This is a genomic window from Bacillus sp. FSL K6-2839 (genome assembly GCF_038003365.1).
Lineage (GTDB): Bacteria > Bacillota > Bacilli > Bacillales > Bacillaceae > Bacillus.
This window is the reverse complement of record NZ_JBBOOZ010000001.1, coordinates 516,326-573,996: the sequence shown is the minus strand read 5'-3', so window position 1 is coordinate 573,996 and position 57,671 is coordinate 516,326. Positions and strand designations below refer to the sequence as shown.

The 57,671-nt window shown below is 41.5% G+C and carries 52 protein-coding genes, 1 tRNA gene and 2 pseudogenes (1 of these 55 cut by a window edge); 13 read left to right on the top strand and 42 right to left on the bottom strand.

What is annotated here, in order from left to right; translation table 11 throughout:
* The 4 genes from MHH26_RS02615 to garD all read left to right on the top strand — a co-directional run.
* On the top strand, positions 1-330 hold the 3' end of the coding sequence (locus MHH26_RS02615; protein WP_307499377.1) for an MFS transporter. Its footprint begins 1,047 nt before the window's first position; the window shows 330 of its 1,377 coding nt (coding positions 1,048-1,377); its start codon lies off the left edge, out of view; it ends in the stop codon at positions 328-330.
* Positions 331-351: 21 nt separating this feature from the next.
* A complete protein-coding gene (locus tag MHH26_RS02610; RefSeq protein ID WP_370876220.1) occupies positions 352-1,722 on the top strand; it encodes an enolase C-terminal domain-like protein in 1,371 nt (456 codons plus the stop codon).
* A 71-nt stretch (positions 1,723-1,793) separates the two neighbouring features.
* Positions 1,794-2,498, top strand: coding sequence for a FadR/GntR family transcriptional regulator (locus tag MHH26_RS02605; protein WP_034663709.1), 705 nt, complete (start codon positions 1,794-1,796; stop codon positions 2,496-2,498).
* Positions 2,499-2,558: 60 nt separating this feature from the next.
* Positions 2,559-4,088 carry a galactarate dehydratase gene (garD, locus tag MHH26_RS02600; protein WP_340972194.1) on the top strand — a complete coding sequence of 510 codons (1,530 nt, stop codon included), beginning with the start codon at positions 2,559-2,561 and terminating at the stop codon, positions 4,086-4,088.
* A gap of 39 nt (positions 4,089-4,127) precedes the next feature.
* Here garD and MHH26_RS02595 read toward each other — a convergent pair whose 3' ends face one another.
* Together MHH26_RS02595 and MHH26_RS02590 are read right to left on the bottom strand one after the other, a co-directional pair.
* The gene (locus MHH26_RS02595; protein WP_400559154.1) at positions 4,128-5,552 is read right to left on the bottom strand and encodes a SpoVR family protein; all 1,425 of its coding nucleotides are present in this window, start codon (positions 5,550-5,552) and stop codon (positions 4,128-4,130) included.
* A 67-nt stretch (positions 5,553-5,619) separates the two neighbouring features.
* Positions 5,620-6,819 (bottom strand): globin domain-containing protein, encoded by a 1,200-nt coding sequence (locus MHH26_RS02590; protein ID WP_307499373.1) that lies wholly within the window; start codon positions 6,817-6,819, stop codon positions 5,620-5,622.
* 184 nt (positions 6,820-7,003) lie between these two features.
* Between MHH26_RS02590 and MHH26_RS02585 the strand changes: the two genes are divergently transcribed.
* A complete protein-coding gene (locus tag MHH26_RS02585; protein ID WP_282067246.1) occupies positions 7,004-7,435 on the top strand; it encodes an Rrf2 family transcriptional regulator in 432 nt (143 codons plus the stop codon).
* A 159-nt stretch (positions 7,436-7,594) separates the two neighbouring features.
* Positions 7,595-9,070: a catalase gene (locus MHH26_RS02580; RefSeq protein WP_340972190.1), complete on the top strand. Its 1,476-nt coding sequence runs from the start codon at positions 7,595-7,597 to the stop codon at positions 9,068-9,070.
* 238 nt (positions 9,071-9,308) lie between these two features.
* On the opposite strand, the gene MHH26_RS02575 is transcribed toward MHH26_RS02580, so the two are convergent.
* A complete protein-coding gene (locus tag MHH26_RS02575) occupies positions 9,309-9,692 on the bottom strand; it encodes a YqzG/YhdC family protein (RefSeq protein ID WP_340972189.1) in 384 nt (127 codons plus the stop codon).
* A gap of 128 nt (positions 9,693-9,820) precedes the next feature.
* Between MHH26_RS02575 and MHH26_RS02570 the strand changes: the two genes are divergently transcribed.
* Complete coding sequence (locus tag MHH26_RS02570) at positions 9,821-10,069, top strand: YhdB family protein (protein ID WP_024426598.1); 249 nt, start codon at positions 9,821-9,823, stop codon at positions 10,067-10,069.
* A gap of 35 nt (positions 10,070-10,104) precedes the next feature.
* Here the strand turns inward: MHH26_RS02570 and MHH26_RS02565 are convergent, their stop codons facing one another.
* From MHH26_RS02565 to MHH26_RS02495, 15 genes are all read right to left on the bottom strand, one after another.
* A complete protein-coding gene (locus MHH26_RS02565) occupies positions 10,105-10,989 on the bottom strand; it encodes a GNAT family N-acetyltransferase (protein WP_340972188.1) in 885 nt (294 codons plus the stop codon).
* 251 nt (positions 10,990-11,240) lie between these two features.
* Complete coding sequence (locus MHH26_RS02560; RefSeq protein WP_307499370.1) at positions 11,241-11,891, bottom strand: response regulator; 651 nt, start codon at positions 11,889-11,891, stop codon at positions 11,241-11,243.
* The gene (locus MHH26_RS02555; protein ID WP_340972185.1) at positions 11,888-13,033 is read right to left on the bottom strand and encodes a GAF domain-containing sensor histidine kinase; all 1,146 of its coding nucleotides are present in this window, start codon (positions 13,031-13,033) and stop codon (positions 11,888-11,890) included. The genes MHH26_RS02560 and MHH26_RS02555 overlap by 4 nt, the downstream gene beginning before the upstream one ends.
* Before the next feature lie 151 nt (positions 13,034-13,184).
* Positions 13,185-14,930: a phospho-sugar mutase gene (locus MHH26_RS02550; RefSeq protein ID WP_340972182.1), complete on the bottom strand. Its 1,746-nt coding sequence runs from the start codon at positions 14,928-14,930 to the stop codon at positions 13,185-13,187.
* A gap of 152 nt (positions 14,931-15,082) precedes the next feature.
* Complete coding sequence (glpD, locus tag MHH26_RS02545) at positions 15,083-16,744, bottom strand: glycerol-3-phosphate dehydrogenase (protein WP_340972179.1); 1,662 nt, start codon at positions 16,742-16,744, stop codon at positions 15,083-15,085.
* A 139-nt stretch (positions 16,745-16,883) separates the two neighbouring features.
* Entirely contained in the window at positions 16,884-18,380 is a 1,497-nt protein-coding gene (gene glpK / locus MHH26_RS02540; RefSeq protein ID WP_060595850.1) for a glycerol kinase GlpK, read from the bottom strand.
* Positions 18,381-18,395: 15 nt separating this feature from the next.
* Positions 18,396-19,211, bottom strand: a complete 816-nt coding sequence (locus tag MHH26_RS02535) for an MIP/aquaporin family protein (protein ID WP_095284949.1) — start codon at positions 19,209-19,211, stop codon at positions 18,396-18,398.
* A 214-nt stretch (positions 19,212-19,425) separates the two neighbouring features.
* A complete protein-coding gene (locus tag MHH26_RS02530) occupies positions 19,426-19,983 on the bottom strand; it encodes a glycerol-3-phosphate responsive antiterminator (protein ID WP_034663739.1) in 558 nt (185 codons plus the stop codon).
* A 183-nt stretch (positions 19,984-20,166) separates the two neighbouring features.
* Positions 20,167-21,507: an aspartate aminotransferase family protein gene (locus MHH26_RS02525; RefSeq protein ID WP_340972176.1), complete on the bottom strand. Its 1,341-nt coding sequence runs from the start codon at positions 21,505-21,507 to the stop codon at positions 20,167-20,169.
* A 256-nt stretch (positions 21,508-21,763) separates the two neighbouring features.
* Positions 21,764-23,356 carry a PucR family transcriptional regulator gene (locus MHH26_RS02520; protein WP_307499365.1) on the bottom strand — a complete coding sequence of 531 codons (1,593 nt, stop codon included), beginning with the start codon at positions 23,354-23,356 and terminating at the stop codon, positions 21,764-21,766.
* Between the two features lie 32 nt (positions 23,357-23,388).
* Complete coding sequence (locus MHH26_RS02515) at positions 23,389-24,306, bottom strand: AEC family transporter (protein ID WP_307499364.1); 918 nt, start codon at positions 24,304-24,306, stop codon at positions 23,389-23,391.
* Between the two features lie 88 nt (positions 24,307-24,394).
* On the bottom strand, positions 24,395-24,811 hold the full coding sequence (locus MHH26_RS02510) for a VOC family protein (protein ID WP_066031112.1): 417 nt from the start codon (positions 24,809-24,811) through the stop codon (positions 24,395-24,397).
* Between the two features lie 197 nt (positions 24,812-25,008).
* Positions 25,009-26,547 (bottom strand): bifunctional GNAT family N-acetyltransferase/carbon-nitrogen hydrolase family protein, encoded by a 1,539-nt coding sequence (locus tag MHH26_RS02505; RefSeq protein WP_012009394.1) that lies wholly within the window; start codon positions 26,545-26,547, stop codon positions 25,009-25,011.
* Between the two features lie 15 nt (positions 26,548-26,562).
* The gene (locus MHH26_RS02500) at positions 26,563-27,228 is read right to left on the bottom strand and encodes an HAD family hydrolase (protein ID WP_340972169.1); all 666 of its coding nucleotides are present in this window, start codon (positions 27,226-27,228) and stop codon (positions 26,563-26,565) included.
* Between the two features lie 308 nt (positions 27,229-27,536).
* Positions 27,537-27,887 carry a DUF5365 family protein gene (locus MHH26_RS02495; protein ID WP_340972167.1) on the bottom strand — a complete coding sequence of 117 codons (351 nt, stop codon included), beginning with the start codon at positions 27,885-27,887 and terminating at the stop codon, positions 27,537-27,539.
* Between the two features lie 109 nt (positions 27,888-27,996).
* On the opposite strand from MHH26_RS02495, the gene MHH26_RS02490 reads away from it, so the two are divergent.
* Positions 27,997-28,908, top strand: a complete 912-nt coding sequence (locus MHH26_RS02490) for an RluA family pseudouridine synthase (RefSeq protein WP_340972164.1) — start codon at positions 27,997-27,999, stop codon at positions 28,906-28,908.
* A gap of 36 nt (positions 28,909-28,944) precedes the next feature.
* On the opposite strand, the gene MHH26_RS02485 is transcribed toward MHH26_RS02490, so the two are convergent.
* The 3 genes and pseudogenes from MHH26_RS02485 to MHH26_RS02475 form a co-directional block, all read right to left on the bottom strand.
* A complete protein-coding gene (locus MHH26_RS02485; RefSeq protein WP_307499360.1) occupies positions 28,945-29,511 on the bottom strand; it encodes a class D sortase in 567 nt (188 codons plus the stop codon).
* A gap of 46 nt (positions 29,512-29,557) precedes the next feature.
* Positions 29,558-32,463, bottom strand: a pseudogene (locus tag MHH26_RS02480) (5'-nucleotidase C-terminal domain-containing protein).
* Between the two features lie 85 nt (positions 32,464-32,548).
* Positions 32,549-35,929, bottom strand: coding sequence for a CheR family methyltransferase (locus MHH26_RS02475; protein WP_307499358.1), 3,381 nt, complete (start codon positions 35,927-35,929; stop codon positions 32,549-32,551).
* Positions 35,930-36,072: 143 nt separating this feature from the next.
* Here MHH26_RS02475 and MHH26_RS02470 point away from each other — a divergent pair, with 143 nt between their 5' ends.
* The gene (locus tag MHH26_RS02470) at positions 36,073-36,717 is read left to right on the top strand and encodes a spore coat protein (RefSeq protein ID WP_012009386.1); all 645 of its coding nucleotides are present in this window, start codon (positions 36,073-36,075) and stop codon (positions 36,715-36,717) included.
* A 25-nt stretch (positions 36,718-36,742) separates the two neighbouring features.
* Here MHH26_RS02470 and MHH26_RS02465 read toward each other — a convergent pair whose 3' ends face one another.
* Both MHH26_RS02465 and MHH26_RS02460 read right to left on the bottom strand, forming a co-directional pair.
* Entirely contained in the window at positions 36,743-37,618 is an 876-nt protein-coding gene (locus MHH26_RS02465; RefSeq protein WP_307500654.1) for a hypothetical protein, read from the bottom strand.
* A gap of 156 nt (positions 37,619-37,774) precedes the next feature.
* Positions 37,775-38,281 (bottom strand): YhcN/YlaJ family sporulation lipoprotein, encoded by a 507-nt coding sequence (locus MHH26_RS02460; protein WP_034663773.1) that lies wholly within the window; start codon positions 38,279-38,281, stop codon positions 37,775-37,777.
* 152 nt (positions 38,282-38,433) lie between these two features.
* Here MHH26_RS02460 and MHH26_RS02455 point away from each other — a divergent pair, with 152 nt between their 5' ends.
* Entirely contained in the window at positions 38,434-38,832 is a 399-nt protein-coding gene (locus MHH26_RS02455; RefSeq protein ID WP_034663775.1) for a hypothetical protein, read from the top strand.
* Positions 38,833-38,866: 34 nt separating this feature from the next.
* On the opposite strand, the gene MHH26_RS02450 is transcribed toward MHH26_RS02455, so the two are convergent.
* Positions 38,867-39,100 carry a hypothetical protein gene (locus MHH26_RS02450; protein WP_307499357.1) on the bottom strand — a complete coding sequence of 78 codons (234 nt, stop codon included), beginning with the start codon at positions 39,098-39,100 and terminating at the stop codon, positions 38,867-38,869.
* Between the two features lie 245 nt (positions 39,101-39,345).
* On the opposite strand from MHH26_RS02450, the gene MHH26_RS02445 reads away from it, so the two are divergent.
* Together MHH26_RS02445 and cspB are read left to right on the top strand one after the other, a co-directional pair.
* Positions 39,346-40,437, top strand: a complete 1,092-nt coding sequence (locus tag MHH26_RS02445) for a diguanylate cyclase (RefSeq protein ID WP_340972160.1) — start codon at positions 39,346-39,348, stop codon at positions 40,435-40,437.
* Positions 40,438-40,648: 211 nt separating this feature from the next.
* Complete coding sequence (cspB, locus tag MHH26_RS02440) at positions 40,649-40,849, top strand: cold shock-like protein CspB (RefSeq protein ID WP_003212277.1); 201 nt, start codon at positions 40,649-40,651, stop codon at positions 40,847-40,849.
* Positions 40,850-40,963: 114 nt separating this feature from the next.
* Here the strand turns inward: cspB and MHH26_RS02435 are convergent, their stop codons facing one another.
* The 10 genes and pseudogenes from MHH26_RS02435 to queG form a co-directional block, all read right to left on the bottom strand.
* Complete coding sequence (locus MHH26_RS02435) at positions 40,964-41,323, bottom strand: hypothetical protein (protein ID WP_060595840.1); 360 nt, start codon at positions 41,321-41,323, stop codon at positions 40,964-40,966.
* A 13-nt stretch (positions 41,324-41,336) separates the two neighbouring features.
* Entirely contained in the window at positions 41,337-41,861 is a 525-nt protein-coding gene (locus MHH26_RS02430) for a flavodoxin family protein (protein ID WP_034663787.1), read from the bottom strand.
* A gap of 17 nt (positions 41,862-41,878) precedes the next feature.
* Positions 41,879-43,498: a DHA2 family efflux MFS transporter permease subunit gene (locus tag MHH26_RS02425; RefSeq protein ID WP_034663790.1), complete on the bottom strand. Its 1,620-nt coding sequence runs from the start codon at positions 43,496-43,498 to the stop codon at positions 41,879-41,881.
* A 39-nt stretch (positions 43,499-43,537) separates the two neighbouring features.
* The gene (locus MHH26_RS02420) at positions 43,538-44,170 is read right to left on the bottom strand and encodes an HlyD family efflux transporter periplasmic adaptor subunit (protein ID WP_034663794.1); all 633 of its coding nucleotides are present in this window, start codon (positions 44,168-44,170) and stop codon (positions 43,538-43,540) included.
* Positions 44,171-44,533: 363 nt separating this feature from the next.
* Entirely contained in the window at positions 44,534-45,697 is a 1,164-nt protein-coding gene (gene yhbH / locus MHH26_RS02415; RefSeq protein ID WP_106041386.1) for a sporulation protein YhbH, read from the bottom strand.
* 139 nt (positions 45,698-45,836) lie between these two features.
* A complete protein-coding gene (locus tag MHH26_RS02410) occupies positions 45,837-47,732 on the bottom strand; it encodes a PrkA family serine protein kinase (protein WP_066031120.1) in 1,896 nt (631 codons plus the stop codon).
* A gap of 377 nt (positions 47,733-48,109) precedes the next feature.
* Positions 48,110-48,787, bottom strand: a pseudogene (locus tag MHH26_RS02405) (YrpD family protein).
* 165 nt (positions 48,788-48,952) lie between these two features.
* Positions 48,953-49,426 (bottom strand): tRNA (uridine(34)/cytosine(34)/5-carboxymethylaminomethyluridine(34)-2'-O)-methyltransferase TrmL, encoded by a 474-nt coding sequence (gene trmL, locus MHH26_RS02400; protein WP_034282301.1) that lies wholly within the window; start codon positions 49,424-49,426, stop codon positions 48,953-48,955.
* A 43-nt stretch (positions 49,427-49,469) separates the two neighbouring features.
* Positions 49,470-50,372 (bottom strand): amidase domain-containing protein, encoded by a 903-nt coding sequence (locus MHH26_RS02395; protein WP_060595838.1) that lies wholly within the window; start codon positions 50,370-50,372, stop codon positions 49,470-49,472.
* Positions 50,373-50,433: 61 nt separating this feature from the next.
* A complete protein-coding gene (gene queG, locus MHH26_RS02390; RefSeq protein ID WP_340973782.1) occupies positions 50,434-51,582 on the bottom strand; it encodes a tRNA epoxyqueuosine(34) reductase QueG in 1,149 nt (382 codons plus the stop codon).
* 83 nt (positions 51,583-51,665) lie between these two features.
* Here queG and MHH26_RS02385 point away from each other — a divergent pair, with 83 nt between their 5' ends.
* Positions 51,666-52,262, top strand: coding sequence for a hypothetical protein (locus MHH26_RS02385; RefSeq protein ID WP_340972155.1), 597 nt, complete (start codon positions 51,666-51,668; stop codon positions 52,260-52,262).
* Positions 52,263-52,359: 97 nt separating this feature from the next.
* Here the strand turns inward: MHH26_RS02385 and MHH26_RS02380 are convergent.
* The 8 genes from MHH26_RS02380 to MHH26_RS02345 form a co-directional block, all read right to left on the bottom strand.
* A tRNA-Gly gene (locus MHH26_RS02380) sits at positions 52,360-52,433 on the bottom strand.
* A 127-nt stretch (positions 52,434-52,560) separates the two neighbouring features.
* Positions 52,561-52,872 carry a hypothetical protein gene (locus tag MHH26_RS02375; RefSeq protein ID WP_340972153.1) on the bottom strand — a complete coding sequence of 104 codons (312 nt, stop codon included), beginning with the start codon at positions 52,870-52,872 and terminating at the stop codon, positions 52,561-52,563.
* Between the two features lie 59 nt (positions 52,873-52,931).
* Entirely contained in the window at positions 52,932-53,222 is a 291-nt protein-coding gene (locus MHH26_RS02370; RefSeq protein WP_340972150.1) for a hypothetical protein, read from the bottom strand.
* Between the two features lie 75 nt (positions 53,223-53,297).
* Positions 53,298-53,579 carry a hypothetical protein gene (locus MHH26_RS02365; protein WP_060595836.1) on the bottom strand — a complete coding sequence of 94 codons (282 nt, stop codon included), beginning with the start codon at positions 53,577-53,579 and terminating at the stop codon, positions 53,298-53,300.
* On the bottom strand, positions 53,576-54,481 hold the full coding sequence (locus tag MHH26_RS02360) for a PqqD family protein (RefSeq protein WP_060595835.1): 906 nt from the start codon (positions 54,479-54,481) through the stop codon (positions 53,576-53,578). Before MHH26_RS02360 ends, MHH26_RS02365 begins: the two co-directional genes overlap by 4 nt.
* A complete protein-coding gene (locus MHH26_RS02355) occupies positions 54,465-55,931 on the bottom strand; it encodes a hypothetical protein (protein ID WP_307499349.1) in 1,467 nt (488 codons plus the stop codon). Before MHH26_RS02355 ends, MHH26_RS02360 begins: the two co-directional genes overlap by 17 nt.
* Positions 55,909-56,655, bottom strand: a complete 747-nt coding sequence (locus tag MHH26_RS02350) for an ABC transporter ATP-binding protein (RefSeq protein WP_034663820.1) — start codon at positions 56,653-56,655, stop codon at positions 55,909-55,911. The genes MHH26_RS02355 and MHH26_RS02350 overlap by 23 nt, the downstream gene beginning before the upstream one ends.
* 115 nt (positions 56,656-56,770) lie before the next feature.
* Positions 56,771-56,983 carry a hypothetical protein gene (locus MHH26_RS02345; protein WP_340972145.1) on the bottom strand — a complete coding sequence of 71 codons (213 nt, stop codon included), beginning with the start codon at positions 56,981-56,983 and terminating at the stop codon, positions 56,771-56,773.
* Between the last annotated feature and the right edge of the window lie 688 nt (positions 56,984-57,671).

Below are 57,671 nucleotides of genomic sequence, written 5' to 3'. Positions count from 1 at the left end.
GTTGTTGCGATTATGTCGCTTGCTTTCTTTGGAAAAGGATTTGGGGCACTTGGCTGGGCCGTTGTATCAGATACCTCTCCAAAGGAATGTGCGGGTTTAAGCGGCGGTTTATTTAATACCTTTGGCAACATTGCGTCTATTACAACCCCCATTATCATTGGATATATTGTAAATGCGACAGGCTCTTTCAGTGGTGCGCTCGTCTTTGTCGGAAGTAATGCCGTCATTGCGATCTTAAGTTATTTATTCCTTGTGGGTCCCATTAAACGTGTGAAGCTAAAAGAACCCCCTTCCAATCCACCGGCCCCAGTTCCATCAAGTTCAATTTGAAAACGTTTTATATAAAGGAGGATGCATATGAATCAACACTTAAAAGAAGTGAAAAAAGAACGAACAACCAATCTCCCTTACATTACTGACATGAAGGTGATTCCTGTTGCAGGCCATGACAGTATGCTTTTGAATCTAAGCGGAGCGCATGGACCTTTTTTCACAAGAAATGTTGTGATCTTAACCGATAGCAGTGGTCGTCAAGGAGTCGGCGAAGTTCCCGGCGGTGAAAACATTCGTCAAACACTTGAAAATGCCGCCAGACTTGTCCTCCAAAAACCAATTGGGCAACATCATGCCATCCTGCAATCGGTACAGCATACATTTCAAGACCTCGATACAGGCGGTAGAGGCAATCAAACTTTTGACTTTCGGACAACAATACATGCAGTTACAGCGATAGAAGCTGCTTTGCTGGATTTATTAGGTCAATTTTTAGAAGAACCGGTTTCTTCTTTATTAGGAACCGGTCAACATAGACAGGAAGTTGACATGCTTGGGTATTTATTTTACATAGGGGATCAGATGAAAACCCCTCTCCCCTATTTGAAAGAAGATCATTCATCTTGCAGCTGGTTCCGGCTTAGGCGTCAAAAAGCACTAAGAACGATGGACATTGTCCGTTTGGCTGAAGCGGCTTATGAACGCTATGGATTTCAGGATTTTAAGTTAAAAGGTGGCGTCTTTTCTGGAGAAGAAGAGATGGAAGCTGTAGAATCTCTTTCAAAACGTTTTCCAAATGCCCGTATCACACTTGACCCTAATGGAGCTTGGTCTCTTGATGAGGCCATTCAGCTTTGCAAAGGAAAACAACATCTGCTTGCATATGCAGAAGATCCATGTGGAGCAGAAGACGGATTCTCATCCAGAGAAATTATGGCCGAATTCAAACGAGCTACAGGAATTCAAGTGGCTACGAATATGATCGCAACTGATTTCCGTCAGTTGTCACATGCGATCCAATTACATGCGGTTGATATTCCACTGGCGGACCCACATTTTTGGACAATGGAAGGTTCGGTCAGAGTAGCTCAAACGTGTCATGATACCGGCTTGACCTGGGGATCGCACTCTAACAATCATTTTGATATATCCCTGGCCATGTTTACACACGTTGCCGCTGCCGCACCAGGTCATATAACAGCCATTGATACCCACTGGATATGGCAAGACGGACAGCAATTAACCAAGAACCCACTTTCAATCAAAGAAGGTCGTATAAAAGTGCCTCAAGAACCTGGGCTGGGTATTCAAATTGATATAGAAAAGCTAGAGGAGGCCAACCGTTTATATGAACAAATGAAGCTTGGTGCAAGAAATGATGCCATTCAGATGCAATATCTCATCGATGGCTGGACATTCGATCCGAAAAAACCGTGTTTAATTCGGTAGTTTGACTGTAAATGATTGTGTTCCCCTTCATTTTGTCTTACAATTGAACAACTGAAGGGGGAGAATGACTCGTGAATGAAAGCATAGATGAACTAAAATTTGAAACTGTTAATCGAAAAACATTAGCAAAACAAGTCATTGAACGTATCGTTCATTTATTGTCTAGCGGGCAATTAAAAGCTGGTGACAAACTGCCGACAGAAATGGAACTAATGGAAATTCTATCAGTAAGCCGTCCTGTACTGCGCGAGGCTTTAAGTTCTCTTGAAACATTAGGTGTCATCACAAGGAAAACTCGAGGCGGCACATACTTTAATGATAAAATTAGCAACCAGCCTTTTTCTGTAATGCTCGCACTGGCTCAAGATAATTTACCAGCCATTATAGAGGCTCGAATGGTACTAGAACTAGGCCTTGTCACCATTGCTGCTGAGAAGATCAGTGAAGAAGAATTAAAAAAATTAGAAAAAACCATTGAAATGATAGAGAAAAGTACAGATAACAACTATGGTGAAGCGGATAAAGAATTCCACCGGATTATTGCCTTAAGTGCAAACAATCCCGTTGTTGAAGGTATGATTCAGGCGCTTTTAGTATCACATGCCAAAATTGACAGTCAAATTCCTTATCGAGAAAAAAAAGTGACCGTTAATTATCATCGGAAAATTTATGAAGCGCTTCGACTTAGAGACCCATATCAAGCACACTTCCATATGCATGAACATTTGAAGTTTGTACGTGATAAAATTTTAAAAGGGTTAAATCAAACGCCATGATGTGGAAGCGGATATGCTTCCTCTCCTCTAAAATGATAACGCTTTCGAAGGAGTGATCTCTTGAATCAAAAGGCACAGGAAGCACCCCTATATATTCAAGTAAGCCCAAAGGATAATGTGGCAATCATCGTTAATGATGGTGGATTACCAGCTGGCACTGTCTTTTCGAGTGGATTGTCGTTAACCGACCGAATCCCTCAAGGGCATAAAGTAGCACTTAAGACTATAGAACAGCATGCTCCAATTATCCGATATGGTGAAATCATTGGGTACGCTAACGAAACCATCCTGCAAGGAGGTTGGGTGAAAGAGCAGCTTGTTCAAATGCCAGCCCCTCCTCCTTTAGAAGAATTATCATGCAAAACATACAGCGGCTCTCCTCTTAAAAAGCTGGATGGCTATGAATTTGAGGGCTACCGAAATTCAGATGATTCTGTTGGTACTAAAAATATTCTCGGAATTACAACAAGCGTGCAATGTGTCGTGGGGGTTCTTGACTACGCCGTCAAAAAAATCAAGGAAGAGCTGCTGCCGAAATATCCAAATGTCGATGACGTTATTCCCCTCCACCATCAGTACGGCTGCGGTGTAGCCATTCATGCACCAGATGCGTTCATTCCCATCAGAACCATCCAAAACCTAGCCACACATCCAAACTTTGGAGGAGAGGTGCTGATCATTGGATTAGGCTGCGAAAAACTCGTACCTTCACGCATCGTCTCAGAAGATCAGCAACACGATATTTTAACCTTACAAGAAGAATCAGGCTTTTCTTCAATGATTACCTCCATTATGAAGGCTGCAGAGAACAAACTAATGAAACTCAATGGACGGACGCGCGTCCCATGTCCTGTATCGGATTTAGTGGTGGGCTTACAATGCGGAGGAAGCGATGCATTCTCAGGTGTAACGGCAAACCCTGCCGTTGGATATGCAGCAGATCTTCTTGTCAGAGCAGGCGCAACCGTTCTTTTTTCCGAAGTGACAGAAGTGCGGGATGCCATTCACCTATTAACACCAAGGGCTGTTAATGAAAAAACGAGGCAGGCACTTATACGGGAAATGAATTGGTATGACAATTATTTAAACAGAGGGCAGGCAGATAGAAGTGCAAATCCTTCCCCAGGAAATAAAAAAGGCGGTTTATCCAATGTCGTAGAAAAGGCTCTTGGCTCTATCGTCAAATCTGGCACAAGTCCAATATCTGGTGTGATTGGGCCTGGTGAGAAAGCAGCCACCAAGGGATTAATATTTGCTGCTACGCCGGCAAGCGATTTTGTCTGCGGGACACTGCAGCTCGCCTCTGGCATGAATTTGCAAATTTTCACAACAGGCAGAGGGACTCCATACAGTCTAGCAGCTGCACCCGTAGTAAAAGTGTCTACGAGAACCAGCTTACAGACACAGTGGCCAGATCTTATTGATTTTGATGCAGGCCGTATTGCAACTGGAGAAGCAACAATTGAGGAAGTGGGTACAGATATATTTCACTATATATTAGATGTCGCCAGCGGCAGGAAAGAAACATGGGCCGATCATTGGGGGATTTATAATGATCTGTGCCTATTTAACCCAGCCCCAGTCACATAAAAGAAGATGTCCGTTTTAGGACATCTTTTCTTTTGATCATTATGCGAGATATTTCCTATGAACCCCTTTTCCATCGTATGAAAACATCACTTCTTTTCCTTCAAGAACTGATTCGATATGCACACTTCTTCCCCACAGCTGAAATAAATACGGAAGGACTTTTTCTAAATATTTCAGATCAAGTTCAATGCCTTCGTACCAATGTTTTATATAAAGTTCATTGTTTTTCAAATAGTCGCCATCGATCACGGTCAAATAAGGAAAACCGCCATTGACCCTCATGCTCACAAGCTGATCACGAACAGCCTTCCAATCTTTATCAATGACTTTATAGTCTCTCCCCTGCTTTTGAAACAAGTACAAATCTTCTCTCATCACAAGGTCTTTTGTTAAGTAATTTCGAATAAAGGAAATATCTGATTCAATCTCCCTTACTTCAAACATTTTGCTGCGGCCCGATCCTTCTGTCACCCCTGCTTTTTTTAATTCTTCACATGGGTTGTCATAGCGCTCTTCGATATCTTCAAAAATCTTCAGACCTAAATAGTAAGGATTGATGCCTGTTTTAGATGGCTGCACCACGCCTGCATTTAATTTGGCAAACTCAATCGATTCACTTGAATCTAAATCAAGCTCACGCATAATCCGCTGATGCCAATACGATGCCCAGCCTTCATTCATAATCTTTGTTTCCAGCTGCGGCCAAAAATAGAGCATTTCCTCCCTCAGCATGGTGAGGACGTCCCGCTGCCACGGCTCTAGCTCCCGGGAGTGCGCCTCAATAAAGAGCAAAATATCTTTTTCCGGCTTTGGCGGAAATTGTTTGACGATTTTCTTTTTCTCATGCGTCTTCGGCTCATCCATTCCCCACAAATCATCATACGGCGTCTGACGTTTTGGTTTATCATCTTCACATTCTTCTTCATCGTCCATATTCCAGCTTAGTTTTGAACGAACAAGAGACGGATCAATATGCTCCTGTAGAGCCAATACGGCGTCTAAAAAGGATTCCACTTCTTTTGTTCCATGAAGATGCTCATATTCTTTGATCCGCTCTGCCGCTGCTGACATGCTTTCTACCATGTCTCGTTTTGTGTTTTGAAAACGGCAATTATTTTTGAAGAAATCACAGTGTGCCAGTACATGAGCCACAATTAATTTATTTTGAACAAGCGTGTTGTTATCAAGTAGAAAGGCGTAGCAAGGATTTGAATTGATGACCAGCTCATAAATTTTGCTTAACCCTAAATCATAATGAAGCTTCATTTTATGAAATTGCTTCCCAAAGCTCCAGTGGCTGAATCGTGTTGGCATTCCGTATGCACCGAACGTATAAATAATTTCCGCGGGACAGATTTCATACCTCATCGGATAAAAATCTAGACCAAATCCTTCTGCAATTTCTGTAATTTCATCAATGGCTCTTTGTAAAAGACGTTTTTCAGATACGCTCAAGGAAACCATCCCTCCTCATCGGACTTATCCCTACTATATGAGCGCACCTAAAAAAACATGATGTTCCGCCATTCGTTTAGACGACTTCCATTTCTTTCGTGGATTGCCCGCCGAATGACTCGAAATGAATATTCTGTTCTGGAATTCCCAGCTCTTTTAGTATATGAATCATCTCCTGTGTAAACACGGGGGAACCGCATAGATAAAATTGGCCTTTCCCTTCTCCAATCACTGATTGAAGGAATGGACGGTCAATGCGGGAAGCTGCCTTCTCAACAAGCTCTCCCTTACCAGGCTGCGCAAATTGTTCATTACATAAGATGATGCGACCATGAGAAGCTGCAGCTAGAACGCGTTCAAATTCATTTTCAAAAGCAGTTACATCCTCTAATCGATCTGCATGAATCATTGTAAATGGCCGGCTGTTTTGCGCTGCTGTTTTCATTAAACCGATCATTGGTGTGACACCAGAACCAGCACTAATAAAATAAACAGGCTCTTTAGTGTCTTCTTGCAAACAGAACATTCCCTGCGGCATACTCACTTGAAGAACGTCCCCTTCTTCCATTTCATCATGCAAAAATGTAGACACATGACCATCACGCTTTACTGTAATGCGGTAATAAGAAGGATGATGCTGATCTGATAAGCTATATTGTCTGCTGCACATATAAGCTTCACCCGGCATATCTGCCTGAACCGTAACATATTGGCCTGCTTCATACATTGGCAGCTCTGATTCATCTTCTGGTACTAAGTAAAAGGAGATCAGCGATGGAGATTCCTGTACCTTTTTCTTAATCACAAACGGCTTCACATCTGCCCATCCGCCAGTTTGCTTTACATTCTCCTCCATCATTTCTGCTTCAATCGTGATAAAAATATTTGCAATAATGTCATATGCGGCCTTCCAAGCTAAAAGCGTGTCATCTTTTTCCGTTAAACCAAACACTTCTTTCATCGCTTCAATGAGGTGATATCCGACGATTGGATATTGCTCTTTTTTGACCATCACACTGACATGCTTATGGGCAATCTTTTTGACCGCTGGAAGTAAATCTTCTAATCGATCGATGTGCAGTGCAGCTTGATATAATGTCGCAGCAAGCGCCTCTGGCTGACTTCCGTTCATGAGGTTTGTTTGATTAAATTGATTGAGTAGCTCTGGATGCTGACGAATCATATTTTGATAAAAAACAGTCACAAGTTTGGTTCCCTCGGCTTTTAATAAAGGGGCTGATTGTTTTATGGCATTCATTTGATCTTTAGATAACATCGTCATTCCTTCTTTCAAAAAGGTGTATTTTAAATACATCTTTATCGTAATGGATGACAGCTTATAAAAGCAATATTTATAATACATGTTTTAAATGTTGTCACATTTAACACTTTCTCGAACAGTTTTTGTCTAAAATGTGTTACGATGATACAAAACTCTATCAGGTTTAGAGGTCGTCAAAATGAAACTAACGAATTATACAGATTTCTCATTAAGAGTACTCATTTATTTAGCATCAAGAGAAAACAATGAACTGTCAAATATTCAGCAGATCGCCGATGTTTATGGCATTTCTAAAAATCATCTGACAAAGGTGATTTATCATCTTGGAAAACGTGGGTATGTGGAAACGATCCGTGGAAGAAATGGCGGGATTAGGCTTGGGAAAAGCCCAGAAAGCATTAACATTGGAGAGGTTGTCCGTTATACAGAGGATGATTTAGTCATGGTTGAATGCTTTGATCCAAAGAAAAACAACTGTATCATCTCTCCGATTTGTTCATTAAAGCATGTACTTCATGAAGCACTTACTGCTTACTTACGCGTTCTTGATCAATACACACTAAAAGATTTAACTCAAAACAAAGATGCTCTTAGAGAGCTCCTCCTTTAGGCGAAAGAATTCTTTTCTTTCGTCTTTTTCTTTACCTTCTTGTAATAATAATTAATTTAAAATTATTATAAATAAATATTGACTATCAGGTTTGATTTAATATAATTAGGGTATATAGATTACTAGAAATCATTTTTTTGTTTACAGGAGGAGAAAAGAATGACAAATTCAAATCATAAAAATTTGACAACGAATCAAGGCGTGCCTGTTGGCGATAACCAAAACTCAAGAACAGCTGGTCACCGCGGACCTACATTTCTTGATGATTACCATTTGATTGAAAAACTTGCACACTTCGATCGTGAACGTATTCCAGAGCGTGTCGTTCATGCAAGAGGCGCCGGCGCTTATGGTGTGTTTGAAGTTGAAAATAGCATGGAGAAACATACAAAAGCTGCCTTCTTAAGTGAAGAAGGAAAACAGACAGACGTTTTTGTTCGCTTCTCAACAGTTATTCATCCTAAAGGTTCACCTGAAACATTGCGTGACCCGCGCGGCTTTGCTGTCAAATTTTACACAGAAGAAGGTAACTATGATCTAGTTGGTAACAACTTGCCGATCTTCTTTATACGTGATGCATTAAAATTCCCTGATATGGTTCACTCTCTCAAGCCAGATCCTGTAACCAATATCCAAGATCCTGACCGTTATTGGGATTTTATGACCTTAACACCTGAATCCACTCATATGCTCACATGGCTCTTCTCTGATGAAGGAATCCCTGCGAGTTACGCTGAAATGCGCGGTTCTGGTGTGCATACATTTAGATGGGTCAACAAATATGGAGAAACAAAATATGTGAAATATCACTGGAGACCTTCAGAAGGTATTCGCAATTTATCTATGGAAGAAGCAGCAGAAATCCAAGCGAATGATTTCCAGCATGCGACAAGAGACTTATATGACCGCATTGAAAATGGCCATTACCCAGCATGGGACTTATATGTCCAGCTGATGCCGCTTAGCGATTATGATGACCTTGACTATGATCCATGTGATCCAACAAAGACATGGAGCGAGGAAGATTATCCGCTTCAAAAAGTAGGACGCATGACACTCAACCGCAATCCTGAGAACTTCTTTGCTGAAACAGAGCAATCTGCTTTCACACCAAGTGCACTTGTTCCAGGAATCGAAGCATCTGAAGATAAACTGCTTCAAGGCCGTCTGTTCTCATATCCTGATACGCAGCGTCATCGTCTTGGTGCAAACTACATGCGCATTCCGGTGAACTGTCCTTATGCACTAGTACACAATAATCAGCAGGATGGCTTTATGACAACGACTCGTCCAAGCGGTCATATTAACTATGAACCAAACCGTTACGATGATCAGCCAAAAGAAAATCCTCACTACAAAGAAAGTGAGCAAGTTCTTCACGGTGACCGTATGGTGAGACAAAAAATTGAAAAACCGAACGATTTCAAACAAGCTGGGGAAAAATATCGAAGCTACTCTGAAGAAGAGAAGCAAGCATTGATCAAAAACCTAACAGCTGATCTGAAAGATGTAAATGACAAAACAAAATTACTTGCGATCTGCAACTTCTATCGTGCAGATGAAGACTACGGACAACGATTAGCCGATTCACTTGGTGTGGATATTCGCTCATACCTTCAAGGAAGCATGAAATAATTGATCCGCAATGAGCACCTCTTTATTAGAGGTGCTTCAGATTGACAAAGGGCTAAAATGAGCTTTATTTTGGCCCTTTGTCTTCTTTTCAGCGTGATAGAAAACCTTTGCAGTTTAGGAAGGACGAGTACTGGCGCGGAGCGAATTTGACATTCGTGAGCACCGGCACGCAAGGACTGACACCGAATGCGAGAGTTTGTCTACACGCTGGAGCACCTCTTTATTAGAGGTGCTTTTTTTATAGCCGGAATACGTTAATACTAATCAAATGACCGGTCACCGGGTGAAAATAGATTTCTGCATGTGCGGCAAAAAGCGTTGAGCCTTCCTTCACGGTGACACGAAACACATCTTTTGTCTGATCTTCATTTACTTGTGTACGCCCAATATATTGATAATCGTTTAAAGCGGCGCCTTCATATTCCTCTTGCAACGCTGTGTACGCAAGTCTTTCCCAATTTTCAACAGGCTGCATCGCTGCATTTGCTGCAGGATAGATCATGAAAATGCCATACAAAACCATTCCTGCTGCAAAAGGCATCCACCATTTCGGCTGCATAATATCATTGATCTCACTTTCATGTATATTTTGTTTATGTTTTGCTGGTCGATCCTTTTTCATACATGAAGCATTTATTCAGCCTAAAATTCCCGGTACATGATTAATGCGGACACCAACTTTTCCCCTGAAAATGTCGATATGTTCCGAGCAAACTAATGAGGACTTCTCAAGGGAAAGGAGAAGGTTTGATGAATGTGGCGGATTATGATAAAGCACTTTATTATACGCATCGCTCGCAATGGGATAATTTACTTATTCTTATGGTACGTACGCAAGATGACTTGCTCTCGAAACGTATTGAGCATTTCTTACATGCGTATCAATTTAACCGGAACGATGCTGATGTTGAAAAATGTTTATATGGGCTCCTGCAGTACATTGACCATGCTTCAGAGGCTGCTGCTTCTGAAGTTTATTCACAACCGATGTACACATAAAGAAAAAGGCTGATTATCAGCCTTTTTACATACACTTAGCAGTGCGCAGTGATTGGAAGCATAAAGTGGTCTTTTACCCATTCTTTTTTTGTATAAATAAACAGCGCATCCTCGTCATTTGGCCCCATAATCACATGTAAGCCGTCAATTGACGTATCAGGTGTAAAATAGAATATCACTTTTTCCGTCGTTTCATTCACAATATGTGCAACAACTTCCTCTATATTTTGCGACTGGAGAGAAATGATATCAAAGACATGTATGGTTTCATTTTCTTCATTCATCAGGACAATGGTATCCAACGCTTCAATATAGAAAATGGCATCCGGCCAAACGAATGTAAAATAAAACATCAATAAGCTGCCATGGTCCTCAGCATCTAATTTCATTGATCCCGTTTGACGTTTTTCTGCGAACTGTTCAAGTAATGGCAAGTCATGTTCCAACGTCAGCTGCTTTTTGCGCATGTCCTTTTTCATTTGAATGGCGCTTTTGCCGATATTTAGACTAAATTCGCTTTCGTGGTAACGGGTAAAGCCGAATCTTGGATAAAAATCCAGTACATTTTCATTGGCAAAAAGAAAAATCATATCATAGTCATTTTCGTACGTATCCATAATATGCTGCATTAACTTTGTCGCTAATCCTTTATGGCGGTAGGCTTGATCCGTCATCACCGTGCCAATTTGAACAGCTCGATACGTTTGGCCATCAATGATCAGTGACATGAGGTAGACGGAAGCGTTTGAGATCACTTTCCCGTGATGGACAAAGGAATAAGGAATATATTTTTCATCCCAGTACCCTCTTTTATACCAGTCACTAAAATCCAAATCAAATGTATTGATCGCTAACTTATTAAAGCTTTCTTTCAATTTCTCATCATGTCGATAATCACTCACTAATTCATATGTCTCCACGTTGATTTCCTCCTTTTTAAAGTCACTTATCTTCAGCCGGTTCATCACCTCCTTCAAAATAAAAAAAGACTTCATGAGCATACACTCATCAAGTCTTTTATCGTTTTACTCATAGAAATCAGACTGAACATGCTTCTCTTTTCACGCAAAAGGGTACGTCAAATAAACCGGTATCCGTGCTCTTTTTTATTCAATTCATTGAACTGAACGTGCGCTTAAAAGTTTTAGCATAACGACTAAATTCCCTTCTGTCATAGCAGCTCTTTCGGCTGATTTTTTTGATAATCCACTGCATACAGAGCCGCTTGTGTACGATCTGCCAGCTCTAGTTTGGATAATACATGAGATACGTGTGTTTTGACAGTCTTTTCAGAAATAAACAGTGATGAGGCAATTTCTTTATTGCTTTTCCCCTTTGAAATTTCGAATAAGACATCTCGCTCTCTATTGGTCAGCTCTTTCATTAACTTCCATTTTTGCTCTTTTGGCTCGGTCAAATGCTGCACAAGAAAGTTGGTGATATGAGCATCTAATTGATAGGTGCCCTTTTGTACGTCAATCATTGTCGTAAGGAGCTTTTCTGGCGCTACATCCTTGAGCTGATAGGCTTTTGCCCCTGCTTGAATAGCGGGAATAACATAATCTTTATCCGCATAGCTTGTCAGAATCACAATGCGGGTATCGGGCATTTCAAGCATCATTTGTTTCGTGGCTTCAATGCCATTCATCACAGGCATCGATAGATCCATTAGAACAATGTCAGGCCGCATTTGTCTGACAACTTCTAATGCTTCTTCTCCATTAGAAGCCTCACCAACGATTTCGACGTCAGGCTGTGTCTGCAAGAAAAACACAAGCCCTTTTCTCACAATATGATGATCATCTGCAATCACGACTCTCATGACGACCCCTTCCTTTCTTGAGAAAATGGCACCTTCACTTGAATAGTGGTTCCTTTACCGAGCTCAGACTCTATACAAAATGTTCCACCAGCTCTTTTGATACGGTCAGACATCCCTTTCAGACCAAGTGAAGGGAGGCTCATTTGCTCGTCATACTGAAACCCTTTTCCGCGGTCAATGATTTTCATCTCAAACGTGTCTTTTGATTGTTCAAGCTGGACCTTGACTTCCTCTACTTCCGCATGTTTTTGACAATTATTCAGCGCTTCTTGGCATACCCGAAACAACGTTTCATGCTGCGAATGATCCATCTCCATACAGCCGGATAACGATAATGTACAGCGTAATCCTAAAAGCTTTGCATACTCTTGAATCCCTGTTGTGAATCCTTTTTCAAGTCCTCTTGGTCTTAGCTGCCAAATGAGTGACCGCATTTCAACCAGTGCATCTTGTGACAAATGCTGAATAAAATCAATCATTTCCCCTAGATTCTGATTGTTTGTCATTTGTCGGGCGGCCTTAGCAGTCAGACTGACTGAAAATAGCATTTGGTTGACGGAATCATGTAAGTCCTGTGCAAGCCGGTTTCTTTCTTCCAAAAGAGCATGCTGATGTTCGTTTTGCACAAGCTTCATGCGTTGAATGGCGGTTCCAATTTGAAGCGCAATGCTTTCAAGCAAATTCAGTTCTTCCTGGTTAAATGTGACTTTTCCTTTTGCCGCCACATTCAATAATCCGAACGTACGCTTACATGCTTTGAGGGGAACCGTCGCATGATGTGTAATTCCTTCTGTATCCCCAAGCTTTTGCTCAATCGCCGTTTCGATCCGTTTACAATTCATAATGTTGGTGGCTGATTGCAGTGAGCCCTTTGTGTATCGATTGATACAATAACAATCGTTTTGACACATCAGCTGCTTTTGATGCTTTGCCAGCGCTTCGGGTAAGGAGACCTCAGCCATCAGTTCATACGAGCCGTCTTTTTCTATAAAATAAATCCATGCTGAATGAAAGCCTGTGATATCCATCAGCATATGGAGCACTTCATGAAGCGTATCTTTCATTTCCATGCCTTCATTTAGCTTTTCAGCAATTTCTTTTAACGTTTTTAATGTTTCAACCTTCTCTTGGTATTCTCCCATACTGTTTACCCCCGGCATTTGCTGCCTTCTCTTTTCATTACGCTCATTATACCATGAGCATTCTGCCGGCTCTTTCTCTAAAAGGATGATTTTTTCTCATCCTTTTGACTGAGAAAAAGCCATCATGCATTCACACGATGGCCTTGTTTGTTTATTTAGCCGTTTCTTCCACAATCTCATAAACGACTTTCATCACTTCTTCTGACAGATGCTTCAGCTTTTCTTCGCTATCTGTTAAAGATGTACCTTTGACTGCAATATAAAATTTCACTTTAGGCTCAGTGCCGGAAGGTCTTAAGCAGAACCACGAGCCATCCTCAAGGAAATACTTCAGCACGTTTGACGCTGGCAGGTGAATGGTTTCTTCTTTCTTTTCGGCAACGAGGTGTCTTTGACTTGATTGGTAATCCTCGATGACAGTGATGCGCTGACCCGCGATGGCTGCTGGCGGATTTGTTCTAAAGGTATGAAGGATCGCTGAAATTTGCTCTGCTCCTTCTTTTCCTTTTAAGGTTAACGACTTTAACCCTTCCCGGTAAAATCCAAACTCCTTGAACATATCGACAAGCGCGTCGTACAAGGACTTGCCTTGTTTTTTATAGAAAGCAGCGACTTCGACAGCTAACAGCGCAGCCTGCACCGCATCTTTATCTCGGGCAAAGTCACCGATCAAATAGCCATAGCTTTCTTCGTACCCGAATTGAAACGTGTATTCTCCGCTCTCTTCGAATTGCTTGATTTTTTCTCCAATAAATTTAAAACCAGTAAGTGTGTCAATCGTATGGGCACCAAATGCTGAAGCAACAGCACGCCCAAGCTCACTTGTGACTATCGTTTTCATCACAACGGGACGAGGCGGCAGCTGACCAAGCTTTTGTTTTTCAGACAATAAATAATGGAGCAGCAGGGCTCCTGTTTGGTTGCCTGTTAAGACGGTAAACTCTCCATCATGATCTCTGACCGCAATACCTAACCTATCCGCATCTGGGTCTGTTGCAATGAGGATATCAGCATTCTGCTTTTCGCCAAGCTTGATGGCATACTCAAATGCTGCATGCTCCTCTGGATTTGGCGATGTCACTGTTGAAAATTGCGGATCTGGTTTTTCCTGTTCAGGCACAACAGTCACATGCTGATAGCCTAGAGCCTGAAGCCCTTTTCGGACAGGCTGGTTGGCTGTACCGTGAAGCGGGGTAAAAACGACTTTGACATCGACCTCACTTGCCAGCTCAGGGTGCACACTGATGGTTTTTAATTTTTCAATATAAGCATGATCGATTTCTTCTCCGATCATCTTGATCAGCCCTTGTTGTTTTAACGTTTCTTCTGAATCAACTGAAATCGACAGTTCATTTCCTATTGCATCTACTTCTTGAATGACTTGATCTGCTTGAAGTGGAGGCAGCTGTCCGCCGTCTTCTCCATATACTTTATAACCATTATATTCTGGTGGGTTATGACTTGCTGTTACGACAATCCCAGCAAATGCATTCAGCTCTCGAACAGCAAAGGAGAGCTCTGGTGTTGGACGCAGTTCGTTAAATACGTACGTTTGAATGCCCTGTGAAGCAAGTGTTTTGGCTGCTTCCATTGCAAATTCAGGCGATTTATGGCGTGAATCATATGCAATGGCGACGCCTCTTGTTTTTGCATTCTCTCCATGTTTCGCAATATACGCAGCAAGGCCTGCAGATGCTTTACGAACCGTGTACACATTCATTCGGTTCGTGCCGGCACCAATCTCCCCGCGCATTCCTCCAGTGCCGAACTCAAGGTTTTTGTAGAAACAGTCTTCAAGTGCTTGTTGCTCATCTTGATGTGCCTCCAGCCATTCCCTTAGCTCAGCATCCAGGTGCTTCTCATTGATCCATCGCTCATAATTCGTCTTCCAACTCATGGTCGTCCTCCCAGCTCTTATCATCAATAAAATACATCTACTGTTATTTTATATGGAATCATCCTTTATGTCATGCTATATCATTGGCAGATGAAGAAAATGCTGAACAAATAAAAAAGCCGATACATGATCGGCTTTGATCGGCTTTTCTTTTATTCAGCATCAAGTGGTACAACTGCTTCATGGAATAGTTGATCTAATTGTGTTTGATGTTTCTGTTTTGCTGCTTCATCCCAGCCAAAACGCTCTGCCATATAGTCAACGACAGGCTGTGCATATTTTTTCGCCCAGTTGATATTAAATAATAGGCTTCCTGTTCTTCTTAAGAAGAAATCAACAGGGGTAACAGCTAATTCTTCTTCGATTGCATAGACAAGCTCTGCCAGTAAATACGCTGGAATGTTTCGTTTGTCTGCTTCACCTTGAAGCTGCTCTACACGCTTGAAGAGACTGCTGACGTTTGAGCCATATTTTTCAGCGAGTTTTTGAGCAATCGGTTCTGTTAAACCAACAGATACTCCTTCTGCTGTTTTCGCTTGGACAAAGGATGCCATATTTTTAGACCCGCCTACATGACCGCCTGAAATTGGCATATGCTTTGTTTTACATGGCCCGAAGTCTTTGCCCGTTTCTTCTTTCAGTCCATCACGTACGAGATTCACAATGTGCTCAGCCATTTTGCGGTAGCCTGTTAATTTACCGCCAGCAATAGTGATTAAGCCTGAAGATGATGTCCATACTTCATCCTTACGAGAAATTTCTGAAGGGTCTTTGCCCTCTTCATGAATGAGTGGACGAAGACCAGCCCAGTTAGATTCAACATCTTTTTCTGTAATATTGAGATCAGGGAACATGTATTGAATCGCTTTGATGACATAATCACGATCTGCTTTTGTCATACGCGGATGTTCCAGCTGCTTTTTGTACACTGTATCTGTTGTTCCTACGTACGTTTTGCCTTCTCTTGGAATCGCAAAGACCATACGTTTATCAGGCGTGTCAAAGTAGATCGCTTGTTTTAATGGGAAGACTGATTGGTCGAATACTAAGTGAATACCTTTTGTATGCTGTAAGTGCTTCCCTTCTTTTGAGTGATCCTTGTCTCTTAGCTGATCGACCCATGGACCTGTCGCATTGACGATTTTCTTCGCATACACATCGTAGGTTTTCTGCGTCATGACATCTTCAATGACAACACCGACAACTTTGCCTTTATCATAAATAAATTCTTTTACTTTCGCATAGTTGACCGCTTCTGCCCCGAATTTCACAGCTTCTTTCATGACTTCGATTGTCAGGCGTGCATCATCTGTACGGTATTCAACATAGTAGCCGCCGCCTTTTAAGCCGTCCTTTTTCACAAGCGGTTCTTTTGCAAGTGTTTCCTTCGCACTTAGCATGCTTCTACGCTCGCTATGCTTGACACCAGCTAAAAAGTCATACACTCTAAGCCCAATGGACGTTGAAAACTTACCGAATGTCCCGCCTTTATGCATCGGTAGAAGCATCCATTCTGGTGTTGTCACATGAGGACCGTTTTCGTATACAATGGCACGCTCTTTACCGACCTCTGCGACCATCTTCACTTCGAATTGTTTTAAATAACGAAGTCCACCGTGCACTAGTTTCGTTGAGCGGCTAGACGTACCTGCTGCGAAATCCTGCATTTCTGCAAGACCAACGCGCATCCCGCGTGAAGCCGCATCAAGTGCTGTACCAGCGCCTGTAATACCCCCGCCAATGATAAACACATCATATGGTTTTTTTGTCATTTCCTGCAGCATTTGTTCCCTTTCTAAGCTAGAAAAAGTCATCTCTTGTTCCTCCCATGTTGTACGGTAAAGAAAAAGAGACCGCAAACACCCAAAGCGTATTTCTACACTTCGGTGCCTGCGGTCTCTCCAGTTCTCCAACCGTTCTATTAACTTACTTGAAGTATACCATACTTTTGGTTTATTTGAAAGCTTGAGCTGCTTTTACAGCCTTTTTCCACCCGCTGTATAACGAGTCACGGCTGTCCTCTTCCATCTTAGGGTCAAAGCGCTTGTCAAGGTTCCATTGTTTTGCAATGTCTGAACGGTCGTTCCAGAAGCCAACTGCTATTCCCGCAAGATAGGCCGCACCGAGTGCCGTCGTTTCATTAATTTCTGGACGCTCTACAGGCACATCCAACAGATCACTTTGGAAGCCCATTAAGAAATCATTCTTCACAGCTCCGCCATCAACACGCAATGTTTTTAATGAAATGTTTGAATCCTTTTCCATCGCATCTAACACATCTTTCGTTTGATAAGCAAGTGATTCTAACGTTGCTCGGACAAAGTGCTCTTTAGAAGTACCGCGTGTTAACCCGAAAACAGCGCCTCTGACATCACTATCCCAGTATGGTGTGCCTAGACCAACGAATGCCGGAACGACATATACGCCCTCTGTTGACTCAACGCGCTCTGCATATGCTTCGCTGTCTTTCGAGTCTTTAAACATTCTCAGTCCGTCACGCAGCCACTGAATCGCTGAGCCAGCAACGAAAATACTTCCTTCTAAAGCATATTCAACTTTGCCGTCAATGCCCCATGCAATCGTCGTTAATAAACCATGATCCGACTTAATGGCTTTTTCCCCTGTATTCATCAACATGAAACATCCTGTACCATATGTGTTCTTCGCCATTCCTTCTTCAAAGCAAGCCTGACCGAATAAAGCAGCCTGCTGATCTCCCGCCGCTCCTGCTATCGGAATATTTCTGCCGAAGAAGTGATAGTCTGTTGTTTCACCATAAATGTGTGAAGATGGTTTCACCTCCGGAAGCATAGATGCAGGTACGCCAAGGATATCAAGTAATTCTTCATCCCATTTCAGATCGTAAATGTTGAACATTAACGTTCTTGACGCATTGGAATAATCTGTGACGTGTGATTTACCGCCTGTCATCTTCCAAATAAGCCAAGTATCGATTGTGCCAAACAGTAAGTCGCCATTTTCTGCTTTCTCACGGGCACCTTCTACATTGTCTAAAATCCATTTTACCTTTGTACCTGAGAAATAAGCATCGATGAGAAGACCTGTTTTATTTCTAAACGTTTCATTGTGTCCTTGCGCTTTTAAATCTTCACAAATGCCAGACGTTTGTCTTGACTGCCAAACAATTGCATTGTAAATAGGTGCGCCTGTATGTTTATCCCAAACAACAGCTGTCTCACGCTGGTTCGTAATTCCGATACCAGCGATTTGGTCTGCTTCAATTCCTGATTCAATTAAAGCAGTTGAAATGACCGATAGAACAGAGCTCCAAATTTCATTTGCATTGTGTTCTACCCAGCCTGGGTTCGGAAAATATTGATTAAATTCCTTCTGAGCTGTATGTGCAATTTTGCCTTCTTGATCAAATAAGATTGCTCTTGAGCTTGTTGTCCCTTGATCTAATGCAAGAATATATTTTTCTTTTGTCATGATGTTTTCCTCCCCTTACATACTTTCATTTACAGCATTTGTTTGGTTTTTCGTAGAGACATAGAGTCCTAACAATACCACAACTAAAATAACGCTTACAATCCAAAAGGCTGGAGTGACGTTCGCTTTAAAAGCTGCATTGTAGAAAACACCGCCAAATGCGCCGCCTAAAATTGGACCAATAACTGGCACCCAAGCATACTTCCAATTCGATGGGCCTTTCCCTGGAATCGGCAGGATCGCATGTGCAATTCTCGGACCTAAATCACGTGCAGGGTTAATGGCATAACCAGTTGTTCCACCTAAAGAAAGACCAATTGCAACAATTAAGAAACCAACAATCAGCGGATTGACTCCGTCTGCAAATTTATTTGCACCAATCGCTAAGATTCCTAGAACCAATACAAATGTACCGATGACTTCACTAAGTACGTTTGCAAAAGTATGCGGAATCGCAGGACCAGTTGAGAATACACCTAGCTTTGCACCTGGATCATCTGTTGCTTTCCAGTGCGGTAAGTAATGTAAAAAGACAATAATAGCCCCTATTAATGCGCCAAGCATTTGACCAACAATATACATTGGAACATCAGCCCAAGGAAAACTTCCTTCTAGCGCAAGCCCAATTGTTAGTGCGGGATTTAAATGCGCTCCGCTGATTCCACCCGTTGCATAAGCTGCAATGGCCACTGCAAATCCCCATCCGAAAGCGATTACAATCCATCCGGATTGATATGCGAGCGATTTCTTTAAATTAACTGCCGCACACACACCGCCTCCAAAAATGATGAGCAGCATTGTACCTACGACTTCTCCCCAAAATGGTGTCATGAAAAATTCCTCCTCTGGTTCAGTTGCCATCCCCTATGAATGTGTAGAAAAGATAAAGAAAAAGATCCACAACAAACATACTTTACATCAGGATCATTTGTCACCTAGTAAAGCGCTGTTGTGGATCTCCGTTTCTCCATCACATGATATTAACTTAGTGCAATAGTATCAGAGGATGAAAACGTTGTCAATAAATATTCACATTTTCTCTTCTTCACTTTTGGAACGCTTTCCAAAGGGTGGTATTCGAGGTCGTCACAGCTGTAGCCCCTGCTTCAAGCGCTCTTTCTACATCTTCTTTTGTACGGATAAATCCGCCTGCAAATATTGGGATCCCAGCTCGCTCGCGCACTTCTGTAATTAAATCTGGTACGACTCCCGGCAACACTTCAATAAAATCTGGACGATGTTTCCCGACGAACTCCATGCTTTTTTCCATGGCACTCGTATCAAGTAAAAACATTCGCTGAATGGCATATACCTTTTTTTGCTTGGCTTTTACTATGACAGAAGACCTAGTAGAAATAATTCCTGCTGGCTTCATTTCCTGACAAATAAATTCCGTTCCATACTCATCATGTTTAATCCCGTGAATGAGATCGACATGGACAAACATTTTTTTGTGATGAGCATTTGCCTCATTCATGATGCCCTTTAGCCGGCCTAAGTGAACATCAAGTAAGACACCATATGTAAATGGACTTTTTAAAAATTCCTCAAATTGCTTCATATTGCGAACAGCAGGTAGAATAGGTTGATCATGAAAACTCATATGCCGTCTCCTTCAAAAGTGTATTGGATCAGTCTTCTCCTAACAGTAATAGAAACTCTTCTATTTTTCAATACACCTAGTGTGTCCAATACCGATTTCACCTCACATCATCTTCATAGACCTAGCTCAAAATGCTGGAAAGCATGCTTTTATTCCATAGAAAAAAGCAGAGAAGTCTCTCTGCTATAGCTGTGCCATGCTTTCTTTTAAGGTATTGATGATAAATGAGGCGTCATCATCTGTGATATTAAGCGGCGGTGCAAGCTGGGCAACGTTATTATAGCCGGCAACTGTATCACCATTTTTCCCAATGATCAGCCCGCGTTTTTTACATTCTGCGATCAGTTGACCGATAACATGTGGATCAGCTGGTTTTTTGAACTGCTGATCCTGAACAAGCTCAATGCCAAACAGCAAGCCTTTTCCTCTGACATCTCCGACAAATGGGTGCTCTTTTAACTCTTGCAAACGTTCAAGCATATCTCGCCCCAGCGCATCTGACCGTTCCACTAATTGCTCGTTTTCCATAATCTCTAGGTTGGCAAGTGCCACCGCACAGGAAGCAGGGTGACCGCCAAATGTATTCACATGGCGCAGCCGGTCATACGTATCTTCCCCTGCATAAGCTTCATAGATTTCTCGTTTCACGCACGTTGCAGAAAGCGGTAAATAGCCGCTTGTAATCCCTTTTGCCATGGTGATAATATCCGGCTTTACTTCCTCATGCATAAAACCAAACCGCTTCCCTGTCCGGCCAAAGCCGCAGATGACTTCATCTACGATAAGAAGCGCCCCATGAGCTTCACAGATGTCTTTGACCTTCTTCAAATACCCTTTTGGCGGCATTAAGATACCTCCGCCCGTAATGATCGGCTCCATAATGACCCCAGCAATGGTCTCACTTAGTTCCCACGTCATAGCCTGATCAATCGCCGCAGCACTCGCCAAATTCTCTTGGTCCTCAGGATGACGATACACATCAGGAGGTGCAACGTGGATAAAGCCCTGACCTAATGGTTCATATTTATATTTACGCTGCGCTTGACCGGTTGCGGCAAGAGCAGCTGCTGTATTGCCGTGATACGACCGGTACCGGGAAATGAACTTTGTCCTTGTACTCTCTCCTTTTTGCGCATGATATTGTTTGACAATTTTAAATGCGGCTTCATTGGCTTCAGAACCGCTGTTAGAAAAGAAGATGACATAGTCCCCGCCAAGCCACTCATTTAGCTTTTCAGCCAGCTGAATCGCCGGCACGTGGCTTTGTGTAAGCGGATAGTATGGCATTGTCTTTAATTGCTTATACGCCGCTTCTGCAAGCTCTTTGCGGCCATATCCGGCATTTACACACCAAAGGCCTGACATCCCGTCTAAATAGCGATTTCCATGAATATCTGTCACCCATGCGCCTTCTGCCTCGTGAATGACCATACTTTCATTTTCCTTGTTTGTCCCTTTCATATGATGCCAGATCAACTGATCATCTTTCGCCTGAAGATTTTGCGCCTGCTCATGTATTTTCATCTTCCCGCCCCCATGTATCCGTTTTCATCATTAAAGAAGCTTAGACCAGTTCAATAGCACATTGCCTCTCCATTCATTATATGGATGAAACGTGAGGCATATGAAACTGGAACTTGACCGTCCGTAAGAGATAACCAATCGTTCCTTTCATTATAAAAAAGGGGTCAGGCATATTACATTAGACAGATCGTCAACTGATTGAACAGAATCATAAGACACTTTTTTTGATGCCTTGGCAAAATGGAAACACACTCCGCTAACGTCGATTTCCTTGCAGGAATTCATAAGCAAGAATCGCAAATTCAAGTGCCTGGCGTTTCGGCGCCTGCATCATATCCTCACCAAGCAAGGCATGCAGTTTATCCAGTCTATGATAAAGGGTTTGCCTGACAATATAGAGCTGGCTTGCGGTTTCTTTTTTAGAACCGTTTGTCTGTAAAAAGATATTCAGCGTTTGATAGAGTCTCCCGCTATTTTGATTATCGTATACAATCACGGGCTCTAAATACTCTTTCACCATGCATTCAAGCAGACCGCTTTCCTTCATCATAGGCATGAGACGGAGCATATGTAGATCTTGATAAAATGGACTTTCCACCCGCTGAGGCATCACTTTTTTTAAATGCAGTACTTCTTTGGCAGCTTGAAAGCTTTTTCTCATGTGCTGAAACTGTTCACAATATTGCCCGATACCAAAATTGATCTCGGCCCCTCGGGGCTGCTCCCGGTCATACAATTGTTTGATGTCGTTTGCAGCCTTTTCTGCACGCTCTTTCCAGTCCTCTTTCTTTCTCGTGTTTAATAAAATAAACAAGGTTTGTCCTTGATGCTCATATGCAATCAGATAGAAACCCGCACGCTGAAAAATGGAGCGGCAAGATACGAGAAAGTAAAGATTCCCTGCGATTTCTTCGATTTGATGATGCTTTTGAAAGAGCAAAACTATGCAGCCAGTTGGCTTTTTCAACCCTTCTGTTTCTTCAAGGTGTTCTATGATCTCTCGTTCTGTATGCTCTTCTTGGAACCATTTTTGCAGCCATTCATTCTCTTTTGTCTTCTTTAGCTCTTCTGTATAAAGCTCTCTTAATGTTTGCTGGGCTAGAGCATTCGCTCCTTTATCCATCACGAGCAGTTCAAATTCAGAGAGCGTGTCCGCTTGATGAATGAGCACAAGATCTGCAAATGTTTGTTTGAGTGCAAGCACTTGTTTTTGCGTCACTTCGTATCCTTTTGGCACGGCAGCAAACTGCAAATAATTCATGACCAGTTCTTCGGTTGGTTTGGAAGAATCACATAAAATAATCGGCTCGCCCTGAACAGGGAGGAGTAAAAGAATCCCCCTTACGTGCTGATACACTTGATCCAAAATATCCATCTGCGGATGCGGGGTCAGTAAAAGCTCATTCAGCTTTGATGATAGTGCTTCTAAATCTGCCATCATTTGATACTGACGCTCGATCATCATTGTATGAAGATGCTGCGTGATGTTGACGAACTTCACTTCTTTTGTAAATAGAATAAGCGGAAAATCTCTTTCTTCTGCATAGGTCAGCAATTCTTCCGGCACATCGAATCTTAGCGGAACAAATTCAATACACAAGCCGGCTGCCCCTGAATCAATCAGCTGCCGTAAAAACGCTTGAAACACATCCAGTTGATCATGGAAGCCTGCGGCTGTCGTTAATATAAGCTCGCCTCCATTTAACAAATCCTCTACATCAGGCACTTCTAACACATGGATCCATTTGACCTGCCGAAACAATCCTTTTTCCCCTGCTAACACTTTTGCATGCGCAAAATGCTTCGTTTTCAACACGTCACTCACTTGGAAATGAACATCTACATTCATTCATATGTCCCCCTTTGTTTGCCGCCTATCCCCTATCCCAGAGGGTGCATGGATAAAATCCATAATAAAACTGGTAATGTCACGATACTTAAGATGGTACTGAGAAATGTCGTGCTTGAGACAAACTCAGGCTTCGTTCGAAATTGTACAGCCATCAGCGTGGTATTTGCTGCTGTCGGCATGGCTGCCACTAAAATCATAATTTGTTTCACCATATCGTCTACCGGTAAAATAAGCGTAAAGACAAATGCGATGAGTGGGGAGATAAACAGCTTCAGTAATACAGCATAAGAAATATTGCGATAATCCACTTGCTTAAAAGAGATCACGGCAAGCTGCATGCCTAAAATAAGCATAATCGTCGGTATGGCAGCATTCCCTACAAGCTGAATACCCGTCATCAGCTCTTTAGGTAATGAAAGGTCAATCAGCTGAAATAATAGACCGATAAGCGCCCCGTAAGCAACCGGCATACGAAGCACTTTTTTCAGCACGACCTTTCCATCTCCCGCATCCTCTCCGCCCTTTGCTGCATAATACATGCCGATTGTACTCATGACAAGCTGCTGCAGCACCATCAACACGATCGCAATATCCAAACCTGCTACTCCGAAGACAAGCAGCACAACGGGCGTGCCGTAGTTTCCATTGTTCATAAAGGCTGACGACAGAATCATGGCACAATACGTTTCATTCGAATAACCATAAATACGAGATAATATAAAGACACATAAAATAAGTGCAAGACAAAGCCCGACAACAAAAATGGATAAATACACATAGTCCATCGACACTTTGTTTTGATAAAAGGTTTCAAACGCAAGAAATGGTGACATTAAATATAAAGACATTGATGAGAGCGTATGTATGTCAAAACCAATCGCCTTCTGCCCGATATACCCAATCAGAAATATGCCGAACACTGGCAGTAAGACAAGTAAAAACTCCATGCTGCACCTACTTTTCTCTAGTTGAATTCCAGATTCCTTCTGCTTCCTCATTATCATACCACTGATAAACAATAAAAAAGAAGCACCCTTATGAAAGGCCGCTTCTTTCCTCATCCATATAAAACACTTCCCACAAATGACCATCAAGATCCTGAAAGCTCCATCCATACATGAACTCATGATCCTGCTTCTCCTTAAACGGTGAACCGCCTGCTGCCATTGCCTGCTCGACAAGCTCATCGACCTCTTCTCGTGAATTGACACGAATAGAGATAATCACCTCTGATGCCTCTTTTGCATCCACTAATTGTTTCTCTGAGATGGATTGAAAATGCCTAAGAGATAACAGCATGACGGTGATCGTGTCATCAATGACCAAACAGGCCGCCTGATCATTCGTGAACTGCTGCTCAAAGTCAAAACCCAGCTGCTCAAAAAAAGCGATAGATTCCTTTACGTGCTTTACCGGCAAATTGATATACAGATGTTTAGATTGTCGCCCCATATTCCTCTCCTTTTTGAACACATGATCTCCTTTCAGTATATTCTGCTTTTGCTCCAGCATCCCTTTGTCAATCGAAAAAATCTTATCTAATCAGATGTCCCTTTTTTAGCAGTGAAAGCGATCGCTCATGGCGCCACATTGTCTCTTTAAAAAATGTCATCAAAAAGAATCGCCTCAACAATAGGCGCTTCCTTTCTTTATTTTTTATATTCAATATGGTACACGTCTCTTCTTCGGTCTTTCAGCTGACGTACGGTCCCGTCTTGCCTTTGTCTTCTTAAAATTTCTAAATCGACATCACCAACGACAACCATCTCAATGTTTGGATTACACTCTCCTACAATCCCATCTCTTGCAAATTCAAAGTCTGATGGGGCAAATATAGCCGATTGTGCATATTGAACATCCATATTTTCGGTTTGCGGAAGGTTGCCAACTGTTCCCGAGATGACGGTATAAATCTGGTTTTCGACCGCTCTCGCCTGTGCACAGTAACGTACTCTTAAATAGCCTTGGCGGTCTTCTGTACAGAACGGAGTGAAAATAATTTTCGCTCCTTTGTCAGCCGCGATCCGTGCAAGCTCAGGAAATTCAATATCGTAGCAAATTTGGATCGCAATTTTGCCACAGTCTGTATCAAATACCCGGACCTGGTCACCAGCAGAAATCCCCCACCATTTTCTTTCATTCGGCGTGATGTGAAGCTTATATTGCTTTTCAATCGTTCCATCACGTCTAAATAAATAGGCGATATTGTAGATTTTCCCTTCCTCTTCTACAAAGTGGGACCCGCCGATGATATTAATGTTATATTTCACAGAAAGGTCTGTGAACAAGTTAATGTAGTCCTCGGTATATTCCGTAATCCGCTGTACGGCAAGACTTGGTGAACGCTCTTCTAAATAAGACATGAGCTGCGTCGTAAAAATTTCTGGGAATACGGCAAAGTCAGCTGATGCATCTGATGCTACATCCACATAATACTCCACCTGATTCATAAATTCCTCAAAGGAATGAATTTGTTTCATCGCATATTGAATCACACAAATTCGAACGGGGAACGCCGATTTATAATATCTTTTCGATTGCGGGCGATAGTCGACATTGTTCCATTCCATTAATGTCGCATATGTGCTGGATGCTTTATCATCCGGCAGGTAATTCGGATTGATCCGCATGAGACTAAATTCATTTAACAGCTGAAAAGATAAAACGGGATCATAGATTTGGTGAAGCATCACCTGCTCCACATACTGGCGAGGCGTCATTTCCTCTTGGTATTTATGATAATTCGGAATGCGTCCGCCAATGATGATGCTTTTTAAATTTAATCTTCTCGCTAAGTCTTTTCTTGCTTCATACAAACGATGCCCAATTTTCATGCGGCGGTACTCAGGACTCACCATGACTTCGATTCCGTACATATTCATCCCATCAGGATTATGGTTTGTGATGTACCCATCATCTGTAATGTCCTGCCACGTGTGGCGATCATCGTATTCATCAAAGTTAATTAATAAACTTGAACAAGAGCCAATGATTTCTCCCTCGAATTCAGCACAAAACTGCCCTTCTGGGAAATGCTCAAGGTGGCTTTCAAGATGCTCTCGTTTCCAAGGGTCCATGCCTGGAAAGCATACCTCTTGCAAGGCAATGATTCGGTCAATATCCTCTTCCCGGATATTGCGGATCACCATTCTTTTTTCAAACCGCGTTAAGTCTAGTTTTTCTGCCATGATGTTTTTGCCCCCTTACTGATCCTCTTTTTTAAGCTGATGGAATAGCTGGAGCAATTCGATTTCAGCCATGGATTCTAATCTGACATCATATTCTTCAAATTGCAGCGTGCTCGTCACTTTGTTTGGGACGATGACGCATTTCATGCCTGCCCGTTTGGCAGCTACTGATCCATTCACAGAATCCTCAAATGCCACGCAATCTTTTGGCTCTACCCCTAAGCAGCGTGCGGTTTGCAAATAGAGCTCTGGATTTGGTTTGACTTCTTCCACATCATCTGACGTGCGGATACATTCAAAGTAGTCGAAAAGACCAATCTGCTTTAGGTGATCTGACACCCATTTATAGTCTGAGCTGGAAGCAAGTCCAATCTTGATCCCGAGCTCCTTTGCTGCTTCTAAATAAGCTTCTACGCCAGGTCTTGCTGATTCGTCCTTCATTCTTTTTTGAAAACGAGAACGCCGATCTGCTGTGAGTGTCTCATGATCCAGCGTCTTCCCTAACTGCTTTTCCAAATATTCAAATGGCTTAAAGCCTGCCTGCGTCCCAATGACCTTGCCCCATACGGAAAGAGGCAGCTCTGACTCATGTTCCGCAAACATTTCTTGTAAAACCTCATATTCATGTGTTTCTGTATCTAAAATTAATCCGTCAAAATCAAATATAATCGCCTTTACCAACGAGGCCACTCCTTTTTTTACGAAAGTCTTAAACATATACTCCATGCTATCATATCGTGAATAAAATTGACTTTCAAAGATGAATGTCTGCTAAAATGATTATGTATAAAAGGAGCCTGCACCGTTTTGTCAGGCTCCTACCCGTGTTCTGTTCATTCTGTAAGAGATCCAAGCGCTCCGATTCGTGGAGAAATAGGCAATGTTGAAAAAGAGCGGTTTGGTATTACAGATCTTAAAGGTTTCTCCGTTCCCTTAAAAATAGTATGTGCGAGGGCCTTGTAAGTTAACAAGGAAGTTCACACCATCTTTTACGCATTTTGAAGGTGACGGCTGACAAAATCATCTAGATCAAACGGAAAAGAAAAGCCGCAGGCATTGACCTGCTCACGGTTCCGCTCGAATAGCTCACGATCACGTTTGGTGATATGACGTTTCGGTTTTACAATTATGGTATGTAATAGCTGAAGTCCCGATAAAATACGAAAAGCATCATCCATCGTCCCATTATATACTCCATCAATAAAAGTAAGGGGACGGTCTTTTTGACGCTTATTCAGCTGCTGTCCATTGACAGCATGAGAAAGAAGATCTTCAACTTCCTTTGATATTTCTTCAATTGCCTGCTCTTGCAGGTCTGTAGCAGCTTTCATTAATCTCACGTGACATCTACCTCTCTGTCGTTATTTCTCCATTCAGAATAGCACAGAAAAAAAGGCGTTCGCCAAGGTAAGTGTTTCCTATATATACCCATAGAGAGGAACGGATATCATGATCATAAAAGGGCACACGCTCTCACTCAAAGTAGATGAGCAGTATCATCATCACACATCACTCAGTCATTTTTTAAAGACAGCCGTATCTGCATCAAAACCAATTATTCATTTTTGGATGGAGCATCAAAAAGTCCGTTTAAATCAAAAGCCTGCCCATCACGCGGCTAAAGTCAGTCAAGGCGACCAGATCATCATTGATTTATTTGAAACAGAAGAAAGTGATGTGACACCGGAATACGGTGAATTAGAGGTACTCTTCGAAGACGAGCATTTATTAATTGTGCAAAAACCTGCCGGACGACCAACTCATCCGAATGAACAAGGACAAACAGGCACACTGGCAAATCTTGTGGCGTTCCATTTTCAAGCAAATGGAGAAGAAAAGCGGGTAAGACATATCCACAGACTTGATCAAGACACAAGCGGCACCGTCATATTTGCAAAGCATAGATTAGCCCATGCGGCTCTTGATCAAATGCTTTCTAAAAAAACAATCAAACGTACATACATCGCCATCGCAGAGGGACTTTTCAAAAAAAAGAAAGGCACCATTGATGCAGCGATCGGCCGTGACAAACACCATGCAGTCAGACGAAGAATCTCCCCTACTGGACAAAAAGCTGTGACTCATTTTCAGGTCATGGACATGAATAAACGTCTGCAAATGACAGCCGTTAAACTGCAATTAGAGACGGGTAGAACGCATCAAATTCGTGTCCACCTTAGCAGTCTCGGGCATCCACTAGCTGGGGATACTTTATATGACGGAGTTCATGATTACATCAACAGGTGTGCTCTTCACGCCAAGCAAGTAGACATGAAACATCCTTTTACAGGCGAGCATCTGATCATAGAAGCACCTCTACCACCTGATATGGACCAGCTCATGAGTCAAATCATCCATTAACAAAAGAGCCTGCTTTCATACGCAGGCTCTTTTTCTTTATTCAGACACTCTTTTTGCATAAATAATATACCGCTCTGGCGCATTGCCGACGAAATGAAAAGGATAGCATGTGGTTAATATCAGCTCTTCCTTTTCATTCTGCAACGTAATGATAGATGTATCATGCTGATCGACAATTTTTGTATGTGTGATTTCATATATAAATTCACCATACGGCACAGTGATTTTCAGTTGATCTCCAATATCCAACTCGCCTGTCCGGCGAAACACCGTGTCACGATGGCCAGAAAGGACGATTTGTCCATTTTGATCCGGATAATAACTGTCTTTGTAGTGTCCTACTCCCTTTGCAAGGTCATCCGCATCCGTCCCTTCGACAATGGGAAGGTCTGCTTTTAATTTTGGAATCGTCAGGATGCCAGAGGCTTTCCCCATTTCAGGAGCAAAATGCTTCTTGGACATCCCTTGATCGTCCGCCACGACCTTCTTCGCTTCGTCTAATGATTGGGCTGTTTGAAGATGAGTCGATGCGATTTGCCAAATTCCCCAGCCGAGCAGCACAATCCCAGCTGTCATCACAGTCAGTGCAAGCCACTTTTTCATGCTTAAACTCCTTTGCTTGTTCCATTTCTCTTAGATGATACGCTCTTTAGCTTGCTGCTTTTTCTTCTTGTTTTGCTTTTTGAATTCGTCCCTCTTTTTGATACACAATGGAAGCTCCCTCAAAGCTTTTCACAAAATCGACAGTCGCTTCTAAGTCTTCTGGGCCTGTTTCAGGGTTTTGCCCCAGCCTGCCTATTGGTGCATATTTACTGCCAGTTGCAGTTGCCATGAAGTTATTCACAGTGAGTGTATACGTTTGATCAAGGGCTACGGCTGAACCGTCTGGCAGCTTCAAGTCGACTACTTTATATGTTACCGGATCATAGGAATATGAAAAGCCCGAAATGCTATAATCTGGTCCAAATTGTGGAGAAATTTGTGCTTCTATTATCTCTACTAAGTCTTTTCCCGTGATTTCTAGTTTGACTAAAACGTTGCCAAATGGCTGAATATTAAAGAGATCTCCCCACGTTATCGGCCCTTTTTCAAGGTTTTGCCTAATGCCGCCTCCATTCATCATGGCAAAGTCACTTTTCATTGAATATCTCATACCATCCGCAATCAAATTACCGAGCGGCGTGTCTCCATCATTTGAATAGCCGCCTTCCATTTTGACCCCGGCTTCTCCAACAACCTCACTAATTATCGGCTCCACTTCTTTCCCGTAATGAGCCAAGATGTCTGCTGCTTCCTTGTCCTTTTCTATACCAGCTTGATCTATATACTGGATTTTCGCACTCTTTTTGACGATATCCTTCGATTTACGGTCAAGTGTCACATTGACTTGGCCAATCGCCTTTCCATATTCAAAGGCTTGCACAATTAATTTTCCATTGACCTCTCCATTGACCACTTCGTGATTATGCCCTGCAAAGATGACATCAATTTCATCATCACCTTCTTTGGCAAGCTTTGCACTCTCTCCAGTGATTGTATCTCCATTTTGAGAGGCTGTCATATGAGCTAAAACCGCTATAGCTTTAATTCCTTTTTGTTTTAATTCCTTCGTGGCTTCATTCACGGCTTTGACTTCATCTGTAAACTGAATGTCTTTAATCCCTTCTGGCATGACCATTCCTGCGGCTGACTTGGTCACAACACCGATAAATGCGACAGGGATTCCTTCGACATCGATGATTTCATAAGCCGGTAAAAGCGGTTTGCCTGTATCCTTGTATTCACAGTTCGCACAAACGAGCGGAAAGTTCTGTCCGTCATACCCCTCTGTGCCTTTAGGATGTTCTCCGCCATTTAAGATACGCAATAGCTCGTCGACCCCTTCATCGAATTCATGGTTGCCGACCGTGCCCACATCAAAGCCAATGTTCTCCATGAGTTCAACGGTTGGTTCATCCTGCAGAAGAGAAGATATAGGAGAGCTCCCGCCAATCATATCTCCAGCATGGAGACCGTAATCGTATTTTTGTGTGCTGCTTGTTTTTGCTTCATATAGGCCGCGACATAATCCATTCGTCCGTACATGCCTTTACTGCCATCACCTTTGAGATCCAGCTCGTATTCTTGATCAATTTTACCGTGTAAATCATTCATACTTAAAATCGTTAACGGTACTTCACTCGCATCCTTTGCCGGCTGATAGCCAGCCTGCTCTGCTTCTTCTTTGGAAGCAAAAAAGATCCGTTTATCCACATTGATTTCTTTCCATTTGTCAGGGGACACGTAGGTTTTCACAGCTGAGTCACCAACATAGCGTGTCAGTCCTTTTTTCTGTTCTCTTGCTCTAAATTCAAACGGCTGTTCCATCAGAGGATCCGCTTCGTTCCATATGCCCAGTCCTTTTTCTTTTGCTTCTTTTACTGCTTTTTGAAACGTATGATAGTCCTTTTCATCTCCAACTGGCCAGATGAAATAAGTAGGGGCATATCCTTTTTTTACTAGCTCTAGATTTGTATTTAGCCCTTTTTTGGTCTTCACTTGAGCTAAAAGACGTCCATAGCTGTCCTTCGCTTCAGGACCAATCTTTAATGTGACTTGGTCACCGCTTGAAAGAAGTGTTTTTAAATAGTCAGTCGCCTGCTGTCCAAAACGCAATTGGTTTTGGTCTAATTCATTTTTTGGCTTATGATACGTTTCCGGCGTGTCCATATTCACAAAACGCACCTTTGTTGTACCAAGAACAGGCTTCTTTAGATGAATCGTATCTCCATCCACCACACGGTCAACTGTTGCTTTGTATTCCTTCTTAATCTTTGGCGGCTTTGGCTGGCGTTTCAGCAGTTTGATATCATCCTTATATCTTGGAAGCACCTGCAGCGTATCATACCTGCTTAACACCCCTGTAAACTCGTACCATTTCCCTGTCTTTACTTTATCAATAGCATTTGTATCGACCATCACTCTCAGGATGGTGCTGTGGTATTTTTTATCAATGATCACCACATTGTATCCACCGCCAGCCGGCTGCGCTGGTTTTGCCTCAACATAGCCTTTAATCTTCACTAGTCTTCCTTCATGTTTACCGGCTTGATCCGTTTCTAGTTGTTTAACGGACACTCGCTTCGCCTTTGGCAAAGTTTGATTCACAGCATCTATCTTCAGGCGGCCTTGATCTGGCACAATTTCAATCATTCCTTTATAAGACGTGATCTTACCAGTCACTGTCACCTTCATGCCTGCTTTTAGTTCCGGGAAGTTATTGGGCTGCGCTGAATAAATATTGATTCCAGCTGATTTGTCTTGAATGTATGTGGACAATTTCCCATTGCCTACAGCGGATTGATCTGCTGTCACAATTCCGCTCACCGTCACGGTCTCTCCTATTAGCTGACGGGCTTTTTTGATCTGCACGATCTTTTTTTGCTTCCACACCATTTCCTTCTTTTCAGATGCACTGACCTCGCCTCCTGTGATCATGCCAGGCAGTAAGGATTGCAAACTAAAGATCATCAAAACCAAACAACAAATCATTCGAATAGATAGCATTCGTTTCATTAGACCTCTCCCCTTTGCGCTTCATCTCTCATAGTGTACAAAGTAAATATTGATGTTGAATGGATTTCATGTAAAACTTGTCTTTTTAACTCATCGGAAAGGTAATAATCACACGTGTTCCCTCAAAGCTTTTACTTTCAAAACGAATGGTGCCGCCATGGCTTTCAATGATTTTAATGGTCATCATTAAACCAAGGCCTGTCCCCTTTTCTTTTGTAGTATAAAAAGGTTCACCGAGCTTCCCTATTTCGTCCTCTGGTATTCCCTTTCCTTGGTCTTCAAATATCAACATCATTTGATGATCTTTCATGAGAGAGGTCACCTTGATGACACCTGTCACACCATCCATTGCTTCAATTCCGTTTTTAAGGATGTTCAGGAAGACTTGTTTCAGTTCATTCGGAATGCCTTGAATATTAGGAAGCGACGGAGACAGATTTTTCTGAATGGACACGCCTTTTAAGACCGCCTGGGATTCAACGACCATGATCACTTCTTCGAGCAGAATATTGACGTGTACCGGTTCAAATTTCACCGATTTGCTTCTAGAAAGAACGAGGAATTCATTAATAATCGACTCGAGCCGATTAAACTCTGACATCATCACATCTGCATAATCTTTCTGATACTTCTTACTTTGAATCATCAACTGTAAAAATCCTTTTAATGATGTCAGCGGGTTTCGTATCTCATGAGCGATGCCTGCTGCAAGCTGTCCTACTGCCGACAGCATCTCTGATTTCATCAGCATTTTCTCTGACTGCTTTTGATTGGTGATATCCTCTGAAATCCGCATCACGGTTGACTGCATTTTGTCAGGATCATCGATGCGGTGTAAGGAGACTCTCTCCCACCGTTCACGTCCAGATAAATCCTGAAAGTACAGCTCACCTGTCCAGCTGCCCTCTCTTAAACAAACCTTCCATTGCTTCTCTAAATCATCACATTGACATAGCGAATGGTAGACAGAAAAAATATCTTTGCCGATCAGGTCATATTCATGCTGCTGGACAAACTGACAGAAACGCTGATTCACGCACTGGATAACCCCTTCCTCCGTTGCAACAACAATATGAATATGGCTGTTATCAAGCGCCGTCACCGCTAGATGAAGCGACTGCTTGATTTTCGTTACTTCGGTCATTTTAATCCAAGTCATCACCGCTCCTTCATGCTCTTGATCGAAGATAGGTGTGATGTGAACGGTGAATTGCTCTCCTTCGTTCGTTTCAATTTCACGTTCGATCGCGCGCCTATCCGATATGACGGATTGGATATCATGATAAAGCGTTTCCTGCGTAAGTTTTTTAGCCATCGACTGAAAGGATTGCTGATGTCTGATTTTCGCAGAAGTAAATAAAGAGGCAGCTGAAGGAGTGTAATAGCGAATATTCATGTCCCTGTCCACAAACAACGTCGCAAGCTCCGGCTTGACAGAGGGTCTGTACAGTTTCTCTCTTGTCACCCTTAAGTTGTTTATGATATTAATAAAATGCTCGTGTTTTTTCTCAAACTCCTCTAATTGCGTGTGTTTCGCTTTTAATTGAGCCCTTGCCTCCTGCTCCTTTTGTTTGACTTCATTCAGTTCATTTTCTAAATCGACAATACGCTGCTGATAGACTGAATTCTGATCTGACATCACTATGTCCCTGCCGTTCTTTTGATTTTTTCCTCTCTCATTCATTCGAATGAGAATGACGTAAACTCCCTTAAAACGGCGGTCAAAACTTTTCACGGTGAAATCTGCATACTGCTTGCTGCCTTTTTCCGAAATGAGAACATGTTGAGACACAACCTCTGTCTCGTCTGTCCACACCTTTTGAAAGGTTTGACTCAACATCTCTTTCATATAATCAGGTGTTACATATTCACATGCTTGATCTGACACTTCTGTATGGTCTAAAAAAGAATACGCACCATTTGATAATGCCAGGATTTCGTCACTATCGTTGATAATCATACATGCATCATAATCCTCGCTTACTTCTTGCATATATTGTGCGGCTCGCGCTTTCAACTCGATATCACGAGCGTCTGGTGCCCAAGGGACATGTGGTTTAGAAACGTTTGAATGGGTGTAAATGTTCCATTTTTCATTGAACAAATGAAACAAACGAGGGATATTGGGTACAGTTTCATTTGGCCCTAATATCAACATCCCTTGATCTTTTAAAGCATATTGGAATCGGGACAATATTCGTTTTTGCACTTCAGGCTGGAAGTACATCAGAACATTTCGGCAGCTGATAAAATCGAGGTGGATAAAAGGTGAATCGATCAATAAATTGTGAGGTGCAAAGACAATATGTTTTCTAAGCGACTGCTTCACAATAAAAGCGTCACCTTTCCTTTCGAAATATCGCGCCCTCCATTTTTCCGGCATCCTTGCCATAGACTCTACTGAGTAAAGACCTTTACTAGCTGTTTGAATGGCTTTCCGGTTGATATCTGTTGCAAATACTTGAAGTTCGATGGTCACTTGTCTTCGCTTCATTTCTTCTAAAAATAAGATCGTAAAAGAATAGGCCTCCTCTCCTGTCGAACATCCCGCAATCCAAATACGGCATCGAGATTTCCCGTTTTTCACCGCATTTTCAATGATCGACGGAATGATCTGATGTTCACATACACGAAAAGCCTCCATATCCCTAAAAAAAGACGTCATGCCGCTTAAAAGCTGTGCGTGCAGGCGATCAAGCTCATCTGGTTCTCTTTCTAATAAGCAGTCGTACTCTGATAATAATGAAATCCGTTTTTTTGCAATCCTCATTCGTTTTTGAATGACAGATAGCAGCCTTTTCTTTTGATAGGTTGAAAAGGCAATGCCTTTATACATTTCAAGACGTTCAATAATTCTCAGTAAAACAGGATCTGCCTCATCGACATGCGGGACGTTGATGATATTGGCGATATATGCCGCAAGGGTTGAAGGGTCTTTGAATGTTTGTTGATACAAGGTGTCAAAACCACTTTCTACCTCACTGCACGATAAAGCTGTACCGCCTTGCTCAACCAACTGAAGCAAGCCACTTCCCACACAATGGCCTTTTTGAAAGAAAATCGCAAAAGCCTCTTCCTTTTGAACGCTGGCAAGAGACTGAAAAAGCAAGTCCACAGAGCAAGCCATGCACGCCGGCAGCTGCTCTGATAGGTGCAGCCGCTGATCTTCTGTTAACGTCACAACCGCATGCTGTGGACAAAAATAAATCGTCTTCTTCATGACTTTCTCACCATGTTTAATCGTTTTTGCCCGGTAGCCAATCGGTAAAACAAGTGCTTCCAAATCAGTTATACAATCGTCCGTCACATGATTTTGCACAACAATAAAAGAGGCATTTAATTCATGTGGAAATGATTGAAAAAAAGCCTCAAGATGATGCTGTTCAAACGGTGAAACACCGATGCCAATCACTGGTGCCTGCACATGTTCGTCTTCTATCAAACGATTAATGATTTTGTCCTGCATCTGGTACCCCCATGTTCATTCGTCTGATACTTTTTTTCGACAAAAAGGAAGAAAACCCTCTAATTGTAAATAATGTTTTTGCATGAAAGAAGGAAAACATCCTCACATTAAAACAGATTGTATAAACAGAAGGAGGAATCTCAATGCAAAACGATCAGCAACCAATGTTTCAAGGAAGCGCTCCCCAGCCCGAGCTCAATCATGGCGGACATGAGTTATTCGATTTACATGAAATTTTAGCCGGCACGATTAATATTTTGGATCAGTATATGATCCTGCGGCAGTTTATTCAGGATCCTGCATTATCCGACATCTTGGATCGACAATACCAATTCGTTTTATCACAGTACAATGTCACTGTAGATTGTTTTTCTACTGGACAAAAGCCTAGTGAAGAAACCGCTACTTATATGATGAAAGAGCACACACAAGTGACGTACGGGATCAAGCCTTCTCAGCCGAAGAAGCCGAATCAGTCATTACAAGATGTAAAAGACTTGGGCATCACAGGGCATATGCTCAGCCTGGTCAAATCACATGCTGGATTACTTTCCATGTCTGCATTAGAAGTAACAAATCCAGTTGTCAGACGTGTGCTTGCTGCGCAAATCCCGAACTTTATTGAAATGGCGTATGAAATTTTCTTGTATCAAAACAAGCATGGCTACTATCAAGTTCCCCAGCTTTCCAGACAAGACATGACGGCCATGACATCAGCTTTCGCACCGCTTCAAGGGCAGGTTCAAATGCCGCCAAGTAAAGCCAATCAGCAAAAACCCCTTCATTAAAAAAACGGCTGACCCTTTTCTCTGGTCAGCCGTTTTTTCTTTGATACATCTTGTTAAACTGATCTTCAAAATCTGCGAGCCGCTCCCCTGTCGCCTGTTCAAAGCCTTTAGCAAATTGACCTGTTTTCGCCGTTTCCTGCATGATCTCATGTATGATATCTCGTCCGTAAAGCTGAACCAGCTCATAGATCATATAATAGCTTTGCAAATAAACATCTGTCTCATACGTCATCCGGGAGTCCTGCCAATCTTGATCGGAATGAAGAGATTGAAAGGGAATGACGTCGAACCGTTCAGACGTGGCATTTAACACGTCATAGGCCGTCCATTCTGCTGTTCCTTCATGGAACCAAAGCGGAAAGATCACTGGAGACACTTCATAAGAATGAACTTTTTCATAGAAAACAAAGTGAGCATATTCATGAATAAATAACGTGTTGAAAAAGTATAAAGGCAGTGTCTCTTTCTTCAATAATGCTTCCCGTTTATCTGGATATAACCCAATCATTTGATCATGATCGGAGTAAAAACCCGTAATATGCTTGATTCCGGCAAATTGCTCGATCGTCTCTTTATCATCAAAATAAATAATGTCTAAAGGTTTGTCAGTTTCAAACTGAAACACTGACGCTGTCCTCTTCTTTGCCTGATCCATGGCCTCGATTGTCAGGTCAACAAAAGCGTCCTCTTCCTCTGCATAGTATATTCTAATATGTTCATAAACTTGCTTATTGAGTCCCTCCGTTAATATGGTTTTAGGAGAAGACTGCTGCTCTAAATATTGTCCTGTCAGCTGAAACGCAACATAAATCAAGTACGCGGTGAAAGCATAAAAAATGAGACCTGCTGCAATCATTCCGCCTACAAGCTTTTTATGAATCAATGACGGCTTGGCTTTCATTTGCTCCCCACCTGAATTCATCCTGCAGCCTCTTTCTCTTTCTATGAAGAAACAAAGATCAACAAGAGGTGATATATTTTTTACTTTATGCAGTCAGGTGTGCAAGGTGCGGTTCCAAACAAAAAAGCCGCATATGACATACGGCTTTTGTCGTAGCTATTTTGATTCAGGGAAGACACGCCGAACCGTTTCAGTAAATTCATCGAAAAATCCTGAAATTGGCTCTCCGCTTCTAATACGTTTTCCGTATCCTTCCATACGATCGATAAAGTCTGGATTCGCAGATACATACACGTTGTCGATTTGTTGATCCGTTGATTTGACTTTGTCTGAAATTTTCTTTTTCAGATCGTCCGTCACATTACCGCTTTTATCGCCTTCAAGCATAACGGCAACAAATGCATTTTTTCCTGTGACAAGCACGTTCGCTGTTTTCACTTCAGACATGTTGGCTACAAGCTCTGACGCTTTATCTGCCACTTTGACCTTCTGAGGTGTTTGAACATTTGGTTCGTCCTGTCTCATATTGTCATTCTTATATGTGACATTTTCATACTGTCGTTTCATTGTTCCTCTTCGCTCATCGCCCTGGTTGTTCATGCCACATCCAGTGGTGATCAATGTTGGAACGAGTAGTAAAGATAGCATCCATTTCTTATTCATCAATTATTCCCTCCTTTTGCTCATAGGTTTTTCATCCAGCCGGCTTTTTATGCACACATTTCTATTTCATAAAATGAATTCATAATTCAGCCTGCTTTGGTCATCCTAAACATGATGAAGAAGTATCATCATGATCAAATGGAGGGATTCGTTTGTTTAAGAAAAGAAAAGGCATGAGCACTGGCGCAATGATTGCAGTATCAACAGCCATCATTGCATTATTTTCTCCGGTTTTACGAAGAAGGCTGAAAAGCATGACGCAAATGAATATGTCTTCAATGATGAAAGGAAAAAGCCATCAGCACCATGACTCATCTCGTCACGAGTCACACGCACAGAATGAATCAAAGGGAACTGCGGAAATCGGACAAATGATGAAGCAGGCATTCACTGCTGTACAGCCAAATCATACGAATCAGCACCAATCGACATCAAGAAATCATCAGCCAAGAGAGTCTTATGCACAGTCTCTCCATATTGATGAAAGTGTCATGAATGTGATGGATGATGAATCAATCCAGCAAGTAATCAATGACATCGAGCACAAATAAGAAAACAGGAGCCTTCATAAATAGAGGCTCCTGTTTATTCTCCTGAAAAATGTTCTTTCACCATCACAGAGAAGAAAGGTAAAAAGGTGATTTCAACTGTTGTGATAAAATCGTCATAAGCTTCTACTATGATTAAGAGCTCTTTCTCGTTTGGCCGGTCCTTTTTTATCTCTACATGCTGCACGGTTTTAAAATCATACATGCCTAAAACGAATGCGTCTTTTTTTCGAACAGCCTTTAACGTAAATTCTTGATTACCAAGGTACATCGTGACAACGAAGCGCTCGTCTTGATTCTCAAATCGAAATGTCAGGTTTTAATATTCAATAGGCATACCTCTCTCGAACCTTTCATCAGGCTCCGTTTCAAAAAAAGAAAGCCAGTCCGTTTCATCTGGGAAGCGTTTTCCTCTCATGTGTTTCGATCCCCTCATAAGTGAAATTTTTATTAATTATCCTTTTTCCCCTTTTCTTTTGCAACAAATTTTAGTAATTTTAAAAAGGTGATTTTATTTTGCTAAGAGACCTCTTTATTAATTTAACAATTCTTGTCACTTTCCATTATTTATTTATGCTTGTGTTTAAAGAGAATTTTCTGAAGAAAGAAGATACCCTGCTCAGACAGCTATGCAAAGGCATTCTTTCTGGATTACTCGGTGTCCTTTTAATGTTCTTCTCTATCAAAGCAGGTCCAGCCATCATCGATTTAAGACATATCCCCCTTATTTTAACGGCCTTTTATGGAGGCATCGTCCAAACCATCATTGCAGCCTGTGTTGTGATTATTGGTCGATTATTAATTGATGCCAACGTCGGTTCTTTCATCAATATTTTTTCCATGATGATCATTGCAACAGCCTCTTTTTTAATTGCTGAGCGCCATATGAATCAAGTTGCGAAAATGCTTTTGTCCATTACGATCAGCAATGTGATTGCAACTTTTTTGTTTATTACGATTGCACATGAGACCTCTATTGAAGTCCATTCTGCCTATTGGATGTTCTCATATGTTGCAGGACTGTTTAACTTTTACGTCATTGAGCATCAAACAAAAGCATATCAGCTGTTAAATTTGTATAAATTCCAAGCTCATTATGACTTTTTAACAGGTGTTTTAAATAAACGGAAGTTCGATGAGGTCTTAAGTGATGCTTTTTCTTTGAAATTTAAGCAGCCTATCCATCAAATGTCCCTTATTTACTTAGACATCGATTACTTCAAATCCATCAATGACCAATATGGACATCATGAGGGAGATATGGTTTTAAAAGAAATCGGAAAAAGGTTGATGAAAAACACAAGAAGCTCTGATTATATTGGCCGGATCGGCGGTGAGGAATTTGCTGTCCTTCTACCAAATTGTACAGTTGAAAAAACATGGCAGATTGCAGAACGCTTACGGAGAAAAATAGCAGATCAGCCAATTTATTTACAAAATGGCATGTCCATTCATATCACAGTATCACTTGGGTGTGCTTATTACCCCGGAACAAGTGCAGACATCAAACAATTACCGATTATGGCTGATCAGGAGCTCTATAAAGCGAAGCAGTCTGGCCGAAATCAAGTGAGCTTCTCAGAGAGAAAAAGAGGCCAATTAATATAGGCTTTTTCCTCAATTTGTTAGCGCTAATTATTTTTAAAAAAGTTTTCGTATAACAGTTGTTTTTTCCCGCAAACACTGGTAAAGTAAAGGTAATTATTTTTGTTCGTATCATCTTTAAGAAGAAAGTTTTGAAAGAGTTTTCGTCTTTGAAGTTTGTGTAAGAGCAAGAATAGTGAATTTAAGCGTTAAGATCGCTTTAGGAGGAAATTTCATGTTAGAAGGTAAAGTAAAATGGTTCAACTCTGAAAAAGGTTTCGGATTCATCGAAGTAGAAGGTCAAGACGATGTATTCGTTCACTTCTCTGCTATCCAAGGCGAAGGCTTCAAAACTTTAGAAGAAGGTCAAGCAGTTTCTTTCGAAATCGTTGAAGGTAACCGTGGACCACAAGCTGCTAACGTTAACAAAGCGTAATTTAAGAGCATCTGCTCTTTAGCACTTTATAGAGTGAAGGAAAACCGTCCGGCTTCTGCCGGCGGTTTTTTTGTGCCATAATAAAAAAGAGAACCTGACGAGAGGTTCTCTTTTTTATTTGTCCTTCTGCTTTAGCTTCTGTAAAGCAGAACGATACATATCATCATTCATTTTTGTCTCTGGTTCTTCTTCTTTGACAGGTGGTTCTGGCTGCTTAAACTTTTGAAGCGCCTGTCTATAAAAATCATCGCCAGACACTCGTTCATCCGTTTGAGAAGGCTTTGACGCTTCCTCTTCTTCTTCAGGCTCTACAGGTCTCGCCGCAACTTCTGACTCGCTGTGCGGCACGTCAGGCTGATTGGGCACATCTTCTTTGATCTCTTTCTTCTCGACCGAAGCGTGTCTGACATTGAACGCTACTAATCCGATAATGACTAGAACAGCAGCTACTAACGCTACAATAATCGTCGCCAAAAGAACCCTCTCCTTATCGCTTAAATGACGCAGTGACTGATGCTACACGTCTTCCTAATGCTTTGCCGAGTTCAATGCCTTCTGTAGAAATCACTTCATCAGAATCAATCGGACAAGTCACACCTGCTCCATAGTAAGAGCCGTATAAAGCATTCTCTGGCACATTTCCAGGAAGGCCAACGACAAGCATCCCTTGATGGAACATTGGTGTAATCAAATTATGCATCGTCATTTCTAAACCGCCGTGCGTTGTAGCAGTTGTACAGAAAACGGCACCGACTTTATCGATCAGTTTTCCCTCTGCCCATAGGTAGCCAAGACGGTCAATCCATGTCTTTAACCCAGAACTAATGGTACCAAAGTGACCAGGGCAGCCCCAAATGATCGCATCCATTTGATCCAGCTTGCGAATATCCGCATCTTTCACGTGATCGACGAATACTTCAGCCTGCTCTGTTTCACCTGCGCCTGCTGCAATTGCTTCTGCCAGTGCTTTTGTATGGTCACCTTCACTATCGTATACGACATAAATTTTCATGTACGGTCCCTCCACACTTATCTTGCATCTTGGTTTGCTTCCTTAGGTGCTGGAAGCAGTGTCATTTCTTGTTTTTTATGCTGCTGATCTTTTCGCTTTTTATCCTTACGTACATCACGCAGGAACAAGCTGAGAATGACACCAGCGGCACAGAATAACGTTACCCACATGTAAGCATCATTGATGCCCATTACGTTTGAATCGACCTGTGCTTTCGTAAAGAGCTGGGTAGATACATACTTTTGAGCAGCTTCAGCTGTCATGCCCATATGATGCATCACATTCGACACAGCCGCCTGGAATGAATTCATAAAGAACGGGTCCGCTGTATTTGTTTGATCCGCCATATTGGAATAATGGAATGTTGTCCGATTCGTATAAATCGTTGTGATCAAACTCGTACCGATCGAACCGCTTATTTGTCTTAATGTATTAGACATCGCTGTACCATGGCTGTTTAAGTGCTGTGGTAATTGGTTCATCCCAGCTGTCATCACCGGCATCATCAAGAGTGACATACCGAATGCACGAACTGCATACATGAGCACAATGTGACTATATGATGTATCAATGGTCAGCCTTGTAAACTCGAATGTGGTGACAACGGTAATGAGCATCCCCACAATCGCAAGCGGACGAGGTCCAAATTTATCAAACAAAATCCCTGAAATCGGGGACATAATCAGCATCGCAAGTGCCCCTGGAAGCATTAATAGCCCGGATTGCAATGCCGTAAACCCAACGAGGTTCTGCAGATAAATCGGAAGTAAGAACATCCCAGTGTATAAGGCAACTGTAATAATAATATTAATGACACTTGATAATGAGAAGATGCTGTATTTAAACACGCGGAAATCAAGCATCGGATTATCAGCTTTCAGCTGTTGGAAAATAAAGAGAATGATCGCAATCGCACCAACAATAATCGTCGATAAGACGATCGGATCTGTCCAGCCATCACTTCCCGCTTCACTCACTCCGTATAGAAGCGAAGCAAAACCAACGATGGAAAGAATCGCACCAAGGCTGTCCAGCTTGATTTTTTTAGGCTCTACAATATTTCTAAACATAAAGAAAGCCGCGATAATGACAATCGCTCCGATTGGTACTAGTCCATAAAACATAATACGCCAAGAATAATGTTCAATAATATAACCAGATAATGTTGGTCCTACCGCAGGAGCAAACATCATCGCAAGACCGAAAATCCCCATTCCTTTCCCTCTGTTTTCCGGAGGGAAAATAAAAAGGATTGTTGTCATCACGAGCGGCTGCAGGATACCGCCGCCGATTGCCTGAATCAAACGACCGATGAGCATCGTTGAAAAGTTCGGCGCAATCCCGCAAATAAAGGTCCCTAGTGTAAACGAGATCATGGCGACTAGAAATAAGCTGCGCTGTCCAAAGCGTGTGATTAAAAACGCAGATAACGGAATCAGCACACCGTTGACAAGCATATAACCTGTTGTAAGCCACTGAATCGTCGTTGCACTCACATTAAATTCAGTCATTAAATGGGGCATGGCTACGTTCAGAAGCGTTTGGTTCAAAATCGCTACGAACAAGCCGGCCATTAAAATGATCAGTAAAGACAAGGAGCCTGCTCCCTGTTTTGTTGCTGCAGGTTGATTTGCCATCTCAGACAACCTCCTTTCATTTTTTGATATCAAACATCATTAAGATGAAATTTTGACAGAAGCATTCATACCAGGAAGTACTTTGTCTGATGGATTTTTAATTGAAATTTTCACTGCTACTTTTTGTGTGACTTTTGTATAGTTACCACTTGAATTTGTTGCTGGCAGCATATTGAATGTTGAGTTTGTCGCATAACCAATTTGTTCAACTGTTCCTTCAAATGTTGTATCAGGATCACCATCTACCACGATGTCGACTTTGTCGCCTTTTTCAATGCTTTTAATATCTGTTTCTTTGATATTCGCTGTGATGTAAAGCTTGCTTAAATCAATGGTTTCACCAAGAACCGTACCAGGCTGCACTTGTTGATTGTTTTGTACTTCTTTTTTGACTAATGTGCCATCAGCCACTGATTTAATGTTTGTTTTTGTTTCTCCTTCAACTTTTGCAACTGTGCTGTCTTTTTGCACTTCGTCACCTTCATTGATATCCCAGCCTTTGATTTGTCCAGCTGCTGGTGCTGTGATTTGATACATGTCACCTGTCACTTTCGCCTCGTCAGTTTTGACAAAATTTGTGCTTTCGTAGTAGTAATAAGCACCTCCGGCAATAATGGCAAGAATCACAATAAGGCCAATAATGTTCGTTAGCAATAAACGCCCTCTGTTCATGTTTTGTTTCTCCTTTCATGTATAAAAATATAGTGTCATCTGCTTTAGCAAACTTAGAATGCCCATCATCTGACAGAATATGAAACAAGCTCATAAAGCTGTTATTTCTCCTTCATCTACCCCGCCTGAAAAATGGTGTGCAGCCCATTTATACTTATTGTTCACTCATGAGCAAAGAGTAGAAAAAGAAGAAAAGACGATCGGCATCTTTTTTGAAAAACTTATATTTAACAAGATTAAATATTAATAAATGAAAATTGAAATGTCAAAGAGAAAGTTTTACTTTTTTTCTGGTGATCCCTTCCTTCTCCATACAAAAAACCCTTCAGCCCTTATGCTGAAAGGTTTTTTCGAATGTGCTATTTACGAAAGAACTTCTTCCTGCTGAAAAAATTTTTTTAGTGCGAGAAAAACATCTGATTTTTGCTTCAAAATATAATGCTTAAATTTCTCATCCTGTATATGCTTATATGCTGACATTAATGTAGAATGCCGGTTGTATTGATTCACTTCACCATAACAGAATAAGTTGGCTTTTTTCATAATTTCAGAAACAAGCTTCACGCACCGTGCATTGTCTGAGGTCAAATTGTCTCCATCAGAAAAATGAAAAGGATAAATATTATATTGCGACGGCGGGTATCGTTCGTCTATGAGCTCTAGTGCCTTTCGATAGACAGAAGAGCAAATGGTCCCTCCGCTCTCGCCCCGCGAGAAGAAATGCTCTTCATCTACAACCTTCGCCTCCGTATGGTGGGCAATAAATTCAATATCGACCGTCTCATACTTTGTCCGTAAGAAACGTGTCATCCAAAAGAAAAAACTTCTCGCCATATATTTTTCCCAAAGCCCCATACTTCCGCTCGTATCCATCATCGCCAAAACGACGGCTTTCGACTCTGGTTTGGTCACTTCATTCCACGTCTTATATTTGATATCCTCTGGGTAGATTGGATAAAAGGAAGGACTGCCTGTCATCGCATTTCGTTTAAATGCCGACAGCATCGTTCGTTTTTTATGGATATTTCCTGTTAACCCGGTTTTGCGAATATCGTTAAACTCAATTTGCTCGACAATGATGTCGTCAAGCTCCTTTTGTTTAAGGTTTGGCAGCTCTAGCTCCCGAAACAGCGCTTCCTCAAGATCGATTAATGAGACCTCTGCTTCGTAATAATCCTCACCAGCCTGATCTCCAGCGCCCTGCCCCTTTCCTTGCCCTTGCTTACTGTCTGATCCATCGCGCGCGACAATATCTCCAACCTCGCTGTCTCCATCCCCTTGACCCACATGCTTATTTTTATCGTAGTTGTACCGAATTTTATATTCATCTAACGAACGAATTGGAATTTTGACAACATCTTTTCCATTAGACATGATGATGCTTTCTTCTGTGACAAGATCCGGCAAATTATTTTTAATCGCTTCTTTGACTTTTTTCTGATGACGCTGCTGGTCGTCATAGCCTTTTCGATGGAGGGACCAGTCTTCCTGAGATACAATAAACTGACTTTTTTCTTGCCGGGACATCCATCCCCCTCCTCACCTGTTTGCACAATTCTTCTAACCACCGATTCCTTTATCTTATGCTGCTCGTCACCCAAGTTGACGATCATTTCTAAAAAAGACATTACCGGTGCAGGTGCGCCAATAATGCCTCCTTCATTTATTAACGATTCAGAAGACTGCCTACATATTTTAAAAGTTCATTTGCACTTGTTGAATTATAGCCATGTTCATCAATTAATCTAGCCACTACTTCATTGACCTTCTTCAGCTGCTGTTCATCCGGTGTCTTCGTTGACGTCGTAATTTTCACCACATCTTTTAGATCAGCAAACAGCTTCTTCTGAATCGCCTCTCGCAATCTCTCATGAGAATTATAATCAAAGCGTTTGCCCTTTCTCGCATAAGCCGAAATACGAATCAGAATTTCTTCTCTGAATGCCTTTTTGGCGTTTTCAGAAATACCGATCTGCTCCTCAATTGAACGCATAAGCTTTTCATCAGGATTCATTTCTTCACCAGTTAACGGATCACGCAGCTTGTTTTTATTACAGTACGCCTCGACATTATCTAAGTAATTATCCATCAGTGTTTTCGCAGACTCCTCATAGGAATACACAAATGCCTTTTGAACTTCCTTCTTCGCAATATCGTCGTACTCTTTTCGCGCAACAGAAATAAAATTCAAATAACGCTCCCGGTCCTCGCTGGAGATAGACGGATGCTGATCGAGTCCTTCTTTTAAGGATCGAAGGACATCCAGTGCATTGATCGATTCCATATTCTTTCGAATAATAGTGGAGGAAATTCGATTAATCACATACCGCGGGTCAATTCCGCTCATCCCTTCATCATGAAATTCCTTTTTCATCTCATCAATATCAGCAGATTGGAAGCCTTCGACACTCTCTCCGTCATAAAGACGCATTTTTTTCACCAAATCAATATCAGAACGCTTCGGCTCTTTGAGTCTTGTCAAAATGGAGAACATCGCTGCCACCTTCAGCGTATGCGGGGCAATATGGACATCTGCAACATCACTTTCTGAAATCATTTTATGATAAATGCGTTCCTCCTCTGTCACCTTCAAGTTATAAGGAATCGGCATCACAATAATTCTTGAATGCAAGGCCTCGTTCTTTTTATTTGAAATAAACGACCGGTACTCGGTTTCATTCGTATGAGCGACGATCAATTCATCTGCACTAATCAAGGCAAAACGGCCTGCTTTAAAATTTCCTTCCTGCGTTAATGACAGAAGGTGCCATAGAAATTTCTCATCACACTTTAACATCTCCTGAAACTCCATCATCCCTCGGTTTGCTTTATTGAGTTCTCCATCAAAGCGGTAGGCACGGGGATCTGACTCTGATCCAAATTCAGCAATGGTTGAAAAATCAATGCTTCCTGTTAAATCAGCAATGTCCTGAGATTTCGGATCAGATGGACTAAAGGTACCAATGCCAGTTCGTTTATCCTCTGAGAAAAAGATCCGTTCAACCCTTACATCCTCAATTCGTCCGCCATATTCCTCTTCTAGCCTCATCATATTCAGAGGGGACAAATTCCCCTGCACACGAATGCCATATTCTCTATAGAAATCCTCCCGCAGATTTTGCGGAATAAGATGAAGCGGGTCTTCATGCATCGGGCAGCCTTTGATCGCATAGACTGCGCCATGATCTGTCAGTGAATATTCTTCTAGTCCTCTTTTCAGCCTAGTAACAAGCGTAGATTTCCCGCCGCTTACTGGTCCCATCAATAACAAAATACGCTTCCTCACATCGAGCCGCTTGGCAGCAGGGTGAAAATATTCCTCTACTAATCTTTCCAATGATTCCTCTAACCCAAAAAGTTCCTGATCAAAAAATTTGTACGTTCTGACCCCATTCTCCTCTTCAATCCCGCTGTCTTTAATCATATGATAAACGCGAGAATGAGCAGATTGAGCGACAAGTGGATTTTCCTTTATAATGTCTAAATAATCGCTGAATGTGCCTTCCCATTTGAGACGCTGCTCTTCTTCTCTGTGCTGTTCGATTTTCTTTAAAATATCCATATGAACCTCCTCTTTCAAGATTGAAGCAAGTAATCAGATACTGTTTTACAATCTATGCGGAGGCGTCCTATTACATGCTTTCGTTCTTCAAAATGACGAATTGGCAAACTGAATTGACAACCATCCGCAAGACCCTTCATAATAAAGGAAAAACAGGAGAAAAATGATCTTCTTCTCTTGCTTTTCAAGGCGAACTTCACACCATATGAAACAGGCAGCGATAGAAACAAAGGGATAAGGGGGAAGCTTATATGAGAACGGTCATTATGATGGGCGTCATCATTACGTTTTTAGTATCCATTTTCACAGCTGGCTACGAAGGCAAGCCTGGTAAATGAAAAAAAGGATGTTCCATGAGCGGAACATCCTTTTTTCATTTAATTCGTTGTTTTTAGCACCTGCATATTCACTGTATTCCCTGATACCTGAATGGACGTAAAGTCTTGCGTATCAATCACAGGTGTGACGGCACGACTGTCTAATGTGATGTCAGTAAAACGAGTAGAGAAGTTTGCCCGAATATCTTTCCGGTAGATATCGTCAGTCACTGCTACTGTCGACAGTAATTTCCACTTAGTCACAGAGCCAATGTTTGAGTTTTGAATTTCTGTGATGATACGCCCGGTATAACCAACATTATTTGTCCCCCAGAACGTCGCTCTTGTATGTCCATTCAAGTTTTTATAAATGGTCATTTGCACAGTACTTCCAGGCTTAAATCCTTTTGTATACGTAAAATCATTTTTTCCTTCGATATATGTCTCTTGATTTTTTGTTTAGGTTGGACTGTATTGAAGACCGATGTCTGCTTCTTTTGAACCTGTGAATCCAGAATAAATATAAGCTGTCCCATTTGACACACTCATTGCGGGAGGGAGTTGAATCTTTGTGACCAATATTGATCCATTGCTATTGATATAAGTACGCCCGCCGATACCTTTCGATAATTGCGCTGCTTCTATTTCCTGCGTCTGAGAGAGACCTGGGATACTGACTGGAATCGTCCCCATTAAAATAGCTGAGCTAATGGCACTAGTGATCAGTAGCTTTTTCATCTCATTTAATGGATTCATTATTTTTTGAAAACGCGATTACAATCTATCATACCACCTATTTTTTACATGTCAAAAAAAGTATAAAAAAGTCGTATTTTCCTTCTTTATATTTCTTATCTCATATAAAAAAAAGCCAAGATAGGTATCCCGGCTTTCATTATGACCTTAAATCAGATCTCGGTATTGCTGCTGGCGAAGTGCCTCATACACAAGAATTGCTGCCGTATTCGATAGATTCAGAGAACGAACATGCTCTGTCATCGGTAAACGAAGGCAGCGGTCCATATTCTGTTCGATCAAATCTTTCGGCAATCCACTTGTCTCTCTGCCAAAAACGAAGAAGTAGTCTTCATCTAACTGTGAGTAATCAAATGTCGTATGCGGCTTTTGGCCAAATTTTGTGATATAGAAGAATTGTCCCTTCGGATGAGCCTCAAACAATTCATCAAGCGAGTCATGATAGACCACATTGGCATATTTCCAATAATCGAGTCCTGCACGCTTCAGCATTTTGTCATCTGTCGAAAAACCAAGCGGACGAATCAGATGAAGAGTTGTATTTGTTGCTGCACATGTACGCGCAATATTTCCAGTATTAGCTGGAATCTCTGGTTGATATAAAACGACATGAAGTCCCAAAAAAGTTCACCTCTAATTTTCTTTTCCGCTCAACATTATACCATTAACTATCCTTCGCGGCATCGTCCAAAATGTGAAAAAACGTATAACGAATAGCAGGTGTATAGGCGGTCGAATCCTCATACGACCAATAACGCATACGGCTGTCATATGTCTGTGCATTCACAAGAGGCATTCCACCTTTATCATGATCGACGACAATGGTTGTATGATTATACCTGCCATCTCCCTCAAAATCGTAGCAAATGACATCACCAATTTGAAGCTCCTGCGCTTCTTTGAGTTTCTTTGCTCTTAAACCCGCTTTCGAATTCGCTAAATAATTTTTCATCGAATGTGCCACCGTCCAGCTATAGCTCCACGTATGCGGCCGTACCCACCAGCCAGATCCGCGGTTCGGATACCCTCTCGTTGGTGCATTCCCTGCTTTCAAGCATTGTGAAATAAAATTTGTGCAGTTATCTTCAAAATTTTTATAGGCGGGATTTCGTTTATTCCAGTACGTCTCCGCATATTGCACGGCTGCCCGCCGGTCATAGTGAAAGGCTCTCCCAAACTGTTCTTCGGTCTGAAAGCGCTCATCCACCTGCTCTTCCATTTGCCGTTTTTCTAGCATCATCCGATCTTTGACAAGCATGTCGTTGTAAAGGAACGCTTCTCTTTTTTCTACCTGCTCCTCTAAATAAAAAGAGTCGTCTGCATCCTTGCATACATAAGTGAGATGAGCGAGATACTGCACATGCTGAGCCCCGTCATCCTGAATCGATGAATCAAGAAGTTTTGCTTTGGCTTTCGCCTTGACAATCTCCACCTGTCTTCTAGCAAAAAGCTCTTTTTTCCGTTCGACTGCTTCCACATCAGACATGAGCTGCGGCTGTTTGATTGCACTCCCATTTAATAAATAACCAAGCCTGTCTTCTAATGTTTGCTCTAATAATTGTTTCACACAGACACCACCAAACTTTTTTTAAAATCTCTGTTTGGTTCATTCTATGTTCATAGGGATGTTATTTAGTATTTAAAGGTGTCTGTAAAAACTCAATCCCTTTGACAATTTCTTGTTTCGCTTCCTCATCACTTTCCCGCTCAAGGGCTTTTTCCAACTCTGGGAGCAGCTGCTCGTCGCCAATTTTCCCTATTGCCCAAGCAGCCGTGCCTCGAATAACAGGCCGTGGATCCTTGTGCATCAAATCAATCAACACTGGTAAGGCAGATGTATCTTTAAAGTGAGCAAGTGCCAAAATCGCATTTCGCTGAATCGGCTTTTTCCCCCGCCATGAACCTGAAACATGACCGTATTTTTCCTTAAACTCACGATTACTGATCGTAAGAAGCGGCTTTAAGAGCGGCTTCGCAATTTCAGGGTCCGGCTCCATTTCAGGATGCAAATGAAAGTCTTTTCCTTTATTGATCGGGCAGACGATTTGGCACGTATCACACCCATACAATCGATTTCCTATTTTCGAACGAAATTCGTCAGGTAAAAATCCTTTTGTCTGCGTTAAAAATGAAATACATCGTTGAGAATTCAGCTGTCCTGGATTCACAAGTGCACCAGTTGGGCACGAATCTACACATTTATTGCACGTTCCGCACTGGTCTTCAATTTTTTTATCCGGTTCAAATGGGACATTTGTGATCATTTCGGCCAAATACACATAAGATCCAAACTCTGGCGTGATAATCATACAGTTCTTTGCACTAAAACCTATGCCAGCGCGTTCCGCTACTGCACGATCAGACAGTTCCCCTGTGTCCACCATTGATTTTGTTCGTATATCGACATGTTTGCTTCGCAAGAATTCTTCGAGCATATCGAGCTTTTTTTTCAGCACAACATGATAGTCCGTCCCCCAAGAAGCCCGGCAAAAGATCCCTCTTCTTGCATCTCTTGTACTTCGAGGAGCATCTTTCATTTTGGAAGGATACGCGAGCGCTATCGCAACAATTGATTTGGCCTTCGGAAGCAGCAAAGAAGGGTTTGTTCGTTTTTCGATATCAGGCTCTTCAAAACCTGACAAATACCCTAAAGATTCATGTAAGATGAGGCGGTCCTTTAATGAATCAAATGTATCAGCACTTGCAAATCGGATTTTATCGACACCAATTTCTTTCGCATATTGAATCAATTCTTCTTTTAATTCTCCAACATGAATCACCTTGCAAACCTCCTTTCTTTGTTTCTTCTGTTGTTTTCAGTATAATACGAGTGTATCATGACCGATTGGAGTGAGTCACTGTGAAGATACATATGGAAATTTCTCATCCTGAAAACCCGTCTATCCATGTTGGACAGATTGAATATTCGCATATTGAAGTTGGTACATCCCCTCAAATGTTAAAAGGCCGACTACGCCTGTTTCAAGAATCTTTATTCTTTGAATACGAAGATAAAGTCTTAGAAGAAGTACCAGCAATCAAAGAATGGACGGATCTTTTAAAAGACGTTCCTTTCCTGCCAATTCTTGCTGATATCCAAAAGGAACAATTTATTGACTCGACCAATTCCGTACAGGATTTGTCGATATTTTTCTCTTTAAAATATTTCTTGCCCATCCTGACATTCCATGCTGATCGCATAGAAGAGCCGCTTTCACTAGCAAAACATGAGACTGGCCACATTGAATGGCAGGACGACGCGGGACTTAAGGGATTATTTTCTCATGCAAGTAAAGCACAAATTTCTCAAGACACAAAAAACATTCTGCAAATCATCCTCTTTCCGCCATCTATTTCCCGGGAAAAGAGTGAAGCTCTAATCCAATCCTTGACGAAGATGTTTGTACAAATACATGGTGGAGAAAGTAAATATGAACTTATTGAAAAAGCACTGTAGCTTGACAGTGCTTTTCACATTATACTGACATAATAAAAAACGCAACACTTCGTTTATCTATGAAACGAAATACTGCGTTATAAACAAAATTATGTATTGGAGCGGGTGATGAGAATCGAACTCACGACATCAGCTTGGAAGGCTGAGGTTTTACCACTAAACTACACCCGCATCAATTTTTCAAAAGCAACGTCATCGCGTTGACTTTTATTATGTTACAACTTTCTTAACAATTCGTCAAGAGAATATGAAGATTTTTCGTCAAAAAACTTCATATTCTCCGTATATATTACGATAGTTATTTATCTAGCTGAATATAAAATAAGTATGCATGTGACTTATTCTTCAGTGCTTGCTTTGGATTCTTCTCAATCTCTTCAAGCATAGGTGAATTCCCGTCTTTCCCCATTGCTGCTGTATATGCAATCAATGCCTTTCCTCCAGAAGAGACTTTGACAGTTTCAGATTGTGCAGAAAAAACATAGTCACTTACTTTGAACGGGAAGCTTGATGTCGCTTTCGTCATTCCCTCATTCTTTTTGTCTGACCAAATACTAAATTGTGATTCATATGTATCTTTCTCATGCTTTAATTGCAAGAGCACATTCATCGTTTGGTCGGTTCCATTCTGATGTAAAGTAAAGGTGGCAGATGATGCTTCCTGATTAGCTAATCGACCATTTTTGTAATGACTCCCGATAAACGTAATGTAATACTCTTATCCTTCTTCGTTAATCCTTTTAGTGTCAAAGCCACCATTTCATTAGGGGTTGATGCTTCTAGTAAGTTTTTTTCTTTTTTTGTCAGTTTCATTTGTTCGATGGTTACTTGCTTCTTAGTAGCAGATTCCGTGTTTATTGTAGATACCGTCTTCTCGGTTGTCGTGGTTTCTTCGGCCTTCTCGCCGCATCCTGCTAATAGAAAAACAGTGAATATAAGAACACTCCATTTTTTTAACATTGAGATCCCCTTTGATGTTTTTTCTATTATACTAAAATTTGGTTGATTATACAAAAAAAGATTAGGAGGATTCTCCTAATCTTTTGCTTTTTTCTGCTTCATTGCTGATAAGAAAGCCACAATGAGAAAACTCGCGGCAAAAATCACAATCATATAAATAAAAAAGTTTGGCTTGATCTGAAAAGTAAATGCGGATGAACCTTCCATCTCAAAAGCGAGACTGTTAAATAATAAGGCATCATTCGTTTTTGATTGAAATAAATGATAGAACAATACACCAATTGTCAGCATCGGAAAGCCTAAAAATCCTAGAAAGCCACCAACAATAGCGCCTTGTTTCATCGCCTGTACGTTCATGATCGTTGTCCTCCCATTCCCCCAAGCAATAGCTGCTTCATAATGGATTTACCATCCCCCATAAATGGAAGAAGATAGAGTAATTGAATAAAATACGTGATTGAAAAAATAAAGAAACCTGTCGAAATTGGATTTTCTTTCAGAAATAATACGGTCACAATGATCCCTGCTGCCCCGATCACACCCGGGACAAGCGGCCCAAGCAGAGTAATCCATACTTGCTTTTTCTGAAACGGATCTAATACAGGTCTCACAAATTTCACAGACATCATATCACTCGCAAAAAAGCCTTGAGGACCATCCCGTCCCGCAAATTTCCGATGCGCATAGCCGTGTGCTGCCTCATGTAAGGCGGTCCCGGTAATTAATCCAAAATAAATAATAGTAAAATAAATCGCAATGGCTGCAATCGACTGGTCAGGAATGAATAAAAAAGCGATCCCTGCCATGACCATAAAAAGCATCCAGAAAAAGATGATTTTACGCGTCACCATGAGCAAAGCCGTCCCCAAAATGTGCAGGAACGAGTGACCAGTGCAATCAAATCGTTCCTTCATTTTCACTTGATACTGTTTGAAAAATTGACAACAGGCTGTCACAATCCGATATGGTGATTGATAATGAATAGACAGCAAGTGATGCTGATTTAACCCCATTATCAGTTGATAAAAGTCACGAGAAATCACAGATTCATCGACCTGAAACAAATCGGCGAGCTCTGCGGTAATACTTGCTTCTGTCCTTTTGCCATCTACTTTCGTTAACATATGATAGGCACTTTCATTAATCGGGAGTGTGCTTCCATACTGCGTATCAGTGAGATGCCTCTTTTGTAAGGTCACATACGGCGCGAGTGCCGGTACCCGCTCAATCTTTAGCTTATTGTTAAGAAGTTGAATCATGTGAATACCTCCATGAAAAACCTTTGTATATGGCAAAGATGAGCAGACCTTCAAATGCAGCTACAAGCAGCCACTGAAGTGTTTGACTCGACTCCCCTATGACATAGTTTCCAATAAAAACAATCGGAATCATGAGTAAAATAAGTGCTCCAAATGAAAAAATACCTGTGTAGGGATTGTTTCGGTCAAGCGGAAGTAAAATACCTACCACATAAAAAAGCGCAGTGGCATTGCATAAAACAGCAGCCCCAATCAATACGTTCCAAATCTGATCAGGAAGCGTCAGCGTTGTCAGCATGAATAACGCAATTTGCAGTATACCAACAAGCAAAAGCCCGATAAACTTATACAGAGCCACTTCCCACGATCTTAGGCCAAATGTTTTGTACATCCCCAGCATTCGTTTATCATTGCCAAATGAATTGAAGGCTGTTAATCCAGCAAGAGCGCAGAGAACAAAAAACGCTTCTTCTTCAAAGCGGAATCCAAACTGATAACGGACGAATAAGATCACAATGAGGAGAATGAGAAAGTTTAAAATGTTTTCTTCATTTCGCACCTGTGATTTCATTTCCTTTACAATAAGTGACCATTTTTTTGAAGAAGAGAACGGCAGTTTGTTTAAAAAGGTTAACGCTTTTTTCTCTGCCATAATTGGCATCATCGCAAGAGAAAGAAATGCGCCGCCCGCCGATAAAAGGATGAACAGGATCAAGATTGCATAATTCACCCCTTCAGGAGACATTCCTTGAGCCGCTAAGAAAAACGGTGCTGTAAAATACATCAAATGATAATCAAACTGTATATATGATTGCTGAATTTGACTGATATCAAAATGCGTCATTCCATACGCCACAACCAGTGCTAATAAAACAAAGATCGCTGCAAATTTTTGTAACGGTAATTTTAATTTCAGAACGACCAAATAGGTAATATTATAAATGAGTTGCAGAAGCATTAAGACAAAAAGCGATTGCAAAATCACCATTAAAAAGAACGTAAAGATAAAGAAAATACCTATTCCCTGGGCAATAAAGTTAGGTAAAAGCAGGATACCGATAAAAAATACCACAAGTCCTGCCACCACTGTCACCATCGGAATAAAGTATCCAAGGCTTTTCTGAAAGGTAGAAAGCGGGAACCAGCTGAGCTGCATAGAAAAACGGTCTTGCTCAGGCGTTCTGACCTTGATCAAAATGAATAACAAGCTTGTAAATATGGATGCATTGATCGCCATTGACACAACGAGTAATCCAAGTGAACGTTCATCTCCATTTAAGAAAGCCTTCATAAAGACACCTGTAAAACTGTATCCGATGATGGCGCCCATTGTGACGGCAAACAAAAAGAATAAGATCACAATGATCCGCTTCGTCTGAGTATCAAAGAGCTTATACATCTCCTGCTGCCACATTTTAAGCATCATTCTAGAAATGATTAATGATTTCATCAAAATGTGCACCCCTATCACTTAACATTGAAGCTTTCAGAAACACCTGTTCCAATGTGCTTGATTGATACTTCTCCTTTAAGGCTGAGACCGTTCCTTCATCCATTTTATTTCCCTTAGAAATAATGGCGATTTTGTGGCACAGCTCTTCCGCTGAAAGCATATCATGCGTTGAAAGCAAGATCGCACCATGGTGCTCGGCATAGCGCTTCATCAGTTTCTTTGTGTTTATAACCGCTTCAATATCAAGTCCTCTAAAGGGCTCATCCATGATCACCAATTGACTATCAAGCATAAAGGCGGCAATCAGCTGTGTCTTTTTTTTCATACCATGTGAATAGGTTTCGATCGGTCTTGATAAAGCCGAGTCCATATCAAACAGTTCAATTAGTTGATTTCTTCTATGAATTGTTTTACATTCATACATAGAAGAAACAAAATCTAAATATTCAGCACCAGTCAATGCTTCAGGGAGTAGCAGATCATCTGGAACATAGGCTACTTGTTTTTTAAAGGATGGTTCGTCATTTGTGACGTCCTGCAAGAGAATCGTTCCTTCTGTATGCTTAATGATGCCGAGTATACAGTTAATCATCGTTGTTTTACCGGAACCATTCGGTCCAGCAACAGCAACGATTTGATGAGGATCGATCTGTAGATGAAAATCATTGACAGCAGTCACGTTATTTTTATACGTCTTAGTTAAATTCTCGATCGTAAACATATAACCTCCAAGTGTCTGCATATTCTTTAAAAACAGATCAGGCTAAACCGCCCGCCACAGACGGTTTAGCCCTGGTGTCATTTCATAGAAGTAAAAAGATGAATCCTAAGTATAGCTACTTACATTCAATTTGGACTTTTAAGCCACTTTCCCACTGAACGGCTCCTGTAAAGCTACCCTTGCCGTTTGCTAAACACCAAACTGCTGCTCCTAGAACAACTGTTGCTCCCAGTCCAAGAAGGACAGCAACAAATACTAAGAACCAAGCTTGGTCTATAATAGCAGGTTCCATAGTGGAATAGTCAACTTGCGGCGCTGCATAAGTCATACTTTTCACCTCCCAGCTTATGATGATCGTATCATAGGCGTCACTCTCCAAACAACAACAGAAGATCCCATTTTTGACCGAACATACTTTTGGGTAAAATGTGACTTTTTATTCAATTATTCACTTTTAAGTGTATAAACCCTCTCTTATTAACTAGGTTTTTTCACTCCATAAGAACCACAAAACCCAGATAATGGCAATTAAACCATCTTTTTTCTTCTTTTTTTGAAATAGGCCATTTTTATCATCTCCTTTATATATTCTTTCTTTTTTGTGAGATAGAAAGAATTCCCCCGATATATCAGATATAAAAGTCCTGATTATATGTCGTTATAACTCCATTTATGAAATATTTACTGATAATTCCGACAAAAAAGTGAGCATATTTTCCTTCTTCTCTTGTCACTTAAAATATGTATATACAAGAGAGATCATTGGGAAAAAAGCCCTTGCCTTCTTGAGTAACATCCAACATATGACACGCTCCTTTCTATGAAAAAGCAACCTACAGCATAGGCTTTCCCCATGATTCCACCAGCTGGCATTCTTTGTGCTTCAAATTAGATTAATCGCTTATAGAATTCATCTAAAACGATGGCGAGCATGATCTTTTCAAACAACACTTGAATGATTTGCTGCTTTCTAAAAAAACTGATCCGCACTCTCTAATGAAACAATCTCTCTTTTC

What these genes read in the sequence shown, in the direction of transcription:
- MHH26_RS02610 (WP_370876220.1), top strand. Translation starts at nt 352, where the DNA reads ATGCATATGAATCAACACTTAAAAGAAGTGAAAAAAGAACGAACAACC.
- MHH26_RS02595 (WP_400559154.1), bottom strand. Translation starts at nt 5,552, where the DNA reads ATGGTTTCCTTGAGCGTATCTGAAAAACGTCTTTTACAAAGAGCCATT.
- MHH26_RS02590 (WP_307499373.1), bottom strand. Translation starts at nt 6,819, where the DNA reads ATGTTATCTAAAGATCAAATGAATGCCATAAAACAATCAGCCCCTTTA.
- MHH26_RS02585 (WP_282067246.1), top strand. Translation starts at nt 7,004, where the DNA reads ATGAAACTAACGAATTATACAGATTTCTCATTAAGAGTACTCATTTAT.
- MHH26_RS02580 (WP_340972190.1), top strand. Translation starts at nt 7,595, where the DNA reads ATGACAAATTCAAATCATAAAAATTTGACAACGAATCAAGGCGTGCCT.
- MHH26_RS02575 (WP_340972189.1), bottom strand. Translation starts at nt 9,692, where the DNA reads ATGAAAAAGGATCGACCAGCAAAACATAAACAAAATATACATGAAAGT.
- MHH26_RS02570 (WP_024426598.1), top strand. Translation starts at nt 9,821, where the DNA reads ATGAATGTGGCGGATTATGATAAAGCACTTTATTATACGCATCGCTCG.
- MHH26_RS02560 (WP_307499370.1), bottom strand. Translation starts at nt 11,891, where the DNA reads ATGAGAGTCGTGATTGCAGATGATCATCATATTGTGAGAAAAGGGCTT.
- MHH26_RS02555 (WP_340972185.1), bottom strand. Translation starts at nt 13,033, where the DNA reads ATGGGAGAATACCAAGAGAAGGTTGAAACATTAAAAACGTTAAAAGAA.
- MHH26_RS02550 (WP_340972182.1), bottom strand. Translation starts at nt 14,930, where the DNA reads ATGAGTTGGAAGACGAATTATGAGCGATGGATCAATGAGAAGCACCTG.
- glpD (WP_340972179.1), bottom strand. Translation starts at nt 16,744, where the DNA reads ATGACTTTTTCTAGCTTAGAAAGGGAACAAATGCTGCAGGAAATGACA.
- glpK (WP_060595850.1), bottom strand. Translation starts at nt 18,380, where the DNA reads ATGACAAAAGAAAAATATATTCTTGCATTAGATCAAGGGACAACAAGC.
- MHH26_RS02535 (WP_095284949.1), bottom strand. Translation starts at nt 19,211, where the DNA reads ATGACACCATTTTGGGGAGAAGTCGTAGGTACAATGCTGCTCATCATT.
- MHH26_RS02530 (WP_034663739.1), bottom strand. Translation starts at nt 19,983, where the DNA reads ATGAGTTTTCATGATCAACCTATTCTACCTGCTGTTCGCAATATGAAG.
- MHH26_RS02525 (WP_340972176.1), bottom strand. Translation starts at nt 21,507, where the DNA reads ATGAAAATACATGAGCAGGCGCAAAATCTTCAGGCGAAAGATGATCAG.
- MHH26_RS02520 (WP_307499365.1), bottom strand. Translation starts at nt 23,356, where the DNA reads ATGAATGTAGATGTTCATTTCCAAGTGAGTGACGTGTTGAAAACGAAG.
- MHH26_RS02515 (WP_307499364.1), bottom strand. Translation starts at nt 24,306, where the DNA reads ATGGAGTTTTTACTTGTCTTACTGCCAGTGTTCGGCATATTTCTGATT.
- MHH26_RS02510 (WP_066031112.1), bottom strand. Translation starts at nt 24,811, where the DNA reads ATGGGGCGACAATCTAAACATCTGTATATCAATTTGCCGGTAAAGCAC.
- MHH26_RS02505 (WP_012009394.1), bottom strand. Translation starts at nt 26,547, where the DNA reads ATGGCAGAAAAACTAGACTTAACGCGGTTTGAAAAAAGAATGGTGATC.
- MHH26_RS02490 (WP_340972164.1), top strand. Translation starts at nt 27,997, where the DNA reads ATGATCATAAAAGGGCACACGCTCTCACTCAAAGTAGATGAGCAGTAT.
- MHH26_RS02485 (WP_307499360.1), bottom strand. Translation starts at nt 29,511, where the DNA reads ATGAAAAAGTGGCTTGCACTGACTGTGATGACAGCTGGGATTGTGCTG.
- MHH26_RS02475 (WP_307499358.1), bottom strand. Translation starts at nt 35,929, where the DNA reads ATGCAGGACAAAATCATTAATCGTTTGATAGAAGACGAACATGTGCAG.
- MHH26_RS02470 (WP_012009386.1), top strand. Translation starts at nt 36,073, where the DNA reads ATGCAAAACGATCAGCAACCAATGTTTCAAGGAAGCGCTCCCCAGCCC.
- MHH26_RS02465 (WP_307500654.1), bottom strand. Translation starts at nt 37,618, where the DNA reads ATGAAAGCCAAGCCGTCATTGATTCATAAAAAGCTTGTAGGCGGAATG.
- MHH26_RS02460 (WP_034663773.1), bottom strand. Translation starts at nt 38,281, where the DNA reads ATGAATAAGAAATGGATGCTATCTTTACTACTCGTTCCAACATTGATC.
- MHH26_RS02450 (WP_307499357.1), bottom strand. Translation starts at nt 39,100, where the DNA reads ATGTACCTTGGTAATCAAGAATTTACGTTAAAGGCTGTTCGAAAAAAA.
- cspB (WP_003212277.1), top strand. Translation starts at nt 40,649, where the DNA reads ATGTTAGAAGGTAAAGTAAAATGGTTCAACTCTGAAAAAGGTTTCGGA.
- MHH26_RS02430 (WP_034663787.1), bottom strand. Translation starts at nt 41,861, where the DNA reads ATGAAAATTTATGTCGTATACGATAGTGAAGGTGACCATACAAAAGCA.
- MHH26_RS02425 (WP_034663790.1), bottom strand. Translation starts at nt 43,498, where the DNA reads ATGGCAAATCAACCTGCAGCAACAAAACAGGGAGCAGGCTCCTTGTCT.
- MHH26_RS02420 (WP_034663794.1), bottom strand. Translation starts at nt 44,170, where the DNA reads ATGAACAGAGGGCGTTTATTGCTAACGAACATTATTGGCCTTATTGTG.
- yhbH (WP_106041386.1), bottom strand. Translation starts at nt 45,697, where the DNA reads ATGTCCCGGCAAGAAAAAAGTCAGTTTATTGTATCTCAGGAAGACTGG.
- MHH26_RS02410 (WP_066031120.1), bottom strand. Translation starts at nt 47,732, where the DNA reads ATGGATATTTTAAAGAAAATCGAACAGCACAGAGAAGAAGAGCAGCGT.
- MHH26_RS02375 (WP_340972153.1), bottom strand. Translation starts at nt 52,872, where the DNA reads ATGAATGTGCTCTTGCAATTAAAGCATGAGAAAGATACATATGAATCA.
- MHH26_RS02370 (WP_340972150.1), bottom strand. Translation starts at nt 53,222, where the DNA reads ATGTTAAAAAAATGGAGTGTTCTTATATTCACTGTTTTTCTATTAGCA.
- MHH26_RS02365 (WP_060595836.1), bottom strand. Translation starts at nt 53,579, where the DNA reads ATGAACGTACAGGCGATGAAACAAGGCGCTATTGTTGGTGGCTTTCTA.
- MHH26_RS02360 (WP_060595835.1), bottom strand. Translation starts at nt 54,481, where the DNA reads ATGATTCAACTTCTTAACAATAAGCTAAAGATTGAGCGGGTACCGGCA.
- MHH26_RS02355 (WP_307499349.1), bottom strand. Translation starts at nt 55,931, where the DNA reads ATGAAATCATTAATCATTTCTAGAATGATGCTTAAAATGTGGCAGCAG.
- MHH26_RS02350 (WP_034663820.1), bottom strand. Translation starts at nt 56,655, where the DNA reads ATGTTTACGATCGAGAATTTAACTAAGACGTATAAAAATAACGTGACT.
- MHH26_RS02345 (WP_340972145.1), bottom strand. Translation starts at nt 56,983, where the DNA reads ATGACTTATGCAGCGCCGCAAGTTGACTATTCCACTATGGAACCTGCT.